This is a genomic window from Hyphomonas sp. CACIAM 19H1 (assembly GCF_003325995.1).
Lineage (GTDB): Bacteria > Pseudomonadota > Alphaproteobacteria > Caulobacterales > Hyphomonadaceae > Hyphomonas > Hyphomonas polymorpha.
This window is the reverse complement of sequence record NZ_CP016437.1, coordinates 3435114-3490687: the sequence shown is the minus strand read 5'-3', so window position 1 is coordinate 3490687 and position 55574 is coordinate 3435114. Positions and strand designations below refer to the sequence as shown.

At 62.9% G+C, this 55574-nt stretch carries 57 protein-coding genes and 1 tRNA gene (2 of these 58 cut by a window edge); 29 read left to right on the top strand and 29 right to left on the bottom strand.

Annotation, left to right across the window (positions count from 1 at the left end; genetic code table 11):
* Nucleotides 1-237, bottom strand: partial view of an NAD(P)/FAD-dependent oxidoreductase gene (locus BBF93_RS16245; RefSeq protein ID WP_114107127.1) — the 5' end (the start) only. 1263 nt of this gene lie to the left of the window's left edge; only the first 237 of its 1500 coding nucleotides appear in the window; it begins with the start codon at nt 235-237; the stop codon falls past the left edge of the window.
* 140 nt (nt 238-377) lie between these two features.
* Between BBF93_RS16245 and BBF93_RS16240 the strand changes: the two genes are divergently transcribed.
* Complete coding sequence (locus BBF93_RS16240; protein WP_114106604.1) at nt 378-659, top strand: hypothetical protein; 282 nt, start codon at nt 378-380, stop codon at nt 657-659.
* An 11-nt stretch (nt 660-670) separates the two neighbouring features.
* Here the strand turns inward: BBF93_RS16240 and BBF93_RS16235 are convergent, their stop codons facing one another.
* Entirely contained in the window at nt 671-1492 is an 822-nt protein-coding gene (locus BBF93_RS16235; protein WP_114106603.1) for an inositol monophosphatase family protein, read from the bottom strand.
* Between the two features lie 169 nt (nt 1493-1661).
* On the opposite strand from BBF93_RS16235, the gene BBF93_RS16230 reads away from it, so the two are divergent.
* The gene (locus BBF93_RS16230; RefSeq protein ID WP_035595282.1) at nt 1662-1973 is read left to right on the top strand and encodes a DUF4282 domain-containing protein; all 312 of its coding nucleotides are present in this window, start codon (nt 1662-1664) and stop codon (nt 1971-1973) included.
* Here the strand turns inward: BBF93_RS16230 and thiE are convergent, their stop codons facing one another.
* Nucleotides 1974-2642: a thiamine phosphate synthase gene (thiE, locus tag BBF93_RS16225; RefSeq protein ID WP_114106602.1), complete on the bottom strand. Its 669-nt coding sequence runs from the start codon at nt 2640-2642 to the stop codon at nt 1974-1976.
* A gap of 113 nt (nt 2643-2755) precedes the next feature.
* Between thiE and BBF93_RS16220 the strand changes: the two genes are divergently transcribed.
* Nucleotides 2756-3028: a DUF2798 domain-containing protein gene (locus BBF93_RS16220; protein WP_114106601.1), complete on the top strand. Its 273-nt coding sequence runs from the start codon at nt 2756-2758 to the stop codon at nt 3026-3028.
* 20 nt (nt 3029-3048) lie between these two features.
* On the opposite strand, the gene BBF93_RS16215 is transcribed toward BBF93_RS16220, so the two are convergent.
* From BBF93_RS16215 to gap, 6 genes are all read right to left on the bottom strand, one after another.
* Nucleotides 3049-3279, bottom strand: coding sequence for a DUF1272 domain-containing protein (locus tag BBF93_RS16215; RefSeq protein ID WP_035595279.1), 231 nt, complete (start codon nt 3277-3279; stop codon nt 3049-3051).
* A gap of 3 nt (nt 3280-3282) precedes the next feature.
* Nucleotides 3283-5379 carry a M3 family metallopeptidase gene (locus BBF93_RS16210; RefSeq protein ID WP_114106600.1) on the bottom strand — a complete coding sequence of 699 codons (2097 nt, stop codon included), beginning with the start codon at nt 5377-5379 and terminating at the stop codon, nt 3283-3285.
* 138 nt (nt 5380-5517) lie between these two features.
* Nucleotides 5518-5814 carry a zf-TFIIB domain-containing protein gene (locus tag BBF93_RS16205; RefSeq protein ID WP_114106599.1) on the bottom strand — a complete coding sequence of 99 codons (297 nt, stop codon included), beginning with the start codon at nt 5812-5814 and terminating at the stop codon, nt 5518-5520.
* A gap of 107 nt (nt 5815-5921) precedes the next feature.
* On the bottom strand, nt 5922-6815 hold the full coding sequence (locus BBF93_RS16200) for a fructose bisphosphate aldolase (RefSeq protein ID WP_035595275.1): 894 nt from the start codon (nt 6813-6815) through the stop codon (nt 5922-5924).
* 107 nt (nt 6816-6922) lie between these two features.
* On the bottom strand, nt 6923-8119 hold the full coding sequence (pgk, locus tag BBF93_RS16195) for a phosphoglycerate kinase (protein WP_114106598.1): 1197 nt from the start codon (nt 8117-8119) through the stop codon (nt 6923-6925).
* A 104-nt stretch (nt 8120-8223) separates the two neighbouring features.
* Complete coding sequence (gap, locus tag BBF93_RS16190; protein WP_114107126.1) at nt 8224-9234, bottom strand: type I glyceraldehyde-3-phosphate dehydrogenase; 1011 nt, start codon at nt 9232-9234, stop codon at nt 8224-8226.
* A gap of 195 nt (nt 9235-9429) precedes the next feature.
* Here gap and BBF93_RS19600 point away from each other — a divergent pair, with 195 nt between their 5' ends.
* On the top strand, nt 9430-10371 hold the full coding sequence (locus tag BBF93_RS19600; protein ID WP_162786606.1) for a DMT family transporter: 942 nt from the start codon (nt 9430-9432) through the stop codon (nt 10369-10371).
* 129 nt (nt 10372-10500) lie between these two features.
* On the opposite strand, the gene BBF93_RS16180 is transcribed toward BBF93_RS19600, so the two are convergent.
* A complete protein-coding gene (locus BBF93_RS16180) occupies nt 10501-10923 on the bottom strand; it encodes a hypothetical protein (RefSeq protein WP_114106596.1) in 423 nt (140 codons plus the stop codon).
* Between the two features lie 106 nt (nt 10924-11029).
* Nucleotides 11030-13783 (bottom strand): preprotein translocase subunit SecA, encoded by a 2754-nt coding sequence (gene secA, locus BBF93_RS16175; RefSeq protein WP_114106595.1) that lies wholly within the window; start codon nt 13781-13783, stop codon nt 11030-11032.
* 181 nt (nt 13784-13964) lie between these two features.
* On the opposite strand from secA, the gene BBF93_RS16170 reads away from it, so the two are divergent.
* From BBF93_RS16170 to BBF93_RS16155, 4 genes are read left to right on the top strand one after another with little or no spacing between them, the layout of a single operon-like run.
* Nucleotides 13965-14876 (top strand): peptidylprolyl isomerase, encoded by a 912-nt coding sequence (locus tag BBF93_RS16170; RefSeq protein ID WP_114106594.1) that lies wholly within the window; start codon nt 13965-13967, stop codon nt 14874-14876.
* The gene (gene argJ / locus BBF93_RS16165) at nt 14873-16123 is read left to right on the top strand and encodes a bifunctional glutamate N-acetyltransferase/amino-acid acetyltransferase ArgJ (RefSeq protein ID WP_114106593.1); all 1251 of its coding nucleotides are present in this window, start codon (nt 14873-14875) and stop codon (nt 16121-16123) included. Before BBF93_RS16170 ends, argJ begins: the two co-directional genes overlap by 4 nt.
* Nucleotides 16120-16536 (top strand): 8-oxo-dGTP diphosphatase MutT, encoded by a 417-nt coding sequence (mutT, locus tag BBF93_RS16160; protein ID WP_114106592.1) that lies wholly within the window; start codon nt 16120-16122, stop codon nt 16534-16536. Before argJ ends, mutT begins: the two co-directional genes overlap by 4 nt.
* Nucleotides 16536-16712: a Flp family type IVb pilin gene (locus BBF93_RS16155; protein WP_233349177.1), complete on the top strand. Its 177-nt coding sequence runs from the start codon at nt 16536-16538 to the stop codon at nt 16710-16712. Before mutT ends, BBF93_RS16155 begins: the two co-directional genes overlap by 1 nt.
* A 9-nt stretch (nt 16713-16721) precedes the next feature.
* Here the strand turns inward: BBF93_RS16155 and BBF93_RS16150 are convergent, their stop codons facing one another.
* Nucleotides 16722-17663, bottom strand: a complete 942-nt coding sequence (locus BBF93_RS16150; RefSeq protein WP_114106591.1) for a methyltransferase domain-containing protein — start codon at nt 17661-17663, stop codon at nt 16722-16724.
* Between BBF93_RS16150 and BBF93_RS16145 the strand changes: the two genes are divergently transcribed.
* The 6 genes from BBF93_RS16145 to BBF93_RS16120 all read left to right on the top strand — a co-directional run bounded on the left by BBF93_RS16145 (nt 17662) and on the right by BBF93_RS16120 (nt 22116).
* On the top strand, nt 17662-18432 hold the full coding sequence (locus tag BBF93_RS16145) for a ComF family protein (RefSeq protein ID WP_233349176.1): 771 nt from the start codon (nt 17662-17664) through the stop codon (nt 18430-18432). The genes BBF93_RS16150 and BBF93_RS16145 overlap by 2 nt on opposite strands.
* Before the next feature lie 68 nt (nt 18433-18500).
* Nucleotides 18501-18761, top strand: a complete 261-nt coding sequence (gene grxC / locus BBF93_RS16140) for a glutaredoxin 3 (protein WP_035595258.1) — start codon at nt 18501-18503, stop codon at nt 18759-18761.
* Between the two features lie 16 nt (nt 18762-18777).
* A complete protein-coding gene (locus BBF93_RS16135) occupies nt 18778-19230 on the top strand; it encodes a DUF1178 family protein (RefSeq protein ID WP_114106590.1) in 453 nt (150 codons plus the stop codon).
* 98 nt (nt 19231-19328) lie between these two features.
* Nucleotides 19329-19631 carry an aa3-type cytochrome c oxidase subunit IV gene (locus tag BBF93_RS16130; protein ID WP_035595253.1) on the top strand — a complete coding sequence of 101 codons (303 nt, stop codon included), beginning with the start codon at nt 19329-19331 and terminating at the stop codon, nt 19629-19631.
* Nucleotides 19632-19753: 122 nt separating this feature from the next.
* Nucleotides 19754-20725 carry an ABC transporter ATP-binding protein gene (locus BBF93_RS16125; RefSeq protein WP_114106589.1) on the top strand — a complete coding sequence of 324 codons (972 nt, stop codon included), beginning with the start codon at nt 19754-19756 and terminating at the stop codon, nt 20723-20725.
* Entirely contained in the window at nt 20725-22116 is a 1392-nt protein-coding gene (locus BBF93_RS16120) for an ABC transporter permease (RefSeq protein WP_114106588.1), read from the top strand. Before BBF93_RS16125 ends, BBF93_RS16120 begins: the two co-directional genes overlap by 1 nt.
* 19 nt (nt 22117-22135) lie before the next feature.
* Here the strand turns inward: BBF93_RS16120 and BBF93_RS16115 are convergent, their stop codons facing one another.
* Both BBF93_RS16115 and rpsU read right to left on the bottom strand, forming a co-directional pair.
* The gene (locus BBF93_RS16115; RefSeq protein WP_035595247.1) at nt 22136-22774 is read right to left on the bottom strand and encodes a hypothetical protein; all 639 of its coding nucleotides are present in this window, start codon (nt 22772-22774) and stop codon (nt 22136-22138) included.
* 218 nt (nt 22775-22992) lie between these two features.
* Entirely contained in the window at nt 22993-23247 is a 255-nt protein-coding gene (rpsU, locus tag BBF93_RS16110; protein WP_367179257.1) for a 30S ribosomal protein S21, read from the bottom strand.
* Nucleotides 23248-23337: 90 nt separating this feature from the next.
* On the opposite strand from rpsU, the gene BBF93_RS16105 reads away from it, so the two are divergent.
* The 3 genes from BBF93_RS16105 to BBF93_RS16095 all read left to right on the top strand — a co-directional run bounded on the left by BBF93_RS16105 (nt 23338) and on the right by BBF93_RS16095 (nt 25032).
* Nucleotides 23338-23955, top strand: a complete 618-nt coding sequence (locus tag BBF93_RS16105; RefSeq protein ID WP_114106587.1) for a COQ9 family protein — start codon at nt 23338-23340, stop codon at nt 23953-23955.
* Nucleotides 23956-24224: 269 nt separating this feature from the next.
* Nucleotides 24225-24560, top strand: coding sequence for a DUF2794 domain-containing protein (locus BBF93_RS16100; RefSeq protein WP_035595244.1), 336 nt, complete (start codon nt 24225-24227; stop codon nt 24558-24560).
* Between the two features lie 133 nt (nt 24561-24693).
* Nucleotides 24694-25032, top strand: coding sequence for a hypothetical protein (locus tag BBF93_RS16095; protein ID WP_035595242.1), 339 nt, complete (start codon nt 24694-24696; stop codon nt 25030-25032).
* 38 nt (nt 25033-25070) lie between these two features.
* Here the strand turns inward: BBF93_RS16095 and BBF93_RS16090 are convergent, their stop codons facing one another.
* On the bottom strand, nt 25071-26915 hold the full coding sequence (locus BBF93_RS16090) for a DUF885 family protein (RefSeq protein WP_162786605.1): 1845 nt from the start codon (nt 26913-26915) through the stop codon (nt 25071-25073).
* 142 nt (nt 26916-27057) lie between these two features.
* On the opposite strand from BBF93_RS16090, the gene BBF93_RS16085 reads away from it, so the two are divergent.
* From BBF93_RS16085 to BBF93_RS16065, 5 genes are all read left to right on the top strand, one after another.
* Entirely contained in the window at nt 27058-27855 is a 798-nt protein-coding gene (locus BBF93_RS16085) for a SapC family protein (protein ID WP_051612305.1), read from the top strand.
* 167 nt (nt 27856-28022) lie between these two features.
* Entirely contained in the window at nt 28023-30158 is a 2136-nt protein-coding gene (locus BBF93_RS16080; RefSeq protein ID WP_114106585.1) for a protein-disulfide reductase DsbD, read from the top strand.
* A 48-nt stretch (nt 30159-30206) separates the two neighbouring features.
* Nucleotides 30207-30854: a redoxin domain-containing protein gene (locus tag BBF93_RS16075; protein ID WP_114106584.1), complete on the top strand. Its 648-nt coding sequence runs from the start codon at nt 30207-30209 to the stop codon at nt 30852-30854.
* Between the two features lie 133 nt (nt 30855-30987).
* Nucleotides 30988-31989 carry an alpha/beta fold hydrolase gene (locus BBF93_RS16070; RefSeq protein WP_199285901.1) on the top strand — a complete coding sequence of 334 codons (1002 nt, stop codon included), beginning with the start codon at nt 30988-30990 and terminating at the stop codon, nt 31987-31989.
* Nucleotides 31990-32080: 91 nt separating this feature from the next.
* Nucleotides 32081-32944: an ion transporter gene (locus tag BBF93_RS16065; protein ID WP_051612304.1), complete on the top strand. Its 864-nt coding sequence runs from the start codon at nt 32081-32083 to the stop codon at nt 32942-32944.
* On the opposite strand, the gene BBF93_RS16060 is transcribed toward BBF93_RS16065, so the two are convergent.
* From BBF93_RS16060 to ggt, 5 genes are all read right to left on the bottom strand, one after another.
* Entirely contained in the window at nt 32945-35005 is a 2061-nt protein-coding gene (locus tag BBF93_RS16060) for a cation:proton antiporter (RefSeq protein ID WP_114106583.1), read from the bottom strand.
* Between the two features lie 76 nt (nt 35006-35081).
* Entirely contained in the window at nt 35082-35903 is an 822-nt protein-coding gene (locus BBF93_RS16055) for a ferredoxin--NADP reductase (RefSeq protein ID WP_114106582.1), read from the bottom strand.
* A gap of 90 nt (nt 35904-35993) precedes the next feature.
* Nucleotides 35994-36530, bottom strand: a complete 537-nt coding sequence (locus BBF93_RS16050; protein WP_114106581.1) for a rhodanese-like domain-containing protein — start codon at nt 36528-36530, stop codon at nt 35994-35996.
* 117 nt (nt 36531-36647) lie between these two features.
* On the bottom strand, nt 36648-37235 hold the full coding sequence (locus BBF93_RS16045) for a thymidine kinase (protein WP_035595230.1): 588 nt from the start codon (nt 37233-37235) through the stop codon (nt 36648-36650).
* Between the two features lie 21 nt (nt 37236-37256).
* Nucleotides 37257-39038 (bottom strand): gamma-glutamyltransferase, encoded by a 1782-nt coding sequence (gene ggt, locus BBF93_RS16040; RefSeq protein ID WP_035595228.1) that lies wholly within the window; start codon nt 39036-39038, stop codon nt 37257-37259.
* A gap of 79 nt (nt 39039-39117) precedes the next feature.
* On the opposite strand from ggt, the gene BBF93_RS16035 reads away from it, so the two are divergent.
* The 3 genes from BBF93_RS16035 to BBF93_RS16025 all read left to right on the top strand — a co-directional run bounded on the left by BBF93_RS16035 (nt 39118) and on the right by BBF93_RS16025 (nt 41347).
* On the top strand, nt 39118-40116 hold the full coding sequence (locus BBF93_RS16035; RefSeq protein ID WP_114106580.1) for a P1 family peptidase: 999 nt from the start codon (nt 39118-39120) through the stop codon (nt 40114-40116).
* Nucleotides 40113-41216 (top strand): trypsin-like serine protease, encoded by a 1104-nt coding sequence (locus BBF93_RS16030; RefSeq protein WP_114106579.1) that lies wholly within the window; start codon nt 40113-40115, stop codon nt 41214-41216. Before BBF93_RS16035 ends, BBF93_RS16030 begins: the two co-directional genes overlap by 4 nt.
* Nucleotides 41217-41270: 54 nt before the next feature.
* A tRNA-Arg gene (locus tag BBF93_RS16025) sits at nt 41271-41347 on the top strand.
* Nucleotides 41348-41398: 51 nt separating this feature from the next.
* Here BBF93_RS16025 and BBF93_RS16020 read toward each other — a convergent pair.
* From BBF93_RS16020 to BBF93_RS15995, 8 genes are all read right to left on the bottom strand, one after another.
* On the bottom strand, nt 41399-41779 hold the full coding sequence (locus tag BBF93_RS16020) for a hypothetical protein (protein WP_114106578.1): 381 nt from the start codon (nt 41777-41779) through the stop codon (nt 41399-41401).
* Between the two features lie 203 nt (nt 41780-41982).
* Nucleotides 41983-43149, bottom strand: a complete 1167-nt coding sequence (locus tag BBF93_RS16015) for a Fic family protein (RefSeq protein WP_114107123.1) — start codon at nt 43147-43149, stop codon at nt 41983-41985.
* Nucleotides 43150-43320: 171 nt separating this feature from the next.
* Entirely contained in the window at nt 43321-44559 is a 1239-nt protein-coding gene (locus tag BBF93_RS16010; RefSeq protein ID WP_114106577.1) for a type II toxin-antitoxin system HipA family toxin, read from the bottom strand.
* A complete protein-coding gene (locus tag BBF93_RS16005) occupies nt 44556-44852 on the bottom strand; it encodes a helix-turn-helix domain-containing protein (RefSeq protein ID WP_206742121.1) in 297 nt (98 codons plus the stop codon). The genes BBF93_RS16010 and BBF93_RS16005 overlap by 4 nt, the downstream gene beginning before the upstream one ends.
* Before the next feature lie 107 nt (nt 44853-44959).
* Nucleotides 44960-45328: a hypothetical protein gene (locus BBF93_RS16000; RefSeq protein WP_233349174.1), complete on the bottom strand. Its 369-nt coding sequence runs from the start codon at nt 45326-45328 to the stop codon at nt 44960-44962.
* Nucleotides 45328-45507 (bottom strand): hypothetical protein, encoded by a 180-nt coding sequence (locus BBF93_RS19870; RefSeq protein ID WP_233349173.1) that lies wholly within the window; start codon nt 45505-45507, stop codon nt 45328-45330. The genes BBF93_RS16000 and BBF93_RS19870 overlap by 1 nt, the downstream gene beginning before the upstream one ends.
* Nucleotides 45504-45680, bottom strand: a complete 177-nt coding sequence (locus tag BBF93_RS19595) for a hypothetical protein (protein ID WP_157532665.1) — start codon at nt 45678-45680, stop codon at nt 45504-45506. The genes BBF93_RS19870 and BBF93_RS19595 overlap by 4 nt, the downstream gene beginning before the upstream one ends.
* Nucleotides 45681-45864: 184 nt before the next feature.
* A complete protein-coding gene (locus BBF93_RS15995) occupies nt 45865-46806 on the bottom strand; it encodes a HEPN domain-containing protein (RefSeq protein ID WP_114106576.1) in 942 nt (313 codons plus the stop codon).
* 841 nt (nt 46807-47647) lie between these two features.
* On the opposite strand from BBF93_RS15995, the gene BBF93_RS15985 reads away from it, so the two are divergent.
* Nucleotides 47648-48292: an RNA polymerase sigma factor gene (locus BBF93_RS15985; protein ID WP_162786604.1), complete on the top strand. Its 645-nt coding sequence runs from the start codon at nt 47648-47650 to the stop codon at nt 48290-48292.
* Nucleotides 48293-49273: 981 nt separating this feature from the next.
* On the opposite strand, the gene zigA is transcribed toward BBF93_RS15985, so the two are convergent.
* Nucleotides 49274-50482, bottom strand: coding sequence for a zinc metallochaperone GTPase ZigA (gene zigA, locus BBF93_RS15980; protein WP_114106573.1), 1209 nt, complete (start codon nt 50480-50482; stop codon nt 49274-49276).
* Nucleotides 50483-50545: 63 nt separating this feature from the next.
* Here zigA and BBF93_RS15975 point away from each other — a divergent pair, with 63 nt between their 5' ends.
* The 3 genes from BBF93_RS15975 to BBF93_RS15965 all read left to right on the top strand — a co-directional run.
* Complete coding sequence (locus BBF93_RS15975) at nt 50546-51181, top strand: DUF1826 domain-containing protein (protein ID WP_162786603.1); 636 nt, start codon at nt 50546-50548, stop codon at nt 51179-51181.
* 234 nt (nt 51182-51415) lie between these two features.
* A complete protein-coding gene (bcsA, locus tag BBF93_RS15970) occupies nt 51416-53614 on the top strand; it encodes a UDP-forming cellulose synthase catalytic subunit (protein WP_114106571.1) in 2199 nt (732 codons plus the stop codon).
* Nucleotides 53611-55574 carry the 5' portion of a cellulose biosynthesis cyclic di-GMP-binding regulatory protein BcsB gene (locus BBF93_RS15965; RefSeq protein ID WP_114106570.1) on the top strand. The gene runs 211 nt beyond the window's last position, so only the first 1964 of its 2175 coding nucleotides appear in the window; it begins with the start codon at nt 53611-53613; its stop codon lies off the right edge, out of view. Before bcsA ends, BBF93_RS15965 begins: the two co-directional genes overlap by 4 nt.

The window sequence follows — 55574 nt, the reverse complement described above, 5'->3', positions numbered from 1 at the left end:
GCCATCGGCGATGGCCTTGGCATCTGTCCAGGGTTTGAAATTATAGCCCAGCGTGTGCATGTCCGAATCCGAGCGGATGCCGGGATAGCGGAAAAGATCCCAGGTGCCGCCGATGGCGTCGCGCGCCTCATAGATGCGGTAGCGCTTGCCGGGGCTGCGCTTGGTGAGATGTACGGCAGCGCCAATGCCTGAGAGGCCGGCGCCAATGATGAGAACGTCTGTGTCGAGCTGGGTCATGGCGCGCATGATTACGCGAATTCTCACGAAATGAAATACATGACGTTGGCGTCAGGTTTTTTCCGCGTTCATTTTGGATTCCCATGCCGGCTGCGCATGTTATGGTTGTGGAACTTCAATCAAGTGTAGGAAGATCAGCGATGAAACACAAATTGTTTACCGTCGTTCTTGGGGCTGCCCTGCTGATGGGGACGGCGCAGGCTCAGTCTGCTTTGGAAGCGACCAAGGAGACCAAGCCCTCGCCTGAAACGCCAGCCGCGCCGGACGATCAGGTCGTTGCTGACCAGTCTGCAGTGGAAGGCGAAGAGCATGCTGCCACTACTAGCTCTGCGGCAACCAAGAGCGAAACACCGGAAAAGCCGGAAAGACCTGCCAAGGAAGGCAAGGCGTCCGACAAGGGCAGCGGTTCCGCCCAATTCTGATTTAAGTCTGATCAGACCTTCGCAGCCTTGCCGAAGGAGCCGGCATGGCGCAGCTGTTCCATCACGCCGGGCACGATGTCTTCATTGCCGGCGAGGATGTTGCCGGTTTTCATGAGGTCGGCGCCTTCGATTTCCTCGATGATGCCACCTGCCTCGCGCACCAGGACGATGCCTGCGGCGATGTCCCAGGGCTTCAGGCCGCGTTCCCAGAAGGCGTCAAACCGGCCGGCGGCCACCCAGGCAAGGTCGAGCGCGGCCGAGCCATAGCGGCGGATGCCGGCGGTGGCAGGCGTCATCGCGGCCATCTCGCGGGCGAAGGTGATGTGGCTTTCCTCGCTCTTGCCCATCCAGGGCGTGCCGGTGGCGACGACCGCTTCGCCGAGCTTCTTGCGGGCAGCCACGCGCAGCTTGCGCTGTTCCAGCCAGCAGCCACGGCCCACTTCGGCCCAGAAGATCTCGTTCTTGGCGACATCGAACACGACGCCCGCAAACGGCCGCCCATCGCGCTCCAGGCCGATGGAGACGGCGTAATGGGGCTGGCCATGCATGAAGTTCAGCGTGCCATCCAGGGGATCGACAATGAAGCGGTTGGACTTGTCGGTGCCTTCGACAATGCCGCGCTCTTCCATCAGGAAGCCATAGCCGGGGCGGGCCTTGGTGAGGCTGTTATAGATGATCTCTTCGGCGCGCATGTCGGCGCTGGTAACGAAGTCTGCCGGGCCTTTGCGGGAGACCTGCAGGTTTTCCACCTCGCCGAAATCGCGGGCCAGGCTGCGGCCTGCGGCGAGGGCAGCGGCGATCATCACAGTGCCAACGGGGGAGGGTTTCGACATGGGATCGTCTCGTCTGGGCGCATTTCTGGCGGGAAGCGGGGGCGTAAGCCTTTGATCGCTCAGGGTCAAGGCGCCGGAGTGTTAATGGCTATACCGGCTTTTAAGGTGGTTGCCGTAAGCGTCAACTCCCGGCACTCTGGCCTTCCATGAGCAAAGGAGGGCTGAAGCCATGGTCAATCAATTCCTGTCATTCGACAAGCTGATCGGCACCAAGCTGATCACCATTCTCTACTATCTGGGGCTGATCGGTATCGCGCTCGGGCTGATCGCCGGAGTTCTCTCCGGGCTTGGCACCATGGTCAGCTTCAGCTTCTTTGGCGGGATCGGGATGGTTATCGGCTCGATCATCGGGGCGGCTCTCGGGCTGCTGTTCTGGCGGTTCATGTGCGAGCTTTACATGCTGCTGTTCCGCATGGCCGATGACCTGCGGGACATCAAGACCGCCAAGGGCGTCCCGCCGGTAGTGCCCCCGGCCGCCTGATCAGGGCGCCAGTTCGTCGAAGATCGCGTTGAAGGCCCTGACCGCTGCGGCAGGGCCTTCTTCATGGCTCCAGACGCCGCTGGAAACGGCCAGGAAGTCTGCCCCGGCGGTGACCAGCGGGGCGGCGTTGGCAACAGTAATGCCGCCGATGGCGACGCAGGGGACCAGCATGGCAGCCTGCCAGACTTCCAGAAGCTCCAGCTCGGCAGGCACTGTGCCTTCCTTGGTGGTGGTGGGGTAGAAAGCGCCGAAGGCGACATAATCGGCGCCGTCTTCCCCCGCCTGCATGGCGCGGTGATAGGAGTTCTTGGCGGTGGCGCCGATGATGGCATCGGGCCCCAGCAGCTTGCGGGCGGTTTTCACCGGCATGTCATCCCAGCCGACATGTACCCCGTCTGCGCCCAGTTCCTGGGCCAGCTCGGCATAATCGTTGATCAGCACGGCAACGCCCGCCTCTTGGGCCATGGCGATGACGGCGCGGCCAACGTTGCGCGTGGCCTGCATATCTATCATGCCATCCTGGCCCTTGAGGCGCAGCTGCAGAGAGGCCACATCCCCGGCGCGGAGGGCGTCCTCCAGTAATTTTCCGAAGGCCTGCACGTCGCCGATCTGCGGCGGCGTGATCAGATAGAGACGTGTGCGGGCGCGGGGTGGGGCTTTGTCAGACATGGCAGCAGCCTCTGGCGCCCCGGCCGGGGGAAGTCAACGGAAGGCGTAGACCTCCCGCAGCAATGTCTATAAGTTCCAAATTGGAACTGTTATTCTCGGGACAACGACGCGTCATGACCAAGAAACTGCCTGTTCGCCTTTTCCAGCCCCTCTTCGGCCTGTTCATGGCCTTCTTCATGAGCTTCCTGATGTCGGGCGCCATCACGGCGATCAATGTCGGCCTGCCGCCGGACTTCTTCAGCCGCTGGATGCATTCCTGGGGCCTCGCCTTCATGCTGGCCTATCCGGCGATCCTGCTCGTGGCGCCGCTGGCCCGCCGCCTGACGCTGAAGCTGGTTCAATCCCCCTTTGCGCCCGCCGCCCCGGTGGCCGGCACCAAGGGCTGACACTGCCCGGGAAGGGGGCTTTACCCCTTCTTCAGCACACGTTTCGTGCTGGCGGGATTTTTCGCCAGCGCCGCGCCCCGGCGCATGGGCCGGGGCTCCAGATCGCCCCGGCAATTGGGGCAGACCCCATCAAGCTCACCATCGGCGCACTCGTCGCAGAAGGTGCATTCAAACGAACAGATGAAGGCGCCGGGTTCATCCGGGGGCAGATCGCGGTCGCAGCACTCGCAGTTGGGGCGCATTTCCAGCATGGGTCAGTTGGCGCCTTCTTCTCTGGCGGCATTCAGCAGCAGCTGTTCATAGGCTTCCGGCGACCAGTCGCGGCCGAGGAAATCATGCACCAGCTGAGCGGCAGGTTTGGACGATCCTGGCGCGAGCACCAGATCCCGGTAACGCGCCGCAGTTGCCTCATCCCGCAGGCCGTTCTGCTCGAACACCGAGAAAAGGTCTGTCGAGATCGCAAGCGACCATTGATAAGTGTAGTAGATCGCCGAATAGCCATCGAAATGGCCAATGCTGGCATAGGGATGGATATCGGGAACCTGCTCGAACAGGCTCAGCCGGTCGGAATGGCCTTTCATCACACCAAGAAGATCAACCTCGCCGGGCGGCAGATTGTAATAATCCAGAGATGTATTGGCGATGATCAGCTGGCGGAGCGTATTGACGCCTTTGCCGAAATTGCGCGCCGCATTCATCTTGGCTACGAGCTCGGGCGGGATGGTGTTGCCGTCCGCATCGACGGCGAATTTCGCCAGCGTATCATAATCCCAGACCCAGTTTTCCAGCATCTGGGAGGGGGCTTCGATGAAGTCCCATTCCACCGTGCCCATGTTCAGGCTGGCATAATCGGGTTGGGCGGAGAACATCGAGTGGAGAAGGTGGCCGAATTCATGCAGGAAGGTTTCAACCTGGATATGCTCCATCAGCCCGGTTGAATGATCCCCGGCAGGAAAGTTGCAGACGAGGGCAGCCACGGGCACGCCTTCGCTTGTCGGGCCAAGACGGATGGGGAAGGCGGCGGCGTGTTTGAACTTGCCTTCGCGCGGATGCATGTCGAGGAAGAACCGGCCCATCAGCGCGCCGTCCTTGTACATCTCGTGCGCCGTGACGCTTTCATGCCAGACAGGGGCACCGTCCCAGTCGCGCACTTCGACGCCGAAAAGATCTTCCACCAGAGAGAAGATCCCTTTACGGACATTATTGTAGGCGAAATACTTGCGTACTTCCTGAGAGTTCAGATCATAGTCCGATTGGCGGATCTGTTCGGCCAGATAGGCGCGGCTCCAGTCTCCGATGGTGGTGGCTGCCGGCTCGCTTTCCCGCTTCTTGGCAAGAAGGCGGGCAAACTCGATCTGCGACGCATTGCGGGCGGCCGCTTCCACCTCGTTCAGGAAGGTGTGCACGGTTTCCGGCGAGCCGGACATCTTGTCTTCCGTGATATAGGCCGCATAGTTCGGATAGCCGAGCAGGTTGGCCAGCTCATAGCGCTTTTCCAGAAGACCGCGCAGCGGGGCGACATTTTCCGGATAGGCCCGCAGGCCACTTGCCCGGGCAAGATCCTTCTTCATCGCGTCATTCGGTGAATAGGTGAAGACCGGCTGGGTATCTGGATAGTCGGTCGTGATGGTGACCAGGCCGTCTTCGCCCGGCGCATGGGCCTCGATATAATCCTGAGGCATGCCGGCAAGCGCTTCAGGCGTCACCTTGACCGAGCCCTGGATTTCCCGAAGGTTGCGGTTGAACTCCGTACTGATGCCGGCAAGTTCGGCATTCAGGGCACGGATCTTGTCACGCGTTGCTTCGTCCCGGTCGACACCGGCGCGGCGATAGTCCCGCAGAGTGCGCTGAAGCAGCCAGGCGGAGCGCTCATCCAGCGCGGCGGCGTCAATCGCGGACAACCGGTCAAACACCGGGCGCGAAAGGGAAACCTGGGTGGTGATGTCCATCGCTTTCTGCTGGCAGTCTTCGCCGGCGGTGCGGATTTCCGGGTCCGGATTGGTTTCTGCCAGCAGGCCCGCCTCGCCATAGCCGACCGAATAGATGAGATTGGACAGCGTATCGAAATCCTGCAGGTCAGCGAGGCTGGGCGCTGCAGTGCGGGTTTCCAGATCGGCCAGGATACGCTCGCTGAGGCCGAGACCGCCTGTGCAACGGGCGGCAAATTCGGCCGCCGAGGCCGGATTGGTTTCAATATCCGCCATCATCGCCTGTGCCAGCTGGCGCAGGGCGGGTTCTTCGGCGGCAGATACCAGGCGGGTTTCCGGGGCGGCGGCCTGCGTTGTGCAGGCGCCCGCGAGCAGGATGGCCGTCATCGCGGCGGAGGCAAGCAGGGTGGATCTGGGTTTCATGGCGTTTCCCCTTGGCGCGGATTTGCGGGCGTCTTGCCCGCGCGCGGCATGGGAAAAGTATGGCCCGTCTTTGGGGGCGAAGTCCAGATTTGCGTTTATCAGCAGCTAGCGGGCGGTAAGATCCTGCCCCGGCACGGCTCAGAAATCGAACAGATCGCTCAGGAAGCTTTCGCGTCTGTTGCGTTTGCCTTTCCGGTATTTCCAGTCGTCATCATCATCGCGGTCGCGGAAGCGGTCCTCGTCGCGGTAATGTTCCGGCCGGTGGGCTTCGGGATGGGGCGCAGAAGGGGCGGGGATGACGGTGGCGGCCCGGTCAATGATCTTGTCGAGTTCGCCCCGGTCCAGCCAGACGCCCCGGCATTTGGGGCAATAGTCGATCTCGACGCCGGACCGCTCGGCGATCACCAGGGTTTCACCATCGACAGGGCATTTCATCGGGCCGGCTCCTTGAGGGTATGAAAAAGGCGCAGCGGCGGATGCGCTGCGCCTTCTGAAATGGGGTGACTTGCCCGGCCCTCAAGAGGGCAGGCCGGTCAATTCACTCAGCCGGCCTTGGAGGCTTCGCAGATGCAGTCGATCGTGTCGCCGAGCACGGCATCGAAATCGCTGTCTGCCTGCTGGGCGGAGAGGCCCTCGGTCAGCGCGCGCGAGAAGGAGGCGATGATGCCCGTGTTTGCGGCCAGCTTGTTGTTGGCTTCCTCACGGCTGTAGCCGCCCGACAGGGCAACGACGCGCATGACGCGCGGATGGTCGACCAGCGGCTTGTAGAGGTTTGCCTTCGTCGGCAGCGACAGTTTCAGCATCACCTGCTTGTCATGGCCCAGCGCGTCGAGCTGTTTCAGGATTTCGGCCAGCAGGATTTCCTCGGCTTCGGCTTTGTCGGCGATGGTGATGGTCACTTCCGGCTCGATGATCGGCATCAGGCCATGGCCGAGGATCTGGCGGCCAACATCGAACTGCTGGGCAACGACGGCGGCGATGCCTTCGGCATTGGCGGCGTTGATGACCGAGCGCATCTTGGTGCCGAAGATGCCCTTGGCGACGGCGCGCTCAAGCAGGGTGTCCAGCTCCGGCATCGGCTTCATCAGCTGCACGCCGTCTTTCTCGTCGGCCAGGCCCTTGTCCACCTTCAGGAAGGGAACAACCTGACGCTTCGTCCAGAGATATTCTGCGGTCGGAATGCCGTCGATCTCGCCGTCCATGGTGCGCTCGAACAGGATGGCGCCGACAACCTTCTCACCGGTGAAGGCAGGCGACTTGATGATCCGGGCACGCATCTGGTGGATGAGGGCGTACATTTCCTCATCATTGCTGTAAGCGCTTTCCTGAATGCCATAGAGGCGCAGGGCTTTCGGGGTCGAGCCGCCCGACTGATCGAGCGCTGCGATAAAGCCAGGCTTTTCGGCGACCTGTTTTGCCATTTGTGCGTTCATCATGATGTTCTGTCCCGGTAGGTTCGTTCGTTGGTGGCTAACTGACTTGGATTCTTGTCCGCTTTGTGGCGCCCCTTGCAAGAACGGCGCCGCGCAGCAGCAGAGCGGGGCTATTTGAGCAGGGCGGTGACGCCCGGCAGCTCCTTGCCTTCCATCCATTCCAGGAATGCTCCGCCTGCGGTGGAAACAAAGGTGAAATCGCCCGCGACCCCGGCATGGTTGAGCGCGGCGACCGTATCCCCACCACCGGCGACAGCGACGAGTTTGCCGGACTTGGCGAGGGTTGCAGCAGCCTCGGCGAGTTTCACGGTGGCGGTGTCAAACGGGGTCAGCTCGAAGGCGCCGAGCGGGCCGTTCCAGATCACGGTCTTGGCGCGGGAGAGGGCGTCGGTCAGGTAGCGGATGGTTTCGGCGCCTGCGTCCAGCACCATTTCGTCCGCAGCAATATCGTTCAGGCCGCAGGTGCGGTTTTCAGCATTCGCCTTGAATTCCTTTGCCACGACGACATCGCGCGGCAGCAGGATTTCGCAGCCTGAAGCCTTCGCGGCGGACTGGATCTCGCGGACGGTTCCGGCCAGGTCATGCTCGCAGAGCGACTTGCCGACATTCACGCCATCTGCGGCGAGGAAGGTATTGGCCATGCCCCCGCCAATGGCGAGCATGTCGACCTTGGAAACGAGGTTCTTCAGAAGGTCGATCTTGGAGGAGACCTTCGCCCCGCCGACAATCGCCATCACCGGGCGCACGGGCGCGCCAAGCGCCTTGTCGAGCGCGTCGAGTTCAGCCTCCATCGTCATGCCGGCATAGGCGGGCAGGAGGTCAGCCAGCACAGCGGTCGAGACATGGCGGCGGTGAGCGGCGGAGAAAGCGTCGTTGACGTAGATGTCGCCCAGGGCGGCGATTTCCTTCGCCAGTTCTGCGTCGCCCTTTTCCTCGCCTTTGTGGAAGCGGGTATTCTCCAGGAGGATCACGCCGGCAGGCGGAAGATCGGCAATTGCTTGCTTCACATGCTCGCCCTTGCAATCTGCAATGAAGCTGACATTGGCGCCGAGCACCTTGGCGAAGGCGCCGGCGATGGGCGCCAGGCTCATCTCGGCAACACGTTCGCCCTTCGGCCGGCCGAAATGGGCGAGCAGGGCAACCTTGGCGCCTGCCGTGCGCAGCGACTGAACGGTGTCAATGGCGGCCCGAAGGCGCGTATCGTCCGTGACCAGACCATTTTCCATCGGCACGTTGAAGTCCACGCGTACCAGCGCGACCTTGCCGGTGAGGTTTCCTGCATCGGGAATGCGTTTGAACGAGGGCATGGAGTGTCTCCGATCACCCCCGCCCGGGGGCGGGGGCTCGTGAAGGGTTACATGCCGCCGTTCGCCCCCGCCTTCGCAGGAGGGGCGAGCGGCGGGGAAGGCGTTCAGATAAGCTTCGCCATTGCGATGGCGGTGTCGGCCATGCGGGTCGAGAAGCCCCACTCATTGTCATACCAGGTCATGATGGAAACGAAGTTGCCGTCCATCACCTTGGTCTGATCAAGATGGAAGATCGAGGAGCGATCGTCATGGATGAAGTCCGACGACACGTTCGGAACGTCCGTATAGCCGAGGATACCCTTCAGCGGGCCGGCATCAGCGGCGGCCTTGATGGCAGCGTTGATCTCTTCCGGGGTGGTGGCTTTCTTGGCGACGAATTTCAGGTCAACCACCGAGACGTTCGGCGTGGGCACGCGCACCGAGATGCCGTCGAGCTTGCCTTTCAGTTCCGGCAGCACCAGGCCGACAGCCTTGGCGGCGCCGGTCGAGGTCGGGATCATCGACAGAGATGCTGCGCGGGCCCGGTAGAGGTCCTTGTGCATCTGGTCGAGCGAAGGCTGGTCGTTCGTGTACGAATGGATCGTCGTCATCATGCCCTTTTCGATGCCGACGGCCTTGTGCAGGACCTGGGCGACCGGCGCGAGGCAGTTGGTGGTGCACGATGCGTTGGAGACGACGGTGAAGTCCTTCTTCAGCTTGTCATGGTTGACGCCGTAGACAACCGTGAGGTCTGCGCCGTCAGCCGGGGCCGAAACCAGCACGCGCTTGGCGCCGGCGGCGAGGTGCGCGGAGGCCTTGTCCTTGGAGGTGAAGATGCCGGTGCATTCCATCGCGATATCGACGTCGAGTTCCCGGTGGGGCAGATCCTTCGGATCACGGATGGCCGTCACGAGGATCGGCTTGCCGTTGATGACAATCTTGTCACCATCGACCTTCACATCGGCCGGGAAACGGCCATGGACCGAATCGAAGCGGAGCAGGTGGGCATTGGTTTCGACAGGTCCGAGATCGTTGATGGCCACCACTTCGATATCGGTGCGTCCATGCTCGATGATCGACCGAAGAACCAGTCGGCCGATGCGGCCGAATCCGTTGATGGCTACACGAACGGTCATCTTTATTTCTCCTCTTGGGCGAGCAAATTCACAGGCTTGCGCCCCTTTAAATGGGTGTGTCGGCCCCGTCCACCCCACACGATGCGGCACCGCGACGCGAAACGGGACAAACGGGAATTCATCCTTGCTGCTTGCAAGCTGCGTGCTAGTCCGGAGGGGAGACAGGCGGCGCAGAGACGCTGCGGGGAGACAACGATGACAATGCCTGAAACGGCGCAGTCTGGCGCCCAGCGCCGCTCCTTGGCCGTCTGGATCATCTTCACCGTGCTGACAATTCTGTGGGCAGGCGCCTATGGTTTGACCCGTATTGCCGTCGGCACAGGCACTGCAGAAGGCCTCCCCCCCGAATGGGTACTCCCTGGGCGGCTGACCGGCGGGGCGATCTTTCTGCTCACCCTGATGTTCGTACTCGGAAAGCGTCTGCCGCCGCTGAGCGATCGGCGCCGCTGGGCTGTCATCGTTGCCATGGGGTTCATCGGCTCGCTGATCCCCTTCTTTCTGATCACCGTGGCGCAGGAGACGGTGGATTCCAGCCTGGCGGCGCTCTACACGGCGGCCGCGCCGGTCTTCGTGACGCTGGGCGCCAGCCTCCTGTTTTCCGAAGAACGCATGACCCGGAATACCGGCATCGGCATCCTGCTCGGCTTTGCCGGAGTGGTGGCGCTGTTCGGCCCGGAGGCGATCCGGCATTTCGGCTCGGCCAGCATGACCGCGCAGCTTCTGCTGCTGCTGGCAACCCTCGCCTTCTCGGCCAGCACGCTGATCGCCCGCGCGTCCCCGCCGATGGAGGTGATCCCGATGGCGGCAGGGTTCATCACGGTCTCGGCGGTGCTGTCCTGGCCGATGGTGTTTACCGTGGACCCTGCTGCGGTTTCAGCAGACTGGCATCACTGGCTGGCGGTGGCCGCGCTGGGCATCGGGCCATCGGGCGTGGCGCAGGTGCTGTATATGGCGCTGGTGGCGCGGGCCGGGGCGACGTTCCAGTCGCTGACGGGCTATTCCGTGCCGGTGGCAGGGGCGGCGTTCGGCTGGCTGTTCTTCCGCGAGACACAAAGCTGGAATGCGGCCCTGGCTTTGGCGCTGATCCTGGGCGGGGTGTGGCTCGCCCGGCAGGGCGGGCGCGGCCGGATCGTCTGACTTTCCCTGCCGGATAAGCGCTCGCCTCTCAGGGGAATTCCGGCGCGCGCCTTTGAGGGATAAGGGCGCAAAAAAACTCCAGGGAAAACTCCAACGGCTGGCCCGAAACCTCCAACCGCACGCCAACCGCTACTCGGATGCGTCCGGGGCTTTGACCGGGCAGCGGGTCCACTGTTTTGCGTTCTCCCAGTCGCTCTGAATGCCGGAGGCGTCCTTGCCCGCGAGCAGGAAAGCGTCTTCCGACACCCAGTCGGCCACCAGCGAGGCGCCGTCCGCGCGCCACCAGGGGAAACGCCCGCCAAAGGCTTTCACCTCCCAGATGCCCATATCGCCGCCGGGCGTGCGGGCGTGAATCGCATGCGCGCCGGCCGCCTCGATCACCGCCGGATCATCGCAGGAGACCTGGGGCACATTGACGATAACATCCGGCCCGCCGCGGAAGCCGATCTGCCAGCTGCCCACAAAGGGCGCGGCCTCTGCCGGTGCAGGCTGGGCAAGGGCGGGCAGGGCGGCGAGAGCGGCCAGCGCCGCGAGCAGGGAGACGTGTTTCATGGCCGCCAGCTTAGGCAGCGGCGCGCGCGGGTCTTCCCCCTGAAACGGGGTACGCCCCACCTTGAGGGGCGGGGCGTATCAGATCGGGACTGCCAAAGGGTGCCTATCAGGCTTTCTGCGGGACGATGGCGCCGTGGCAGTATTTGTATTTCTTGCCCGAGCCGCAGGGGCAGGGGGAGTTGCGCGGCGTGTTGGACCAGTCGTCCTCGGCCTGGAACAGCGGCGGGCCGGGCGGGGTGGCTTTATCGTCGGGGTCCATCTCGTTGATGCCGGTATCGGGATCAAGCTTGGTCTCGCGGATCTGTTGCGGTTCTTGGGCCGGCTGGGGACGCGGCGGCGGGGCCACCGGCTGGGGCTGCTGGGCCGGGGCCTGCTGCACGCGGATATGCATCAGCGAGCGGGTAACCGTGGCGCGCAGTTCGCTCAGCAGGCTGTCGAACAGGTTGAAGGCTTCGCGCTTGAACTCGTTGAGCGGATCGCGCTGGCCATAGGAGCGCAGGTGGATGACCGAGCGCAGCTGGTCGATCTGCTGGAGGTGTTCGCGCCAGCGCAGGTCGAGCACCTGAAGCAGGAATTGCTTCTCGATGCGGCGCATCTGCGGCGCGCCGATCTGCGCAATCAGATCAGCATACTGAGCCCCGACGGCCTCGCGAATGCGGCCGGCGATCTCTTCATTGGCCACGCCTTCTTCGGCGGCCCATTCGCGCACGGGAAGTTCCAGGGCGAGGTCTGACCGCAGGCTTTCTTCCAGGCCGGCGATATCCCACTGCTCCGCATACGCCTTTTCCGGCATCGTGCGGGCCACGAGGGCCTCGATCACGCTTTCGCGCATGTCCTCGATCACGTCAGAGACATCGTCAGAGCGCAGGAATTCCATGCGCTGCTCGAAGATGGCCTTACGCTGATCGTTGATCACGTCGTCATATTTGAGGACGTTCTTGCGGATCTCGAAGTTGCGTTCCTCGATTTTCTTCTGCGAGGTTTCCATCGCCTTGTTCATCCAGGGATGGGTGATGCCCTCGTCTTCCTTGATGCCGAGGCGGCGCATCACGGCGTCCATCCGGTCGGCCGCGAAGATGCGCATCAAATCGTCTTCGATGGAGATATAGAATTTCGATTTGCCGGGGTCGCCCTGACGGCCCGTCCGGCCGCGCAGCTGGTTGTCGATCCGGCGGCTTTCGTGACGCTCCGTACCCAGAACATAGAGGCCGCCCGCATCCAGCGCCTGCTTTTTCTTGACTTCGATATCGGCCTTGATCTGCGCGCCGAGCAGCGAGATTTCGCCTTCCGACAGGTCGCGGCCGAGGGCCTTTTCCTTCGCGGTACGCTCCTGCTCCAGGCGCATTTCATAATTGCCGCCGAGCTGAATGTCGGTGCCGCGGCCTGCCATGTTGGTGGCAACCGTCACAGCGCCGGGCACGCCGGCTTCGGCCACGATGAAGGCTTCCTGCTCGTGATGGCGCGCGTTCAGAACCTTGTGGGGAATGCGCTGCGCGGTGAGGAGGTGGGAGAGGAGTTCGGATTTCTCGATCGAGGCGGTGCCCAGGAGGATCGGCTGGCCCTTGGCATTGGCCGCGCGCACTTCCTTGATGATCTCGGCATATTTTGCCTTGGCGGTGCGGTAGACGACATCATCCTCATCGATCCGGCGAACAGGTCTGTTCGTAGGCAGATCAACCACTTCCAGCTTGTAGATGTCGGCAAATTCCGAAGCCTCGGTCAGCGCCGTACCGGTCATGCCGGCGAGCTTCTTGTAGAGGCGGAAATAGTTCTGGAAGGTGATCGAAGCCAGCGTCTGGTTTTCCGGCTTGATCTCGACGCGCTCTTTCGCCTCGATGGCCTGGTGCAGGCCTTCGGAGAGGCGGCGGCCTTCCATCATCCGTCCACTGAACTCGTCGATCAGCATTACCTGATCGTCCTTGACGATGTAGTCCTTGTCGCGGGAATAAAGCTTGTGGGCGCGCAGGGCCTGGTTGGAATGGTGAACGAGGGAGATGTTGCTTGGCTCCCAGAGCGAGCCTTCCAGCACGCCCATCTCGGTGAGCCATTCTTCCATCTTCTCGGTGCCGGTTTCGGTGAAGACGACCGAGCGCTGTTTCTCGTCCAGCTCGAAGTCAGAATCTTCCAAGCGCGGGATCAGGCTGTCGACGGCGATGTAAAGTTCGGAGCGGTCGTCGGTCGGGCCGGAGATGATCAGCGGCGTGCGCGCCTCATCGATCAGGATGGAGTCCACCTCGTCGACGATGGCATAATGGTGGCCGCGCTGCGCCATCTGGTCCAGCGAGTATTTCATGTTGTCGCGCAGATAGTCGAAGCCGAACTCGTTGTTCGTGCCGTAGGTGATGTCGGCGGCGTAGCCGGCCTTGCGCTCTTCCTCGGAGATGCCGTGGACGATCACGCCGGTCGTCATGCCGAGGGCGGCATAGATGCGGCCCATCCAGTCAGCGTCGCGGCGGGCGAGATAGTCGTTGACGGTGATGACGTGGACGCCCTTGCCCTCAAGCGCGTTGAGATAGGCCGCGAGTGTGGCGACGAGGGTCTTGCCCTCACCGGTGCGCATCTCGGCGATGGCGCCGGAATGCAGGATCATGCCGCCCATCAGCTGCACATCGAAATGGCGCATGTTGTTGACGCGCTTGGCCGCTTCACGGACGACGGCGAAGGCTTCTTCCAGCAGGCTGTCGAGGGTGGCGCCATCGGCGAGGCGCTTGCGGAACTCTGCCGTCTTGCCCTTGAGGGACTGGTCCGACAGCGCCTCCATGATCGGCTCAAGTGCGTTGATCCGGTTTACCCGCGCCTGAAGCGGCTTGAGTTTACGGTCATTGACCGTACCGAAAATCTTGCGAGCTATGGAAAGCATATAAGCAGCACCAACCAGTTCGGGTGAAAATTTCTAATCCTGCCAGACATCTTACAGGACTTTTCCGGGTTCTCCCACCGCGCTTTCACCGGATGAAACCACTCGACCAGCGCGCGGGGCAGACTTAAGAACGCCGCCAAAGGGTGTCAATGCGGCGCCTTCAGCCAGAGAGGTGTGGCCCATGACCCGGCGGCGCGCTGATTTTACTGTCCTTTGTACGGCCCTGGCGGCCTTTGTGCTGGCCGGTTGCTCGCAGGATGGCTTCCAGCTGGACGAGAAGCAGCGGGAGGTCAGCCGGGAGGTGGCCGCGCGGGTGAATGGCGAGGCGATCTATACCGCAGATGTCGAACTGGAGGCCGTGGCGCGGGGGCTGGTGGTGTCCGGCGCCGCGCTGCGCAGCGGGGACGAGGCCTACAAACAGGTGCTCGACCAGCTGATCGATCAGAAGCTGATGGCGCAGGAAGCCGAGCGCCTGGGGCTGGAGAAAGACCCCGCCGCCCAGCGCCGCCTGGAGATGGCGCAGGAGCGGATCATGGGGAACCTTCTTGTGGAAAGCGTGGTGGCCCAGCAGGTCACCGACGAGATGATCGACCGGATGTATGCCGAGCAGGTGCGCCTGCAGCAGGTGAACGACCAGGTGTCGGTGGCGCATATCGTGACGGAGTCCGAGGAGGAGGCCGAGGCCGTCTGGCTGCGCGTGCAGGCGGGCGAGCCGTTCGAGGGGCTTGTCTTCAACCATTCCAAGGACAGCGCCACCCGGATGGAAAATGGCGACCTTGGCTATGTGGCGCCCAATGATCTGCCCGATCCCTATCCGGTGGTGATTGCCAACACGCCGGTCGGCGAGGTGTCGGCGCCCTTCCAGGTGGAGGACAGCTGGCGCCTCTTGAAGGTCAAGGACCGGCGCACCGAACCGCCCAAGACGCGTGAGGAAATGCGGCCCGAGATCGCCACCTTCCTGACGCTCAGCGAAGTCAGCCGCATTCTCCGCCGCCTGCGTACCGAGGCGAGCATCGAGAAAGTGGACGGCCAGACCTATACGCCGGAAAACGCGCCCGCGCCGGCCAAAGCCCTTACCGGAGATGAACTGTGAACCTGACCCCTTCGCCCTTTGCCCCTGCCTCCTTTCCGGCGCTGCCGGCTGTACGCGGCCTCAAGGCGGCCGCCGGCAGCCGCGGCTTCTATGCGCGCCGGGGCATCACGCGCGACGATGTGTTTCTGGTGGTGTTCGACCCCGGCACGGCCTGCGGCGGGGTGTATACCCGCTCGCTGACGGCGTCGGCCGATGTGCGCTGGTGCCGGCAGGCGCTGGAGCAGGGCGGGGGGCAGGCGGCCGCTTTGGTGGCCAATTCCGGAAACTCCAACGCCTTCACCGGCCCCAAGGGCGTGCTCAAGAACGAGGCGACCCTGGCGGCGCTGACGCAGACCCTCGGCGTGAAGAAGGAGCATTGCTTCCTGGCCGCTACCGGTGTCATCGGCGAGCCGCTGTCTGACCCCAACTATGTGGGCGCCTTTGTGCCGGACCTGGCCGCAAAGCTCGGCGCGCCGGACTGGGAAAGGCTCGCCCGCGCCTTCATGACGACGGACACCTATCCCAAGGGCGCGGGCACCGTGGCCAGCATTGACGGCGCCGAAGTGCGCTTTGCCGGCATCGCCAAGGGATCGGGCATGATCGCGCCGAACATGGCGACGATGCTGTCCTATGTGTTCACCGATGCGGCCATCGCGCCCGAGCTGCTGCAGACGGCGCTGCGCCAGGTGGCGGATGAGACGTTCAACGCGATCACGGTGGACGGCGACACGTCCACCTCCGACACGCTGATGGTGTTTGCCACCGGGGCGAGCGGCATGGCGCCGGTCACTTCGGAAGAAGACCTGCGCTTCCGCGCCTTCACGGCCGCGCTGAAAGAGGTTTGCCTCGACCTTGCCATGCAGGTGGTGAAGGATGGGGAGGGGGCGAGCAAGGTGGCCAAGATCACCGTGGAAGACGCGGCCTCACCTGCCTCTGCCAAGAAGATTGCCTGCGAGATTGCCAACTCTCCGCTGATCAAGACCGCGATGGCGGCGGGCGACGCAAACTGGGGCCGGATCGTCATGGCCGTGGGCAAGGCATATGAACCGATCGAGCTGGAAAGCCTCGCCATCTGGTTTGACGATGTGCAGGTGGCCAAGGGCGGGGCGCGCGCGCCCGATTATGATGAGGCCGCCGCTAGCGCTGTGTTTGCCAGAAGCGAGTTTGCCATCCGCGTTTCGGTGGGCGTGGGGACGGGCCGGGCAACGGTTTGGACCTGCGACCTCACCCATGGCTATGTCGATATCAACGGCGCCTACCGGACATGAGCCGGCGCCTCTTGCTGGTGGTTGCGGCCGCGCTGATCGACGAGGCGGGACGGATCCTCCTGGCACAGCGCCCGGAGGGCAAGCAGCTCGCCGGGCTCTGGGAGTTTCCGGGCGGCAAGATCGACCCCGGCGAGACGCCCGAAGCGGCGCTGGTAAGGGAGCTGGCCGAGGAATTGTCGATCACGGTTAAGGAAGAGGAACTGAAGCCGCTGACATTTGCGAGCTTCACTTACCCTGACTTTCACCTGTTGATGCCATTGTACGCGTGTGAAAGCTGGACCGGGACGATCCATCCGCGCGAGGGGCAAGCCATCGCCTGGGTAGAGCCTGCAAGGCTGCGAGAGTATCCTGCGCCACCGGCAGATTTGCCCCTGTTCGACTGGCTGATGGAGCAAGCATTTGCGGAGCGGTGATGCCCCTGTTGAAGACCCTGTTCCGGAAGCTTGCGGCCGATGAGGCTGGCGGCACCGCGATTGAATATGGTCTGATTGCCGCGCTGATCGTGGTTGCGCTGCTGGGCGGGCTGACGGCGGTGACCGATGCCAACAACGCCAATTATGATCTGATCGAGGAAAAGCTCGTCGTCTGACGCGCCCGCTCAGCTCTCTTCCTGTTCTGTCCCTTCACTGTCCGGCCTTCCGGCGCGCCGCACTGCGTCTGCCATGCTGGCCCTGGCGCTGCCCGGTTTCAGGGGCTGGGGCTGGCCCGGCGCCGGCGCCCAGCCTGACAGGTGGACAATCTCGAATGTGGCACGCACGCGGCCATCGGGATCGGAGAATCGCTCCTTGTAAAGATCCATCGCCCGCGCCAGCACCCGCCGGGGCAGCGGACGGCTGACGCCGCGCACAAAAGCGGCGCGTTCCCCCATCCCTTTGAGATCGCGCAGCAACGCTTCCGGCGTCTTGTAGCGCACGGTTACCGTATCGCGGTCGACCACCGGCAGGGCAAAGCCCGCGCGTTGCAGCAGGCCCGCCATGTCCCGCAGGCCGGGCAGGGGGGAGAGGCGGGGGCTGAGGCCGCCGGTCAGCTCTGTCTCCGCCTCGCTCATCACCTCCCGCAGCTCGGCCAGCGTGCCGGCGCCAAACAGCGCGCCGAGGAAAAGACCATCGGGTTTCAGGATGCGGCGGATCTGGACCAGGGCGCCGGGCAGGTCGTTCACCCAGTGAAGGGTGAGGGGCGAGACAACCAGATCGAACCGTTCCGGTTCAAACTGCAGGGCTTCCTCATCGGCAAAGACGGCTTCCAGGCCGCCCGCGGCGGCGGCGTTCAGAAAGAGGTCTGCCGTGTCGCTGACGATGGCCGATTTTGTCCGGTTTTGTCCAAGAAGTGTCCGGGAAAGTCCGCCATCGGCCCCGCCCAGTTCCAGCATTGTCTCGAAAATACGCGGCGTGTCGGCCACCCGCGTTTCAAGATCGCTCGACACGCGGGCGCGCAGGAAGTCATAGTCTTGATAGTGGCGCGCAAAGGCCTGACGCCGCCGGCGCAGCTTGTCGCGGTCAAAGATCTGCGGCGGAGACGGGGATTGAGGGGAGGGGGGCATGAGCGGGGATATGAAGGCTGGCACGCTCGCGGCCAAGAGCCTATTCCGCCAGACGCGGGATTTCCTCTGGCCGCCCCGGTCTCTGATCAGCGGCGACCGGGGCGAAGGCGCCGGACCGCTGAAGCCCGACGAGTTCACGAAAATCCGTTTCATTACAGAGCCGGTCTGCCATCGCTGCGGCGTGCCGCAAGACTATGATGCCGGCCCGGAAGCCGAATGCGCCGCCTGTATCGCCCGCCCGCCCAGATGGGGCCGGGCCCGCGCGGCCTTCGTCTATGACGACATCTCCCGCCGCCCGGTGCTGGACCTGAAGCGCGCCGGCCGCCGGGACGGGCTGGAAATTCTGGCGGGATGGATGCTGCAGGCGGGCGCCCCGCTGGTGGAAGAGGCCGAGGTGATCGTGCCCGTGCCGCTGCATTATACGCGCCTCGTGATGCGCGGCTTCAACCAGTCGGCCTGGCTGGCGCAGGCTATCGGTCAGGTTTCCGGCCGGCGTGTCTGCGTGGACGGTTTGAGGCGTACGCGGCGTACACCCAGCCAGGCAGGCCTTTCGACCCGCGCGCGGCGCCGCAATGTGACGGGCGCGTTTGATGTGCGCCCGTCCCGCCGGAAGCTTGTTGAAGGAAAGCGCGTGCTGCTGGTGGACGACGTGCTGACGACCGGGGCGACGCTGAACGCCTGCGTGCGGGCCCTGAAACGGGCAGGCGCGCGGCAGATCGACGTTCTGGTGCTGGCACGCGTTGTCCGCGCTACGGATGTCACCATATAACGGCTTGATGACATTTCGGCCTGAGAATGACCGGAAATGTCTAGGTTTTGACGAAAGGATTTCGCGTCATGGCGAAGGTTACGATCTACACCCGTCAGTTCTGCCCTTACTGCACCCGCGCTGTTGCGCTGCTCAAGGAAAAGGGCGCCGACTTCAAGGAAATCGACGCCGGCATGGACCCCAAACTGCGCGAGGAAATGATCCAGCGCTCGAATGGCGGGCGCACCTTCCCGCAGATCTTTGTGGGCGAGGCCCATATCGGCGGCTGTGACGACATGATGGCGCTGGACCGGGCAGGCAAGCTCGACCCGATGCTGGCGCAAGCCTAAAGGCGGAGCGTTCGCGGTGATTCTCTACGCGCTGATCTGTGGTGATTGCGATCACGAGTTCGAGGGCTGGTTTGCCAGCTCCGAAGCGTTTGACCGCCTGTCAAAGCGCAAGCAGATCGATTGCCCGGAATGCGGCGGCCACAAGGTGGGCAAGCAGATCATGGCGCCGGCCGTGCGCCCGTCCGACAAGGCCCTGCCGGGCAAGATCGACGAGGAGGCGCTGATGAAGGAATTCGTCCGCCGCGCCCGCGAACATGTCTCGCAGAACTTTGATTATGTGGGCGATGATTTCGCCGAAGAGGCCCGCGCCATCTATTATGGCGAGCAGGACCACCGCCCGATCTGGGGCGAGACGACGCCCGAAGAGCGCGAGGCGCTGGCCGATGAAGGCATTCCGGCGATGCCGCTGCCCGCGCCCTTTGCGCCCAAACCGCCCAAATCCGCAAAACGTAAACAGCCGCTCAATTGACGGCGCGCGCTTTGCCGCGCTTGAACGTGGCAAAGGGCTTGGGTAGAAGGCGGCCTGTCAGTTATCTGAAGTCATAGTTTGAAGTCGGGGAGGCCCTCATGGCGAGCCAGGAATATCATCGCGGTGAAATGGACATCCACGGCCAGAAAGCCACTTGGGATGGCTTCATCACCGGCTCCACCTGGGGCTCGCTGATCACCATCATGGTGGTGGGCTATGCGACTTTGGCCATCGCCATCGGCCTCAACTGGATGGTTGCCCTTGGCCTGATGGCCATCCTCGGCTTCGGTGCCGGCCTCTTCCTCAACCTCGGCGGCCGCTGGATGGCGACGGTTGTGGTGATGATCGGCCTTGCGCTGGTTGTGCAGGCTTTCATCTGGCTGTTTGGCGTTCTTCTCTAGAAAACGCCTGAGGAATTTGAGGGCGCGGTTAACGCCGCCGCAAAGCCTTCTGCCGCATACCCTCTTGAACTTTATCGAAACTCGCTAAAGTTGAGAGTCTGTCCGGTTCTGGGAGGCCGCCTTTGAGCGACGCGCCACTTATCCTGTCACACGCAACCAAGCGATTCGGCGCGTTTACCGCCGTGAGCGACCTGTCATTCGAGGTGCCTGCCGGTCAGATCATCGGCTTTCTTGGCCCCAATGGGGCGGGCAAGTCGACCAGCCTGCGCATGTCGCTGGGCGTGATGGCGCCGGATGAGGGCGAGGTGCGCCTGTTTGGTGCCCGGCCGGAGCTGAAGAGCCTGAAGCGCGTGGGCTTCCTTCCCGAAGAGCGCGGCCTCTACAAGAAGATGACCGCCCGCGACACGATCATCTATTTCGGGCGCCTGAAGGGCCTCAGCGCCAGTGACGCGCGGGCCCGCGCGGATGAGCTGCTGGAGGCCACAGGCCTTGGCAAGTTCCGCACGACGCGCATCTCCAAACTCTCCAAGGGCATGGCGCAGAAGGTGCAGATCCTCTCCACGCTGGCCCACCGGCCGGATTTTCTCATTCTCGATGAGCCCTTCTCCGGCCTTGACCCTGTGAACCAGCAGACGCTGGAAGACCTGATCAAGGCAGAGCATGCGCGCGGGGCCACGATCCTCTTCTCCACCCATGTGATGGAACATGCCGAGCGGCTGTGCGACCGAATCGTGATGCTGGCGCGGGGCCGCAAGGTGCTCGATGGCACGCTGGAAGAGGCCTATGCGACGCTGGGCAGCGGCGCGCGGATCACGCTGGAGCCGGGCTTTGATCTTGCCGCCGCGCTGACGCCGAAGGGCTTTGGTGTGCACCGGGCTGCTGACAAGGGGCCGGGCGAAGCCTGGCGGGTGGATCTGGCGCCGGGGCAGGGGCCGCAGGATGCGCTGCGCGCCGTGCTGGAGGCGGGCGCGCCGATCATCGGCTTCCAGCCGGAAGAGGCGCGGCTGCGCGATGTGTTTGTCTCGCTGGTAGGCGAAGCGGAAGCCGCAGCGCTGGATACCCTTGCGGTGCCGGCGGAAGGGGAGGTTGTCTGATGCGCAACATCTATCTGGTCTTCCGGCGGGATTATCTTGGCTATGTCAAAGCCTGGGGCTTCTGGCTGAGCCTGGCGGCGGTGCCCCTTTTCCTCATCGTGGGCGCGAGCTTCGGGTATTTCGCCGCGACGGCCTCACCGGTGCGCTATTTCGCGGTGGTGGAGCCAACCCGCATCTATGCCGATGCCATCGAGGGCGAGTTCCAGCGCCGCAGCAGCGAAGCCGCCGCCGAGGCAAGAGCGCTGGCCGAGCAGATGAACATTCCGCTCGCCGAAGCGCAGGATCAGGTGGCCGACGCGGCCGGGGGGCGGAAGTTCATCGAAGTGCCCGCGCCCGCGCGCACGCTGGAGGAATTGCGCCCCTGGCTGACGGGGGAGCGCATGATCGCCGGCCCGGCGGGCGAGCGCCCGCTATTTGCCGTGTTCATACTTTCCGAGGACGGATCACAGCTGGAATACTGGAGCGGGGACGTGAATGTCGACACGCTGCAGCGGACGGCGGAGATCGCCATGCGCGATCTCAGCCGGCGGGACGCGCTGGCCGCCTCCGGCCTCAATCCGGATTTCCTGAAGCAGGCAGATGCCGCGGCCATCAAGGTGCCGGCCTTCCGTCTCAACGCCACGCAGGCGGGGGAAAGCGGCGCGGAAGTGACGATGGCAGACCGGGCGCCGGCAATCGTATCTGCCGCGCTGGCCTATTTCCTGTGGCTGATGATCTTCTCGATCATCCAGTACCTGTTGATGGGCACGATCGAAGAGCGCTCCAATAAGATCTTTGATACGCTGCTCACCTCGGTGCAGCTGCCCCAGCTTCTGGCGGGGAAGATGCTGGCGGTGTTTGCGGTGACCTCGACGATGATGCTGTCCTGGTCGCTGTTCGGGATTGTGGGGTCTGCCGTTTCGGCCAGCCAGGTGCCCGGCATGGCGGACATGATCCAGCCCTTCATTGCGGCGGTCACCGATCCCAAGCTGATCCTTCCCGCGCTGGTCAGCTTCGTGCTCGGCTACATTCTCTATGGCACGCTGTTCATGGCGCTCGGCTCGCTCTGTGACACGATCCAGGAGGCGCAGACGCTGCTCAGCCCGATGATGATCCTGCTGATGTTGCCGATGTTTGCGATCTTCGTGGCGTTTCAGGATCCCGGCTCGCCCATCGTGGATGTGGCCTCCTGGATCCCACTGTTCACGCCCTTCCTGCTGATCCTGCGGATGCCGCATGACCCGCCGATGTGGGAAGTGCTGGCGCAGATGGGGATGATGGTGGTGATCACCGCGCTGGTCGTCTGGGGCGCCACCAAGGTCTACCGCGCCGGCGCCGTACACGGCGCAGGCATTGGAGAACTGGGCGGCATGATCAAGCGCGCGCTGGGGATGAAACCGAAGGCGGGGTGATCCCCGCTAACGCCGCGCTTTAGGCTACTCTGGCCGCGCCGAGGACCGGCATCGGGCGGTAGGATTTGGCGACAGGCTCGAGGATCTGCGCGCTCCACGGGCGGTCTTGCAGCCAGGAGCCGTAATCGGTGTTCTCCAGCCGCGGGGCGGGCAGGAAATCGAGCGCTTCGGTCACCGTGTCTGCCCGCTTGGAGATCAGCGAGAAGGTTTCGGCGCGGCGGCCACCGACTTCCACCTGCGAGAATTCTGCCACGCAGCCTTCGCGCTGGAACTGCACGGTGCGCTTGTTGACGGTGAACATCTCCGTATCGCCGTCCAGCCAGGAGATGAGGTCGCCGGGCACCAGGATGCGGTGGGAGAGGTCCGCCTCCGGAAACGCTTCCTGCAGATGGCGCACAAGGCTGCGCCGCAGCGGGAATTCGGACCGGCCAATCACCTTCCAGACCGTGAGCAGGCCGTCCTCACCGGTTTTTTCGAGGATCTCCACTGCTGCCACGCCGTGCAGCACGATCAGCCAGTTCGGGCGGGCAGCGGAAAAGAGATAAGTGTCCGTCCGGATCTCGGCGACGCCAAGGCCAAACAGATGGTGAAGCGCCTCGATGTGCGGCATCTCTTCAGAGGGCCAGGCGCGATATTCATACAAGGTGGTGCGCGGCATGGGAGGAACCTGACTTTTTTGTAAGCTCTGCCGGTTTCAACGAGCAAGGCGGCGATGGGTTCCATCGCCTGCAAAAATCAGAGTCAAATCAGGCCTCAACAGCCCTTTTGCCGCTGGGAATGCCCGGAAAAGAGGCAGTTGCGGACAAACAAAAACCCCGCCAGAGGCTCTGGCGGGGTTTTTCGTGTGGTTCAGCGATATGCCGAGAGGCGATCAGCCTACACGATGCCTTCGCGCTGGGCGCGCTTGCGAGCGAGCTTGCGGGCACGGCGCACGGCTTCGGCGCGCTGGCGGGCTTTCTTCTCGGAAGGCTTCTCGAAATGCTGACGGGCCTTCATTTCCCGGAACAGGCCTTCGCGCTGCATCTTTTTCTTCAGCGCGCGCAGGGCTTGCTCAACGTTGTTATCGCGGACGACGATCTGTACTATGGGACTTCTCCATCGGGTTCTTTCGGGCGCCAGGCACCCTGGAATTCGTTAATTACGGGCCTGACAGCCTAAGAAGCGCGGCCTATATCACGGTGAAACAGCTTTCGCCAAGCCCCTTGCGCCGGGAATCGACACATGACAACGCCGCCTTCTGCACTGCTTCGCCGCCGCTGGCTGGACGCCCTGCTTCCAGAGGTCGTTTTTGAGGGCTGGAGCGAGACCGCCGCCGCGGCCGCCGCCGTAAAGGCGGGGCTGACACCGGGCGAGCAGGCGCTGGCCGCCCCGCGCGGCGTGATTGACCTGATCGAGGGCTTTTTCGACGATGCCGAAGCCCGCGCGCGGGACGCGCTGGCGGGGGAAGACATGTCCGGCCTGCGGGTGCCTGACAAGGTGAAGCGCGGGGTGCTCGTCTGGCTGGCCGGGCTTGAGCCTCACCGGGAAGCGGTGCGCCGAGCGGCGGCCCGCGGCTTCCTGCCCTGGGGCGCCGGGCCGGCGCTGCAGCGCAGTTGGAAAGTGGCCGACATGGTGTGGACCGCAGCGGGTGACACTTCTGAAGATTATAACCGCTATTCCAAGCGCGGCCTGCTGGCGGGCGTGATCCCGGCAATCGTGCTGCACTGGGCCGATAATCCGTCCCCGGAAGACCTTGAGTCCTTCATTGAGCGGCGTCTGGCGCATGCGTCCGGGGTCGGACGAACGGCCGCGCGATTCGTGAAACCGATTCTTGATCGGATGCCGCAGAAACAGCATTGATCGCAGCGCGTGCGGCGCAGCTTAATTCTTCTGAATTTTCAGGGGGTTAGGTTGTCGGACGGGGGCGCAACAAACACCCCAGGGGGCTGGGGGGGCTGATGGGTCCGGGGCGCTTGCGAAAGTCCTCCGTCCGACACCCATAAGATGGCCGCGCGATGCGGCGGGGGCAAGGCCGAATTGCGGTGAAACAGAGTCTGCGGGATTAATTATGCGTTAGCTCTACAAGGGGCTGGACGCGAACGAAAACCTGTGACGAAACTGTAACCGAGATGACGGATTCTTTCCACAGGAAACCTGCACCGGAACCGGTCGTTGCCTTTCAGAAGGCAGAGATGCAGCCCATTCTTGATGTCTATGGCCGGTTGGTGATTGCAGGCGAGGCGCGCGACTATGCCATCGGCATGGAAGAGGATGTGGCGACCTTCGCGATCTTCCGCCGCCATGCCGAAAGCCCCACCTGGCGAATCGAGAAAGAGCCCGCGCTGGCCAATCGTCAGGGCCAGTATGCGGTGTATGGATCTGCCGGCCAGGTGCTGCGCCGGGGGCGGGATCTGCGGCAGGTGCTGAAGGTGTTTGAATCACGCCGTTTCACCATCGTGCGCTGACGGCTTTTCCACAAACTCATCCACAGCGGAACGTTAACGGCGCGTTTGCCGTTTAACCCTTTGTTTACCAAAAACTTCTTGCGAACCAAACTAGAACATCATAAGAACATGTCACAAGGAACGGAGCAAGAACATGTTTGGTCAAGTCAGCTTTCGCGGCAAGTCAGGCAAGGCGTGGAAATTCCAGCGGACGGCGGCAGATGCGCCGTGGGCACGCAGTGCCGGTGTGGTGATCTTTGCAGCCCAGGATGCCTGCGGCTGGCGCGTCTACCGGGTGATGGAACTCTCCGGACGCCCGCATGACATCCAGCCGATCTGGGCGCTGGCCGAGGCGGAGCGCTATGGCGCCAATGCCGTGTTCCTGGCGCTGGAATTTGATGGCCACCAGCGCAAGGCGATGGTGGCTGATCTTGAGGCCGGGTTCATGCCGGTCTGCCGGTCGGACCAGGCGCCGGTGCGGCTTGCAGCCTGACTGGGTTTCGATGGTGGTGGCGCCGCGCGGGGCAGGGCTCAGTTCTGAACCTGCGCGGTATACCAGCGGGTGACATCCTCTTCGACCATGCCGAGCGGGCGCGGCCCGCCCATCAGGATCACCCGGTGAAATTCCTTCGGGTCGAATTTCGGCCCCAGCACACGGATGGCGCGTTCCCGCAGGTCGAGGATCCGTTCGCGGCCGATCCAGTAGGCGGCCGCATAGCCCGGCCGCACGGTGTAGCGGTCCACCTCATCAGCGCTCCGCTCCAGGCTGAGGCCGGTGGTCTCTGCCAGATAGGCAATCGCCTGATCGCGGCTCCAGCGCTCATTGTGGATGCCGGTATCGGCGACCAGCGCCGCCGCGCGCAGCAGCAGGGATTGCAGATAGCCGATGCGGCTCACCGGATCTTCCGAGTAAAGACCCAGCTCGTCGGCCAGGGTTTCGGCATAGGAGGCCCAGCCTTCGCCATAGGCCACGTTCCACACCATCTGGCGCGCCAGGGGCAGGCCGGCTTCGCGCGCCGCGCTGCTTTCCAGATGATGGCCGGGCACAAGCTCATGGAAGGCCAGCACGGCCAGCGAGAAATCCGGCCAGTCTGCCAGCCGCTGGGCATTGATCTCCACACGCGCCGGGCGGTTATTGCCAAGCGCGCGGGGAATGTAGGCTGCCGGGGGCAGGAAGCTGGCAAATTCGGGCGGCACGGCACGCAGGCCTGCCTTTTCGGTCAGGGGAATGTCGAACTGGCCTGACAGGGCGGCTTCGGCGCGGTCTGCATGGGCCAGGATGCGGCCGATCAGGGCGGCATGGCCTTCTTCCGTATCAGGATAAATCTGTTCGGGCTGGGCGGCGAGGAAAGCCAGGCGCTCGCCCACGCTGCCGTCTTCAAGGCCAAGGGTAACCAGCGCGCGATGGGTCTCTGCCAGCAGCGCGTCGACTTCCAGCTTGCCGCGCTCGTGCAGGCCGGCGGCGGAGGCGTCGTCGCCGGTATAGGCCTTGAGTGCGGCCGCGTAATAGGCAGGGCCATCGGGAAGCTGCCAGACGCCTGGCAATTCCGGCGCCGTGTTGGCCAGCGCGCTCAGGCTCGCAGCAAAGGCGGCATAGGCAGGGCGCACATTCTCGGCGGCAATCCGGCGCACATCTGTCAGCAGCTGCTGGCGCTCCGCCGGGGTCAGATCGGCGATGCCGGGCAGCAAGTTTTCAAAGCTCACCACGGCCGGGCTTGTCTCCGGCGGCGCGACGGCTCCGGCGGCCGCAAGCGCGTACATCCGGCGCAGGATGGGGGCGGGGGGCACTGTTCCGGCGCGGGCATCGGATTCCAGGCGCCGCCGGTCGTCCTCGATGGCATCGGCAAACTGCGCCATCCGGTCGGCATAGGCGCGCGCGTCTGCCGGTGTGCGCAGCGGATGAAAACGCGCCAGAAGGTCGGGCACATCCAGATAGGCGCCGCGCGTATGGTCGGTCACATAGGGGTAGGACGCGCCCAGTGCCGAGGCGCCATGGCCGGCCATGAACAGGGTTTCAGCGGTTTCATGGGCGGCAATCAGCGTGTCGAGATGGCGGGCCAGGGCGCTGCCGCGCGCCGGGCGCGTGATGCGCACCAGAAGGTCGCGGGTTTCCAGGCGCGAGAGACGCGCGCGCTCATAGGCGGCCTGCGACCGGTCGGTCAGGAAGCGGTTATAGGCATAGCCGGCATCCGGTTCCGGCAGGCCCAGCCGCGTGGCCAGTTCCGGGTCGCGGGTGACTTCGTTCTGGGCCACCGTGGTGAGGGTCCGCTCAATCTCCCGGGCGACGCGCCGGGGGGTGCCTTCGGGGTCTGCGCGGGGGGTGCAGGCAGCCGGCACCACGGCAAGGAGAAGGGCTGTGCAAAGCCCGGCCGGCAAAAGGCGCGCTGTTCTGCGTCCGCTTAAGGCTTGCATGACACTTATATTACTCGGTTTTCACTGTAATTGAGCTTGTTTCGGGTGTTGTGGCCATAGTTTATTTCCGTTACTTCTCCGGCAAAGTTCCGAGGAGCCACGCAACGTGACAACGCCCATTCCGACTGGCGGTTCATCCGCACTTTCCGGTCAAGTTCTGTTCTACAAGAATCCGCAGCCGCTTTCTGCTGAAGATCATGGCGGTCTTGGCGTTAAGCAGATCCCCCAGCCTTTCGGGTTCCTCCGCGAAGCCCATGCCGTTCCGGTCACCGTGACCGAGTTTGGCGTTTCGGCGGCTTCCTACCCGATCATCTTCGTGGGGGAAGAGCGCACTCCGGTCGCCGTGATGGGTGTTCGCCAGGGCGAGAACCTGTATGTCGACAGCAACGGCCTGGTGCTGGAAGACCATTACATTCCCGCCTTCGTGCGCCGCTATCCGTTCGTCTTCGCCACCGATGAAGGCTCTGACCGTCTTCTCCTCTGCGTCGACCGGTCTGCGCCGATGGTGTCCAACCAGCCTGAAGTGCCCTTCTTCCAGAACGGCCAGCCGACCCAGTTCACCAGTGATGCCATCGAGTTCTGCAAGGAATTCGAGCGTCAGCGCCGCGCCACGGTCGATTTCGTGAAAATCCTCCGCGACATGGACCTCTTCGAGCAGAAGACGGTGACCTTCCAGCCGCGCGACCCGCAGGGCAACAATACCGGCCCGGCCCAGAAGGTTGCCGACTATTGGGCCATCTCCGAGGAGCGCCTCAATGCGCTTGCGCCGGAGAAATTCCTGGAGCTGCGCAACAATGGCGCGCTTGGCGCCTGCTATGCGCACCTCGTGTCGCTGCTGAACTGGTCGAAAGTGGTCAACCGCGCGGTCCGCGCGGCGCCCCAGCAGGCCGAAGCGGTCTCCTGAGGCCCTTTTTCTTCGTGATTTTCCGGAAACGGCCTTCCATCTCGGTGGAGGGCCGTTTCTTTTTTGACGCAGGCTGCCGGCATCACGAACCGGCGAGCAGGGCTTTCCCCGGCCAGACGCCCGGCGCATATGTCATGCAATCGTAATTGTGGACGGAGCTGCTGTAGATGACAGGGTTTATCCGGCGTTTTGCCTTTGCCGCGCTTGGCCTTTCGCTCATGGCCGGGCTGGCCCATGCGCAGATGGACGAGCGCCGGGCCGAGGCAGAGCTGATTGCAGACCGGGTCAGCGTCGCGCCGGGCGAGACCTTCTATGCCGCGCTGCGGATGCAGATGGATGATGGCTGGCACATCTATTGGCGCAATGCCGGGGATGCCGGCCTGCCGCCGCAGTTGATCCTGAAAGAGGGCACCAGCCTGCCCGAAGACGCCGTGGGCGGTTTCCTCTGGCCGTTGCCACATCTGATCCCCGTCGTTGAAGGCGAGATCATGGATTATGGCTATGATGACGAGGTCATCTTTGCCTTTCCCGTGACGGTGCCGCAGGATGCGAGCGGGGAGATGAAGATCGTTGCCGAGGCCGATTACCTCATCTGCGAATCGATCTGCATTCCGGAGACGGCCGATGTGTCCCTGACCCTGCCGGTAGGCGCGCCCCAGGAGAATGCCGAGGCAGGCGCGAAGATCGGCGAATGGATCGCCCGCGTGCCGACCGCCTTTCCCGGCGAGGCGCGGATTGATGACGCGGCCGAGCCCTGGACGCTGTCGCTGCGCCAGGAAGGCGGCTTTCCGGAAGACGCGCATATCCGTTTCTTCCCGTTCAATCACGAGATCAGCCACCCGGCGGCTCAGCCCCAGCGTGCGGGCCCCGAAGGCGCCAGCCTGTCGCTGACGCCTGATCGCGCAGGCAGCATTTCAGACACGCTCGACGGCGTGATCCGGATAGATGCGCCCGGCGCTGAACCTTTCGGCTATGAGATCTCTGCTGCGCGCGGGGAGGTATTTGCGGGCACCGCTGACCGGGAAGTGCAGGCTGTGATGCCGGGCAAGGGGCTGGGCGCTGCCGCCGGCGGGGCTGCGCCGCTTGGCCTTGAGCGGATCGTGACGCTCGCTTTCTTCGCCCTCATCGGCGGTATCATTCTCAATCTCATGCCCTGCGTGCTGCCGGTCCTCTCCATGAAGGCGCTCGGCATGGTGCAGGCGGCGGCTTCGGGCCATGCCGGGGAGCTTAAATCCCATGGCCTCTGGTATACCGGCGGCGTGCTGATCTCCTTTCTGGCGCTGGCGGGCGCGCTGCTGCTGGTGCGGCAGGCGACCGGCTCGGCGACGCTCGGGTTCCAGCTGCAACACGCGCCCACTGTGGCCATCCTTGCCCTGGTGATGTTTGGCGTCGGCCTCTGGCTGATGGGCTTTTTTGAACTCGGCAGCTCTGTTCAGAACCTCGGCGGCAGCCTTGCCAATCGCGGCGGCGCGGCGGGGGCCTTCTTTACTGGGGTCCTGGCCGCCATGGTCGGCGCGCCCTGTGTCGGCCCGTTCCTGGGCGCCGCGCTCGGCGCCGTGATCGGCCAGCCTGCCCCGGCAGTGATCGCTGTTTTCCTGGCCATGGGTTTTGGCATGGCGCTGCCCTTCCTGATCCTTAGCTTTGTGCCGGGGCTGCACCGTCTGTTGCCCAAGCCCGGCAAGTGGATGGACACGCTGAAACAGGCCTTTGCCTTTCCGATGTTCCTCACTGCCGCCTGGTTGCTCTCGGTGGTCGCCGGGCTTGCCGGGGCAGGGGCCGCGGGCTGGACCCTCGCCGGGGCAACGGCGCTGGTCTTTGCCATCTGGCTGGGGCGTCAGGGCGGGGGCCTGCGCAAGGGCGTTGCCGCGCTCGCGCTGGCCGGGGCGTTTGTCTATCCCGCCATGCAGGCCAATGTGCCCGCCGCTTCGGTAACCGGCAGCAGCCAGACCGCCTTCAGCGGCAGCTATGGCGAAGCGGCCTGGAGCCCGGAAACCGTCGAGGCGATGCTGGCGGAAGGCCGTCCCGTCTTCGTGGATTTCACCGCCAGCTGGTGCGCCAGCTGTCAGGTCAACAAGCTCACCACGCTGAAAACGCGCAAGGTGCAGGATGCGTTCAAGGCCGCGAATGTGGCGTTCCTTGTGGGCGATTTCACCCAGAAAGACCCGATGATTGCCGAGGAATTGAGGTTGCGGGAGCGCGCCGGGGTGCCGATGTATCTCTGGTATCCCGCGGGCGCGAGCGAGCCGCAGATCCTGCCCGAGATTCTCAATCAAGAACTTGTCATTGGACTTGTCGAAGGCTGACAGGGCTATAATTCGGCCACATGTGATTATTCGAGACAGGAGACGACGATGATACTTTCCCGCCGCCACTTGAGCCTCGCCGCCGGCATGGCCGCTGCGGTGGCCCTCACCGCCGGAGCGCTGATCGCCTCGACCGCGGAAGCTGCCCCCAGCGCGGATGTAGGCAGCTCCGCCCCGGCCTTTACCGGCACCACCTCCAATGGCGAAACTGTCTCTCTGGCAGACTTTGCCGGCAAGACCGTCGTGCTCGAATGGACCAATGATGGCTGCCCCTTCGTGAAGAAGCATTACGCCACCCCGCCGGCCAACATGCAGTCGCTGCAGGCTTCGGCCGCCGCCGATGATATTGTCTGGCTGACGGTGATTTCTTCCCGGCCGGGCTCGCAGGGCCATGTCTCGCCGGAGCAGGCGAATGAGCTGTCCACGTCGCGCGGGGCTGCCCCGGCGCATGTGATCCTGGACGAGAGCGGCGACATCGGCCGCCTCTATGGCGCCAAGACGACGCCGCACATGTATATCGTCACGCCTGAGGGCAAGCTCGTCTATGACGGGGCGATCGACTCGATCCCCTCAGCCAGGGTCGACGACATTGCCAAGGCTGACAATTACGTCACCGCGGCGCTGGCCGATCTTGGCGCGGGCAAGCCGGTCGCCACCCCCACCACCAAGCCCTATGGCTGCGCCGTCAAATACTGACGGGCAGCGCCATCTGGGCTGACAAGGGCCGGCGGGGAAACCTGCCGGCCTTTTCCGTTTGGCCTCTGACGTGGCGAAAGGGTTGCCGCCTGCCGGATATGGCTCCAAAACCTGACGGCTGGAGGAGGCGCCGATGACCAGAGACAAGAACCCCATCGTCAGGGACCAGCCTGCGGAGATGCCGTCGGAAGGCGGGCCCCTCGCCGAATATGGCGGCGCGCTGCCACCGGCCCCGGCCTGGTTCCGCGAAGCCGTAGCGGCGCCCTACGAGATGGGCAAGGTCACCGTGAAGGGCGCCGAAGTCACCTTCCAGCGCTGGGGCAAGCGCGGGGCGCCGGGCCTGTTGTTCGTGCACGGAAATGGCGCCCATGCCCATTGGTGGGATTTCGTCGCGCCGTATTTCGCCGGGCATTACAATGTTGCTGCACTGACATTCTCCGGCATGGGCGACAGCGCGTGGCGGGATGCCTATGACATGGACACTTTCTCCGATGAGCAAGTGGCCGTGGCCGAGGCGGCCGGCCTGTTCGATGCGCCCAGGAAGCCGGTCATCATCGCCCATTCCTTCGGCGGCTTTGTCACCCTGGTAACCGGCGCCCGGCATGGCAGCCGGTTTGAGGGCATGGTGATCGTCGACAGCCCGGTCAATCCGCCCGAACGCCCGCGGGACGGGCCCTCCCGCGCCAGCCGTCCGCATAAGGTCTATCCCGATCTTGCCGCCGCGCTCGCCCGGTTCCGCCTGGCGCCGCCTCAGCTCTGCGAGAACCATTATGCGATGGACTATATCGCCCGCTGGAGCCTGAAGCGCGCCGAGGGCGGCTGGACCTGGAAATTCGATCCGATGATCTGGACCCGGTTTGAACCGGGGCTGGATCCGGCCGAGATGCTGAAGGCCGCCCAGTGCCGCATCGCCATCATCCGGGGCGAGGAAAGCGCGCTGATGCCGGATGATGTGGGCGACTATATGCGCGGACTTCTGGGCCATCAGGTGCCGTTCGTGTCGGTGCCCCATGCCCGCCACCATGTGATGCTGGACCAGCCGGTCGCGTTCATCTCTACCCTGCGCATGCTGCTGGCCGAATGGGACCATTCCGATCCGCACCGCAGCGTGGACGGGCAGGGCGCGGGCGTCTGAGGCCTCCGGCCTGCCTGTCTTGATCCTTTAACTTGATCGCCCGGCGTCAGAGGCTAAGGCTTGCCGCCGCAAAGCTTGGGAGACGGGGACAATGCCAAAAGCGACACTGGACGAGACAACGCACTATTCGGGCGCAGAGGCCTTCATCGAGCGGTCTGCCGTGCGCAGCACGATCATGACGCTGATCGTCCTCAACGCGATCGTGCTGGGTGTGCTCACCTATTCAGAGGCCTTGCCGGGCTGGCTCGTCGCGGGGCTGAATTTCTTCGATACAGTGGTGACGCTGATCTTCGTGGCGGAGATCCTGTTCAAGCTGTTCGTCTACCGGCTGCAATTCTTCAAGCTCGGCTGGAACTGGTTTGACTTCATCGTGGTGGGCGTATCGCTGATCCCTGGCGGATCGGCCTTCACGGTGCTGCGCGCCTTGCGGGTGCTGCGCCTGTTGCGGCTTCTGCACTTCATCCCGACCATGAAGCGCATCACCGAGGCGCTGCTGACGGCGCTTCCCGGCATGGGCGCCATCCTCGCGATCCTGGGCCTTGTGTTTTACGTCAGCGTGGTGATGGCGACCTATCTGTTCAGCGGATCGCAGAACACGGAGAATTTCAGCACATTGACGGCCTCGTCGCTGACCATGTTCGAAGTGCTTACCATGGAAGGCTGGAACGGCCATATGCGCGATCTGCTGGATGAATATCCCTGGGCCTGGGCGTTCTTCATCCCGTTCATCCTGTTCACCGTCTGGGCGATCCTCAACCTTTTCACGGCGGTGATCGTCGATTCGCTGCAGGAAGGCGCCATCGAGAAAGTTCTCGATGCGGAGGGGAAGATCAGCGACGAGCTTGAAGCGCAGGAAACCCTGGAGGCCAAGCGTCACCGGGAACTGTTGCGGCTGATAGCCGACCTGCGCGCCGAGGTTCAGGAGCTGAAAGCGGGCAGGGGCGGGACAGGCTGATCAACGGTCGGGGATTGCAGGAATATACCCGCCCGGCAGGCTGGCGGGACGGGTTTCATCCACCCTTTCGGGTTCGGCCGGATAGTAGAGGACAACGCTTACCCTGGGCAGCGCCTGAACGATCCGGGCATGCAGCGCAATGTCGCCGGGTGACCAGGCAAGGCCGCCCCGGCGAACGCCATACACCATGACGAGGTCTTCCATGTTGGCGAGTTTGGAAAGCGTGGGGATAAGCTTGCCCCATTTTTTCACCGGATGGAATTTCACGTCCTCGAAGATCGCGCCGTCCTCGAAATAGGTGGCGAAGGTAACCGCCGCGCCCCGCTCAGTAACGATGCTCACCTGCGCCCCGATCTGCGAGGCCAGGCGCTTGATGGTGTGCATGGCCTCATAGAAGCTCTCTTCATGCTCGGCATGGGGCGGTAGCACCAGAAGGATGCGCCCGAGCGTCTTCAGCGGCGTTTGTATGCGGGAGACGAAGAGGTTGAATGTCACCTTCCCAAGCAGCTGGTTTATCAGTGAGCCGCGCAGGAGCTCGTGGGTCGATCCCGTTTCGGGCCAGCCGACGATGAGATCGGTCGCCTGGGTCCGCTGCATTACAGAAATGAGGCCGGAGCCAACATTCACGGCATGGGTCAAATGCGGCTCGGTGGGTACTTCGGCAGCCGAAAACTGGGAGCTAATGGCCTGCAGTTCCAGCCGTGCCGATTGATCCGCAGCGGGATTACGGGAGAGGTTTGACAGAACGCGCACGGGGCTGACTGGATCTGAATGGCCATTGTCGCGCAGCAGGATGGCAAGGTCGATCACGCGGTGGCCGGGCTGGCTGTTGGCGCAGGCGACAACAATATGCTGGCGGGCGTTCACATCGACCTTTTCCACCACCACCGCTTCGGCCAGCGCCAGAGCGCGGCCATACCGCTGCACCACGATGGGCGCAAGGATGCAGGTAACGAAGATCATCATGATCGCGCCATTGACGACCTTCTCGTCAAACAGGCCCAGGTCGAATCCCACCATGGTCGCCGCCAGCGTCGCAGCAGCCTGCGGAACCGACAGAGCGAAGATGACATGTGCTTGGTCGTTGTTGTAGCCAAGCAGGCGGCCGGAGGCGTGGGCCGCGATCCATTTGGAGACGATGACCACACCCACCATCGTCAGCGCTACCAGCCAGGCATCAAACCCGCCCAGGAAGATGCGCGTGTCGAGCAGCATGCCCACCGACAGGAGGAAGAAGGGAACGAAGATTGCCTCGCCGGTAAAGTTGATCCGGTTCATCAGTGTGCCGTGATGCGGGATCAACCGGTTGAGGGCAAGGCCGGCCAGGAAGGCGCCCACTATCGGTTCAGATCCGGCCCAATGCGCTGTCGCCGAAATCGCAAACACGACGGCCAGGACGAAAGCAAACTCTGATACACCGTCTCGGGCAATGTTACGGAAGAACCAGCGCGCAATGATCGGCAGTAGGAAAAGAATGCCGGCAACATAGAAGGCAAGGCCCAGCGCCATCTGCGTCCAGAAACCTTCGCTGGCTTCACCGCGCGTCATAGCGGCAATGACAGCCAAGACCAGTAGCGCGAGGGAATCGGTGATGATCGTTCCGCCTACGGCTGTTGTCACCGCCGGATTCCGCGCGATGCCGAGGCGGCTGGCAATGGGATAGGTCAGCAATGTGTGGGAGGCAAAGGTGCTGGCCAGCAAAATCGCCGCCATCCAGTTGAAACCGAGCAGATAGCGTGCCGCGAGCAGGCCGATTGTCATCGGTACAGAAAATGTCAGCAGGCCGAAAACGAGTGTATGCGCCTTCGACTTGTTGAGAACGGCAAGGTCCACCTCAAGCGCGGCGGTGAACATGATGTAGAGCAGTCCGACCGTGCCGAAGAGAATAAAGGACGTATCCCGCTCCAATAATCCGATGCCATTGGGGCCAAGCAACGCGCCGGCGATCAGCAGGCCGATCATGCCAGGAAGCCGCCAGCGGCCAAGCACGATGGGCGCCAGCAGGATCAAAGCGGCAACGATCGCAAAGATCATCACCGGATCTTTGACCGTCAGGTCCATTGCGCTCTCCAGCCGTTCACCTAAGAAGCCCGCTTATGCGGCACTGCAGCATAATCGGCTACGCTGGACAACAGTTTCAGCCCGCGAAGGCCTTCTCGATGACGAATTCGGCCGGGGCGGCGTTGGAGCCCTCGGTGAGGCCGGCTTTCAGCATCAGGGCCTTCACATCCTGGATCATCTCCATCGAGCCGCAGATCATGGCCCGGTCAGTCGCCGGGTCCAGCGGCGGCCCGCCGAGATCGGCAAACAGCTTGCCATTCTCGATCAGCGTGGTGATCCGGCCCATATGCTCATGATGCTGGCGCGTGGTGGAGGTGTAGAGCTTCAGCTTGTCGCCCACCATCTCGCCGACCAGAGGATCGGCGGCGAGGCTGTCGATCAGCGTGCGGGAATATATCAGCTCATTCACATCCCGGCAGGTATGGGTGACGATCACTTCCTCATACCGCTCATAGGTGTCGGGATCCCGCACCAGGCTGGCGAAGGGGGCAAAGCCCGTGCCGGTCGAGAACATATAGAGCCGCTTGCCGCGCGTGAGGGCATCGAGCACCAGCGTGCCGGTCGGCTTGCGGCCGAGCAGAACCTTGTCGCCCGGCTGGATTTTCTGCAGGCGCGAGGTCAGCGGGCCATCGGGCACCTTGATGGAGTAGAATTCCAATTCCTCATCCCAGGCAGGGGAGGCGATGGAATAGGCGCGCAGCAGCGGTTTGCCGTCTTCCTTGGGCAGGCCGATCATTACGAATTCGCCCGAGCGGAAGCGGAAGCTCTGCGGGCGCGTCAGCCGGAACCGGAACAGCCGGTCGGTGTAATGCTCCACCGAGAGAACCGTTTCTTCGGTCGGGCCGTTCGGATTGACTTTGACAGGCGCTGCCTGGCCTGCGGATGCATCGGCGCTCATGCCCCAGGATCTCCATTGTCTCTTGTTCGGGCGTCAGTTGACGCGGGCGCGGGGCAAATGCAATGCGTCAGATGAACGGTTTAGTTTTGCTCAACCTTCGGCGCCGGCCCAATTCATGCGCGGATCGCTGAAACTGTAGGCCCCGTCGAGTTCATAGACGTTCTGATAGCCATAGCCGTAAAGGTTCACATAGGTCGCAATATTGAGCGCCAAGGGCGCCCGTTTGAGCATCACGGGGGCCACATTGTCGGTGAAATTGTTGTTGCAGTAGATCAGGATGCGGCGGTCCTTGCTGCCGATGACTTTGGCCAGCTTCTCCTCGGTGAAGTCGGCAAAGTTGAGGTTTACGGCCCCTTCGATATGGCCGAGGGCGAAGGCTTCTGCGCTGCGAGCATCGATCACCAGCGTGCCGGGTTCAGCGCGCATGTCGTTGAACGTCTCAATCTGAACCAGCCGGGCCTGGCGGTGAGGCGCCGCTTCGGCGGTCAGCGCCTGAAACCCGGCATAGTCGATCTGGCCGGGGGCTTCCTGCGCGTCTGCCATCATGCCGAGTAAGATGAAGCCGCCGCTCAGCAGCAGCGCCGCCGCCAGCGTGGGCAGGTGAATGCGGGCAGGTTGTGTCGGCATGGCGACCCCTCCTCTTCTTCAGGCGCGGTCGTCAGCGTGGGTGCTGCTTGCGGCTGAAATATGTGTGGGCCGGGGCAATCATGCGAATTCTGTGCCGGTTTTCGGGCCGGCTGCGGCTCAGCTTTCGGGCGTGCGGCCCATCCGTTCTTCCCAATGGCGGCGGCAGACGGAGAGATAGGTCGCCTTACCGATGGAAATCTGTTCGCCTTCGGTCAGGGCCTTGCCGTCCGGGCCGAGGCGCACCACCATCGTGGCCTTGCGGCCGCATTCACAGATCGTGCGCACTTCGCGCAGCTCGTCGGCAATCGCCAGCAGGGCGGAGGAGCCCTCGAACAGCTCGCCCCGGAAGTCGGTGCGCAGGCCATAGGTCAGCACCGGCACACCGAAATGATCGGCCACCCGCGCCAGCTGCCACACCTGGTCCCGCGTCAGGAACTGCGCCTCGTCCACGAAGATTGCGTCGATCGGGTGAACGTCCCTCTGTGTCCGCACGAGGCCGAACAGATCTGTTTCCGCCGTATACAGAACGGCTTCGGCAGAGATGCCGATCCGTGAACTGATATGGCCGTCATCGGCGTCGCGGTAGAGCGCCGATGTCATCAGCAGAACCTCCATCCCCCGCTCGCGGTAGTTATACGCCGCTTGCAGGAGGATGGTGGATTTGCCGGCATTCATGGCGGCGTAGGAAAAGTAGAGTTTCGCCATGGCAGGTCTGCAGATGTTGGATCAGCGCAGCGACAGGGCGACGCCTTCGCGGCGGGGGTCTGCCCCGCCCTCAAGGCCCTTGTCGCGCACGACGATCAGGTGAAGGCCGGAGTTTTCGCCGGTGCGTTCTTCCACCGTGTACCCCATGGTGCGCAGGGCTTCAGCCGCTTCCAGGCCGCCTTCAATGTCCACCTCGACGGCCACCGTATCCCCGCGCGCGATGATGTTGGGCAGGGCGGCGGCTTCCTGGGCGGTCTTGCCCCACTCCAGCACGCCCACCAGGGTCTTGGACACATAGGCGATGATCGAATTGCCGCCCGGCGAACCGGTCACCATGAAGAGATCGCCGCCCTCATCGAAAACGAGGGTAGGGGACATGGACGAACGCGGACGTTTTCCGGCGGCAACGGCATTGGCAACCGGCTTGCCCCCTTTTTCCGGGATCAGCGAGAAATCGGTCAGCTCATTGTTCAGCAGGAAACCGCCCGCCATGCGGGAGGAGCCGAAAGCGGCTTCGACCGTGGCGGTCATCGAGACAGCATTGCCCTCAAGGTCGATGATCGAGATATGCGTCGTGCCGGCGCCGGGGGTGGTGGGGTCTTCCCCCCACATCGGGCGCAGCGGATCCCCGCCCAGCACGACACCCGGATCGCCGGGGAAGGATTTGGCGTCGGGCGCAAAGGCTTCCTTGGCGCGCGCCTTGATATAGTCCGGGTTGATCAGGTCTTCGGTGGGCACGGGCACATGGTCGGCATCGGCCACATAATGGTCGCGGTCAGCATAGCCCAGGCGCTGGGCATCCACGAAGGCCTTGAGGAACAGGCTCTCATCGGCGTTCACCGTCGCGGCGGGCTTGAGGTATTCGTAGAGGCCCAGGATCAGGTTCTGGGCAACACCGCCCGAACTCGGCGGGGGCGCCGAGCAGATCTTGTAGCCCGACTGTAACGTTCCGCACACGGCCGAGCGAACCTTAACTTCGTAATTGGCAAGGTCATCCAGCGTCATGTCGCCGCCATCGGGGCCTTCATTGACGGCGGTGACGATCTCGGAGGCAAGCGCTCCGCGATAGAAGGCGTCCGGGCCTTCATTGGCCACGGCGGCGAGGGTTGCCGCATAGGCCGCGTTGGTGCGGCGGAAGCCGGCGGGCAGCGGCTGGCCATCGGGATAGAAATAGGCCGCCGTAACCGGATTGTCGTCCAGCCGGATCACTGCGCGCAGGCGCTCGGATGCGATCACTTCGGCCAGGCGCGGTGACACCTCGAAGCCTTCCTCGGCAAGCTCAATGGCGGGCTGGAACACGCTCGCCCAGTTCGCGCGCCCGGCCGCGTCATGCGCCGTCTTGTAGAGCGCGATCTGGCCAGGTACGCCCACTGAGCGGCCAGACTGCCAGGCGGTGAGGAAGTCCATCGGCTTGCCATCCTTGACGAACCAGTCCGGGCCGGCGGCGGCAGGCGCTGTCTCGCGGCCATCAAACACGGTGATCTCGTCGCGGGCGCGGTCATAATAGACCATGAAGGCGCCTCCGCCGATGCCGGAGCTTTGCGGCTCCACCAGGCCCAGAACAGCGTGGACAGCAATCGCTGCGTCTATCGCATTGCCGCCCTCGCTCAGCACCCGGATGCCGGCTTCAACCGCCCGCGGATCAGCCGCCGCCACCATCGCGCCCTTGGTCCAGGACATATCGCCCAGCGCCTCGGCATCGCTGCCGGAAACAGGAGCGATGCTCGCTGCGGGCGGGGCCTTCGCCGCCGGGGCGCAGGCGGCCAGCAGCAGGACAGCGGTGAGGGCGGTGAGATGGCGCATAGATCGTCCCTTTCTTGGCGCGGGGCTCCACTCCCTCTAAGGACTGAGGGCGAAGCAGAAACGTAGCAGGGCACATAGCATGGCAAGACCGGGTTTGCGCAACCTCATTACCGATGTTGAAGGCATATCTGTCGGCCAGGCCGAAGATGCCGGGAGCGTCACCGGCGTGTCCGTAATTGTCCCGGATTGTCCGGCTCTTGGCGCCGTCTGTGTCGCGGGGGGCGGGCCGGGGACACGTGAAAGTGACGTATTGGCCGCAGGCCGTCTCGTTTTTGACAGTGTCGACGCGATCTGCCTTTCGGGCGGCTCCGCCTTCGGGCTGGCGGCGGCGGATGGCGTGATGGCGGGCCTGAAGGCGCAGGGCAGGGGCTTTGCGCTGGTGCCAAGGCCCGGCGTGCCCGCCACGCCCATCGTGCCCGCCGCCATCCTCTATGACCTCGCCAATGGCGGCAACAAGGACTGGGGCGACACAGCCCCCTATGCGCGCCTCGGCCGGCAAGCCTTTGACGCGGCAGGGGAAAGCTTTGTTCTCGGCCGGGCGGGCGCCGGCTATGGCGCCGCCGCAGGGTTGGCGCCGGGCGGCACCGGGTCGGCCAGCATCGTCACGCATGACGGCCTGACGGTGGGCGCGCTGGCTGCGGTCAACAGTTTCGGGTCGGTCCGGATGCCCGGCTCCGCCGCCTTCTGGGCCTGGCCCTTTGAAATCTCTGGAGAGTTCGGCGGCGCCCGCCCCGAACCCGGCTTCGCCTTCGACCCGGAAGACTGGGGCGCCGCCAAGGCCGATCCCAGCCCCCGCGAGAATACCACCCTGGCCTGCATCGCAATCGACGCGGCCGTCACCCATGACGAACTCCAGCGCATCGCCCAGATGGCCCTTGCCGGCATGGCCCGTGCCATCCGCCCCGTCTTTGCCCCCACAGATGGCGACGTCATCTTCGTGATCTCCACCCGGAAGCGGGAAGCCGGAGGCAGCCGGCCGCTGGCGATTGCCCGTCTCGGCGAACTCGCCGCCAGCACGCTCGCCCGCGCCATCGCTCGTGGTGTATATGAGTCTGAACGGCAGGAGGGACGGCCATGAACAGATATCTCAAACTGGCGGTGGGGACCGCCTTATTCACCACGCTCGCAGGCTGTATGGTGGCCGGGCGCGACGCGGACATCGCTGACTGGCCGGGGATGGCCTCGGTGCAGACCGTGTCGGGCGCCACGATCTATCATGAATGCGGCGCCACCCTGATCTCGCCGGAATGGGCGCTGACGGCGGCCCACTGCGTCGAGAATGTCCGCATCGAAACCAATGGCCGCGCCGCACAGTATCTGGAGGGAGACAATGGCCAGTTGAGCCGCTTCGGCACGCTGGCCGTGGCCGCAGGGCTGGGTGATCTGACGGTCGTGCCGAAGGACACCGTTTTTGCCGTTCGCGAAGTGGTCATTCACCCGGAATACCAGCCCTCAGCGCCAGAGAAGGGCGACGACCTTGCGCTGCTTCGCCTTGCAGGCCGCTGGACGGGGCCAACGATGGCACTCGACGGGCTGACGGGGGCAGCCGGCGACCTGATGCAGCCCTATGCCGACATTGTCGCTGCAGGCTATGGCAAGGTGGGCGAAACGGCGCAGGGGCAGGAGGGCGTCGCCCGTGGCGGCCGGCATGTGCGCGCGCCGTCGCTGATCCTGCAGGAAGGATATGTACCTGTGGTCGACACAGGTGTCTGCAACAGCCAGATCCGGGACCGTATCAATGAGGCAGGACTTGCGGCGGTTTACCCGGATGTCTCGATAGACCCGGTCACCCAGCTCTGCGCCGGCATTGGCGGCTCCGACGCCTGCCAGGGCGATAGCGGCGGGCCGCTGGTGCTGCGCGTCGCGTCGGGCGCGCCGGTTCAGGCCGGGATTGTCAGCTGGGGCATGGGCTGCGCGCGCCCCGAAAGCCCGGGGGTCTATATGCGGGTTGCTGCCTTCGCGCCCTGGGTCAGCGCGGTGACCGGGCTGCCTTTGCCGGCAGAATCATCTGTTTCGCAAGAAGTTTCCGAAGAGGCCGCCCCGGTTCGGGAGGAGGCTGCAGCAGAGGAAACGCCGCCGACGCCTGCAGAGACGGCGGCAGAAGGCGGCGAAGAAGCCCCGGCCGGACCGGCCGAAGAAATACCCCCTGAAGAGACTGCACAAGATACCGGCAATTGAGGCTTGCAAGGTCGCAAACCCGCCTGTATGTGTCCCGCTTCTTCAAGTGGCCAAGCACCCGTAGCTCAGCTGGATAGAGCACCAGACTACGAATCTGGGGGTCAGGAGTTCGAATCTCTTCGGGTGCGCCATACTTTCAAGGACTGGGAGCCTTGGGTGTCAGCAAAAGAACTCAAAATTTGCTACGGGTCCCACTGGGGTCCCAACTGACAGGATGTTTCGCGGCGTTTCCCCGCGTAGCGTTGTGAGAAGAAGATAATGCTACCCTGGCGCACCCACTCGGCCCGAAGAAAATCCTTCGCAGCGTGCGGGCGCGCCGGTATCGCGGCTATCTGTAAGAAGAGATCGCTCTGTCTGCCGCCCGCTGCGAGCCGCGCCGGTCCGAAGAGCTTCGCAAGATTCGGATGAGCGTTCTTTCCAGCCTGCGGACCGATCTTGCGCGCTATGTTGAACTTGTCCGCGCATTGCGCCTTAGCAGGCGCTCGGGTGAGGCTCTCGCGTGTTCCGATCTCCACACCGCAGTCAGCCTGAAGCACAATCATCTGTTCAATGATCTCGCTCACCTCGACTGGCTCGATGAGCTTCTCTCTATGCAGCTTGATTTGTTCGACTGCTGATCTTCATGGGGCAGGGGCGCGCAAGCTTTCTTGCAACCCTGCCTGAACGGCGAGTGTGCGGGGTGAATGGTCAAGACCGTGTCAGCGCCGTCAGGGCAGCCTTGACCAGAGGGGCCGCTAAAGGCCCCTGATCTTTTGTAGTGCTTTTTCTACTGGCTTGGCTTGTCCGGAAACAGGCCTGGCATCCAGCGTGCGGCGAGGGATGCTGGAAAGGCGAGGCGCAACGGCCCCTGCTTGCTTGCTGTCGAGAGTACTTCGCGCTCCAGCAGGGCTGTGTAGATGCGGCGCGCTGTACGCTCGCTCACGCCCAGCAATTTTTCGACATCGCCCTTGGGCAGTTCGCCGCGATACAGGATCGCCTCAAGAACGAGACCCGATTGCGCGGGAAGGCGGCTCGCCTTGATCTCTTCTTCTGCCCAGAGAAGGATGCGGTTCCTGAGCTCTTCGGGCTGCATAAGCGAGGCCATGAAGGCAATCTGATCCAGGCAGACGCCAAGGAAGTATCTCGCAAATCCGGCGAGGGCTTCTTCACTGAGATGCCCTCGACCATCCAGATCATTGCGGCGCGTCTGATCGCAGCTCGCCAGATGTTTTTTGTAGTCATCGACACTGCGGGCAAGCCCGCGTGCGACAGACCAGATGCCGCCTGTGTCGAGCGCATCGCGCAGCATGGCGTAGGACATTAGCCGCACTACCCGTCCATTGCCGTCGATGAAGGGGTGAATCCATAAGAGGCGATGATGCGCTGTGGCCGCCGCGAGGATTGCGTCGATCTTGCCGGGCTTTCTATAAGCGGCCTCGAAGCGCTCCATGAAGCGTGGCACCGCGCCAGGGCTGATGGGAATATGCGCGCCCACTTGGACATAGCGGTTGCGATAGACGCCAGGTTCAATCCGGATACGTTCCTTTGTCTCCGGGTTTTCGACCCAGAGCAAATCCTCAGGCAACATGGCGCAGAACCGGTGATGCGTTTCCAGGATGCCCGTTTGCGTCGCGGCGCGACCTTCAAGGCCGCCTTCGTCGATCCATTTCTGGACGCCGATATGGGCGAGCGCCTCCAGCTGCAGGTCGCGCTTTTTGGGATCGCTGCTATAGTCCGCTTTCAGGGCGCGCTCGATGTCGATCGGATGGGTATCGTGGCCTTCAATCAGATTGCTGTAGTAGCAGTTCATGGATCGCACGAGATCGGCCAGCGCGTCCGCCACACCGGCGGGCAGGCTGGCGCGCAGCCGCGCTGATTGCTGAGCAACCTCAAGTGCCAGATCGGCAAGAGGGCCTCTGCGTCCGCCGCTTTCTGACACCAGCAGGGGTTCCATCAAGCCGATGGATTCCCCGTCATCTGTGGCCTCTATTTTGGCCGGTTCTTTGTCCGATTTATTTCCGCTCATAATTTCAAATATAACAGGATATTATGGGATATGCGAGCAAAATCTTGTCCGGCCATATGGCCGGTCATGTGGCCGGTTTAGGCGGGCTCTCCGCGCGCTCTATCGGCCCGCGCGCTCGATCCGGCCTGCGATCAGTCTGACAGTGGAGGCTGCAACGTCATGCTCTTTGGCGAGTGTTGCCCACTGGCCGAGCGCCTCGCGTGTCTGGTCGATGATTGCTTTGGCATCCTTTGGGGCGAGGCTGGCCTCTTTCGCGAGAGCGAGCAGATGCGCCTCGCCTGGCGCTTTGCCTTCACCCTTGACCATCGTGGTCTGCTCGCCGCCAGGGCCGGAGGAGAAGGTGAGATCATAGGCAGGGGAGAGGGACCAGTTGCCTGCCGCGTCCATCAGGAAGGTGAAGTTCTTTGCGTGATCATCGCGGTTATGGCCGAGCACGTTGAAGACGGCGAGGCGGAACATCTTCTCCGCTTCGCGCACATCGCGGGTGAGCCGAAGCGTCAGCGCAATCAAATCCTCATAGTCGAGGCTTGGAGTTCGATGATCGGCATGGAGGAGGCCCGACGCTGTATGCGCGTGCAGTCTGTTTTTTCCGATGCGATCGAAGCGGCGCGTCGCAAAGAAGCCTGCGCCTCGTTTTGCGGGGAACAGATGGGTATGCGTCATCTCGATACCTGCCGTGCGCGCCATCAGCGCGTAGACATATTCGATAGCGCCTGCATCCTTGCCGTCTTGTGTGTTCGGGAATTTGACGAGCCAGGGCTCAAAGCCTTTTGGCAGATCGCTTTGCCCATGCGTCATCGCGCCAGTTTTCGGATTGTAGCCGATCATCGCTTTTGGGCGCGCGCCTGTCGAAGAGCCGTTGAGGGCGAGCAATTCTCCGATCACCTCATCGGCGTGACCTTCCAGCACCTCAAGCGCCTGACCGGCCAGCCAGTCGAGATCAATGTCGTCGCTGCCTGCATTGGTTTCCATCGCGGGCTCATAGGTGAGCGCGCCCATGCCGCCAGCACCGACATGGGCGAGGCGGTCGAGAGGGCTTGCCTGCGCAGGCGTCAATCCTTGCGCACGTAGGGCGCGGTCAAACAAAAGACGGCCCCAGCCATCGGGCAGGCTGTCATTGAAGACGCCTGGGAGCCCATCGAAGAGCGCGGCATCGAAACTCTTGAGGCCAGGCTGCAAAGGCAGGCGCAGCGGGGATATCTCAAGCCCGCGTTCGATGAAGCTGCGCTCGTATTCGAGATAGATTATCCGGTCACGGATTGCGAGGCGTCCCACATCGAGCGGTCCACTTCCAAAGTCCATTCCAACCCTGATCGTGCTGACGGGCTTGAAGATCATGAGCGCCAACCGATCTTGCGCTTGGGTTTAGTGTCCGCCTTGATCACCTCATCGATCGAGGAAAATTCGCTCTCGATCGGCGTCGTCGCCTTGATCACCTCCTCAAGACCGCCGACAACGGTGAGGAGTTTGAGCAGGGTTTCGATCGAAGCCGCGCCGGTACGCTCGAATTTGCGCAGTGTCGCAAGCGCCACGCCGGAGCGGGCGGCAAGGCCCGCCTGCGTGAGGCCCATGGCAAGGCGGCGTTCCCGCAGGTTCTCTGCGAGCTGGAGTTGGGCTTTGGCAGGGGTCAAGAGTGATATCATGATAGCTTCAGTATAGCAGATTTCCGTATAAATTGCTATCATTATATCATTCTTGTGAGCGGCTGATTTCTGCGGGTTTTGGGCCGCGCAGTGGTTTATTGTGACTTACCCGTTTCAAGGCTTGCCAGGATTTGCAGGATGGCGGCGTCGGGATCGTTCATCGCTGCTGGTGGTGGTGATGATGATGGTGTTGGTGCGGGCAGGGCGAGGGGCTCGCTCTTGAGCCAGTCATACTTGTCCGGCTTCAGGCGCACATCGCGCAGCATCCCGCTCATCTCGGGCCGCTCCCAGAAGTTCGGCATCGCGACCGTGAAGAAGCCCCAGTCGCGGGATTCAGGAAGCCCATAGTCGCCGCCGGTCGCGGCGCGGATATCTTCGACCTGCAGGAGCGGTCTTGATTGCTCCGACCACGTATCGTCCGATCCATTGACTTGCGCGCTCGACACATTGAACCCGCGCACCATCACTGAGGTTTTCCCTGAGTGATGCTTGATGTCTTTGAGCGTCTCTGTATGCCGCTTCCGCCCGCTGGCGTGTAATTCGCATCTGCGCGGCATCCTTCCAGGCAAAAAAGCCGCTGATGGTGATGGCTTTCGAACATCCGGAAGAACTGGATGACATCGTTAATGGTGCGCAGGCTCATCGCAGGTCCTCATCCTCCCGGCTTGCGAACTTGAAGGGCGGGGGCTCTATCGTTTTGATCGGCTCAACCGGCGGCAGATATTCAACGGTCGGCGGCGGCGCTTGCTTGGCCTTTTCTTGCCGGTCTAACTCGATGAGAAGGCCGATGCCGAGAGAGGCTGCGGTGTAGCCCATCCAAGAAGACTTCGTCTTAGATATCTTTCCATCATCATGATTGCCCAGGAGGGGGTAAGTTTTGAGCCGCGCCCGTCGCAGTCCTCATTAATGCTGTGCTCTCTATGTTCCGGACTTACGGTCCCTAGTGACATGCCCTCTGAATTCCGGACATGCCTTTGCAGGCTGTCGATGGCTTGAAAATTCATACGCCACTTTCAGCCTCTGCCCCCAGCCGCTCCAGGCGCTCTCTACAAAGTTCGTTGGCAATGGCAATCAACTGCCCGATCCGGTCAGCCTGCCAGGTAAGAATTTCCTGCGTAGTCTCATAAGAAGGCGAGTAGCGCGCCTCGACATAGGCGCGGCGCAGGAGTTCGAAATAGCGTTTGTAGGGCTTCTGCGGCGGGCCCCATGCGTCTTCAATGCGGCCATCAATGGTGCGAGCGATGTTCCGCAACTTTCCGAGATGGTGCGTGCCCGGTGCGTAGAGGGTCGTGGTCAGCAGGAACATCCGGTAGGCACTCTCGGCGGCCTGGTGGAGCTGAAAAGCTGTATTCCTTTCCCATTCTGGACCGGCGTCAATTCCTTGGCGGCCAATTGTCAGAAATTGCTCTGCTGCTCGCTTCCAATAACTCGCATACTCCGCCGCCTGATAATATGCCTTTTTAGGATCAGGAGCAGCCGGTTTTGCGAGGATGTTCTTCGCATTCCCGTTCCTGTCAGGTTCCCCGTCCTCATAGAGCAGGATACCCTGCTGGATAATCTCCGAGAAGAAGTACTGACCATCCTTGAGCTGACGGTTCACGTCCTGCAACGTGTGGACAATGATGGACACGTCGCGTTTGACGAGCGGGTCGGTGTAAAGGCGGTCTTCAACCTCGCCCCAGAAGGCGCTCATCTCGGTGAGGGCTTCATGGCTGACGATGGCAAGAAGGTCGATGTCTGAGGCGCGGCCCGACCGGCTGTCCTCGAACCAGGTGCCCTTGGCGAAACTCCCGAACAGGACGAGCTTCAGGAGGCGGTAGTGCTTTGCCCGGGCCTTGCCGTCCGCCTTGATGCGGGTTTCCAGCTCATCGAGGATGACCTCCTGTATGCGGGCAAATTCTGCCTGCCGGGCAGGGGGGAGATGATCGAGGGAAGTCTGCAACGGTTCGGGCCTTCAGGTATCTGGCAACGGTGGACATTCTCCGAAATCGAGGCGGCCCTGTCTATTGCAGATTGAGGCATTCGAGGAGGTTAATCGGGGCCGTCCGGGGACCAAAGCGCTGAAGCGTGTCTGGAGGAGCTTGCCGGAACCCCGGAAGTTCATCTTTCAGCGGGGCTGACCGGCTCAGCTGCGCCCCTCGGCGCGAATCACGCGCCCCGCCGCAGGACTTTCAGAGGTCCCCTCTCTCTAATTTGGCTCACGCAGGCCGAGCCGGACCGGCGCCATACTTGTTTCAGGACATGGGCGCGGTTTTATGCGGGGGGCAACCGAGCGATCCTCGCCTCGGGGAGGTACAAGCCGGCCTCGCACAAGGATCTGACTTTCCGGAGAGACGCCCTTGCGGCGCCTGAACAAGCGACGTGCCCGTCTATTGCCTGCCGCGCCTTTGCCGGTATTCAGGGAAGGTGGGCCGGCGCAGCGATAAGACCTGGTTCAAAACCTGCGCCCCGTTGCTCATGCTTCGCGGTTTTCCGACGGCCCACATTTTTCCTTTCAGGGTTGTTTTTACGCTCAACTTTTGTCAGATTCCCTTCAGCATCTCTTCGGAGGGGCTCGGGGCGTCGGAAACCCCGTCAGTGCATGAGTCTGCCCACCCGCGCCTGGTATTCGCGAATGGCTTGCCTGTGCCTGATGCCTGACGCTGCTTGCCCGGTATTCCGGAAGAGGATGCGCAGGGCGTCGGAAACCCTGGAGAAGCATCAGACCTGTTTGCGAGCGCCTTGCCGCAAATCCCTCGTGCTTGTCTGACGGTCCGGCGATGAACGGGCAGGGAGGACGCGCCATGGCGCCGGCAGATCATCGCAGACCAGCAGCGGAAGCGGCCGCAAAGGCTGTCAGCTCGGGCGCACTGAAGACATCAGTATACAGATATAATAGCGCTCGGTCTGATTTTTTGGGGCTGCCCCTCACGCAGCTCTTCCGCAGCCAGTACCGCCAGCTTGTGAGGTTCTGCCGGATCCGGGTACCGGACCAGGCGGATGCCGAGGACATCGTGCAGGCGGCGTTCCTGAATGCGCGGCGGGTCTATCCGGACAAGGGGATAGACGAGCTCCGGCCGCTGCTGTTCACGCTGGTGCGGAACGGGGCGCTGGATTTCCTGCGGTCGGGAGAACATCGCCGGCGGCAGGCCTCGATCGAGATCGGGGAGGCGGCCAGCCACATTGCCTGCGACCGGTCTCCTACACCGGAGCAACAGCTCATGGATGCTGACAGGCTGAAAACTGCACAGAAGATCATTGATGGCATGGCCCCGCACCGGCGCGACGCCCTGCTGCTTCACCGGATCGAGGGGCTGACTTACGCCGAAATCGAAAAGCGCCTGTCCATGTCACGCACCGGCGTCATTGTCGCGATTGCCGAGGCCGTGGCTGAACTGGCCGAGGGGCTCGCCCGCGCGGAAGGGCGGGGCATCCCGCCTGGCCGGTGACAGCCGGGACGCTAGGAACGGTTACTGGTCCGTGCGCTTGGATGTGTAATTATTGTGCATCTCACATGCGAGATAATTGCATGCTCTAAGTTGTTGGCGAGAAGATTGACCGGATAACGGCTCATCGCAAGGCTGATGCAGGTGAGCTCCCTCAGGTCGTCTGAGGGTAAACCTTGACCCTGCTTCAGATGTTGACCAGGCCCTGCGGGCGTTTGCTGCCTCCATCGCCGGCTTCTGCCGTGATCAGCTTTCCCGGCATGCGGGCTCAGATAGAGTGCGCGTACACGGTCAAAGAACGCTTCAAATTCCGGCAGGTCGCCGACTTCCAGAGCCGGGCTGTTCCAGTCGGCGTAGGACCGGCGTCTGCCTTCCGGATCATTAAGGGTTTCCCGCGTCGGCGAAATATGCCGGGCCTCACATTTTCGATCAAAGCGGAGAGGACCGAGGCTCGTCCTTCGACATCAAACACGTGGCCACGGAAAAGCCGGTCGAGGTCATAGACGTCCTGACGTCTGCTCCGGTTGCGGATTACCAGTTGAAGCATCGCGCGGTATTTCTCGCCATGAGATCAGTCATGCTGTATGCAGGGCGTCGTCTCCGCCTGCGCGTCCGGCCATGATCTGGCTAAGCAGCCGGGTAGGGCCCGCGCGATTGAGCCGGGTCATCATCAGCGCGGCAGGGACGCGGTTCGTCAGGCCCCAGCGCTGCATCGCCGAAAGGTGTGAGCCGGACCGTCAAAGCAGGTGAGTCCGTTGGCAGGCAGGTCCGGCCAGGCAATCACCCTTGGAGGCGGCTGCCATAGCCCGGGTCCGGCTTCAGTATACCTGCTTTTCCTGAGGTTATTACGCAAACGGACATAAACCTCAGTATTCGGGGCCGGGTTGCGCAGGTAAAGCGCCTTGCGGTCTTGATCCTTATACATGCGCCAGATGAGCTCGTAGAGTTCGAATGGCGAGATCACAGGCGCGCCGGCGGTCGCGTTCAGCTCCAGGGCGGAAAGGGGTCTTCCAGGCCGGTCCGGGGCTGCAGGCTGCCGGCCTTTGAGGTTGCGCCCGGATCTGTGAGACAGGCGTCGAGCCTGGCGGTGAGGACGGCCTGGTCCATTCCGATGCCGATCAGCACGATTTCCTGGCGGCGGTCGCCGAAGCGGGCGTCCCAGACGCGTTCAAGATAGCGCAGCACTTCGGGACTGTCCGGGCGTTGATCTTCGGGCACGGCCGCCCACCACCGGCCCATCCGCTCATGCCGCACCAGCGCGCCCGCCTGGCTTATTTCTGCCATCCAGTCAGGCCGTGTCGCAAGCCAGAAGAAGCCTTTTGCCCGGACCACGTTTGGCCAGGGAGAATTCACGAAAGCATGAAATTTTGCCGGGTCGAACGGGCGGCGCGCGCGATAGACGAAGCTTTCAATGCCGTATTCCTCGCTTTCGGGCACATGGTCTGCAAAGCCGTAGAGTTCCTTGGCCCAATGCGGATGCTGGTGTGCCTTTTCAAAGTCAAAGCGGCCCGTGCCGAGCACCTCGCCAAGCTCCACTTCGGAGAAATCCGTTTCGATGATCCTGGCATCCGTATTCAGGGAACGGATCAACTGATGGATGATTTCGCGGTCACCGGGTGAAACCAGGCTGACCTTGTTCATGATGATGACATCGGCAAACTCGATCTGGTCCACCAGAAGCTGGACCAGGGGGCGCTCATCGTCTTCTCCGAGGCTTTCGCCGCGATCTGCCAGAAAATCCGTACTTGAATAATCACTGAGAATATTGACCGCATCGACGACCGTAACCATCGTGTCGATCTGGGCGATATCTCCGAGCGAATAGCCCGCCTCATCCCGGAAATCGAAGGTGGCTGCCACAGGCAAGGGTTCTGAAATACCGGTGGATTCGATCAGCAGGTAGTCAAAGCGCCCTTCCTCCGCGAGACGCGCGACCTCCTTCAGAAGGTCTTCGCGCAGCGTGCAGCAGATGCATCCATTGGACATTTCCACCAGCGCTTCTTCCGTGCGGGAGAGGCCCGCGCCGCTCTGCCGGACGAGCTCAGCGTCAATGTTCACCTCGCTCATGTCGTTGACGATGACCGCCACGCGGCGGCCTTCCCGGTTGTTGAGGATGTGATTGAGCAGCGTGGTCTTCCCGGCGCCCAGAAAGCCGGAAAGTACGGTGACGGGGAGTTTTGAGGTCTGTGTCATGGCGGCCTCGACAGGGTGTGAAATGTAATGTTATTACATAATTATAACTCGAGAGGACGCAAGATGAGTTTGCTGCAGGATCTGGCGGAAAAAGAGGGGAAGCAGGAGCGCGCCGCAGAGCCCGTCATCTTCTGCCACAGCCTTGAAGCGCTGATAGAGGCTGGATTAGGAGATGTGGCCGAGCTCGCCCTCTGGCCGCGTCAGCCTTCGCCTGGTCTTGCGGCAGCATTTGAGGCGCTGGACTGTTCCAGCTTCGAAGACCTTCGCGTCACAGGACGGCCAGAAGACGTGCGGCAGCGCGCCGTGACCTGGCTCACGCAATCCAGCTGGCCGGCACTGGTGCGGCAAACGCTTCTCGGGGATGTTCAGGCGGCATTTGCCTGCATCGGTGATATCGAGGCCGATTGCACCTTCAGGCTTGAATATGTGACCGATGATGCCTGCCGGAAGTTTCATAAGGACGATACTGATTTTCGTCTGATCACGACCTATTTGGGGCGCGGCACGCAATGGCGGGTGGAGAGGGCGGGGGAGGAGCCTGGCCCCCTCCATGAAATGAAGCCGCATGAAACGGCCATGCTCCTCGGCCAGCGCTGCAGCCTTGAAAATTGCGTGCTCCACAGGTCCCCGCCGATTGAAGGCAGCGGGCAGGCACGACTGGTACTGGTGCTGGATTTCGAGCGGCCAGATTATTGCTGATCGAGCCGCAAGCGGGCGCTCCGTCCTGTTCAAGATCAGTATAGGGATTAGGCATCGTGGCTTGTCCGCGAAGGCGCAAGGGGCATTGAGGGCGCGGGTTGAGCATCACCCGCGTATACAAAATACCCTTCGAAATTAACCTACTAGTGCATTAAGAAGTCGCCAGTTTATCTGAAACTTCACGCTTGAAATGTACCGCCTGATAACTGGTTTGAATATCAGACGGACCCAGCGATGGCGTATGGCGATACATCCCGGCCATCAGGCCTGCCGGCTTCCCGGTTCGCGCCCCTGCGCACCGTAAGCGGCCTGATCGCGCTTGGCCTGATCGCAGTTATCGCTGCGGCGCCTGTACCCGATGCGGTTCAGGTCCAGCTGTGCGTGGCGACGATTGCCACCTATTTCCTGATGGGGTGGCTGCGCCCGACGGGCGGCCCTTTCCGCGTGTTCGTCGCGCTGCTCATTATCTTCACCAGCACACGCTACATGATCTGGCGTGTCACCGAGACGATGCCCACCGACTCGGCGCTGTCGATCGCCGGCGGAATATTCCTGCTGGGGGCAGAGAGCTATGGCTATGTGCTGCTTCTGCTCTCCACCTTCCTGTCCGTCGATGTTTACAAGCGCGCGCCCCGGCCTGCGCCGGTGTCGGCAAGGCGCTCGCCCACCGTCGATATTCTGGTTCCAAGCTATAATGAGCCCGATGAGCTGCTCGAGGTCACGCTGACCGCGGCGCTCAATGTGAGCTATCCAGTAGGCCGGATGAAGGTTTACCTTCTGGATGATGGCGGCACGCTCGCCAAGCGGACACAGGCCGATCCGGTGAAGGCGGCAGAGGCGGAGGCGCGGCATGAGCGGCTGAAGGCCATGTGCGACCGTCTCGGGGCGAACTATCTGACCCGCGAGAAGAACGAACACGCCAAGGCCGGAAACATCAACGCAGCCCTTAAGGAGACCAGCGGCGATCTCGTTCTGATCCTCGACGCCGACCATGTGCCGGCCGCCGACATCCTTGTGCGGACGGTGGGGTATTTTGTGGATGATCCCAAAGTCTTCCTCGTCCAGACCCCGCACTTCTTTCTCAATCCCGATCCGCTGGAGAGAAATCTCGGCACATTCCGCGAGATGCCGAGCGAGAACGAGATGTTCTACTCGGTCATCCAGAGAGGCCTGGACGGGCTGAACGCTTCCTTCTTCTGTGGGTCGGCCGCCGTGCTGCGGCGCGAGCATATCATGGAGATCGGCGGGATTCAGGGGGATACGATCACGGAAGATGCCGAAACGGCGCTTGAGCTTCACGCGCGGGGATATCGCAGCGTGTATGTTGACCGGCCGATGGTTGCGGGCCTTTCGCCGGAAACCTTCTCCGGCTTCATAACCCAGCGGATGCGCTGGACCCAGGGGATGATCCAGATCTTCCTCCTGAAAAACCCGCTGCTGAAGCGCGGGCTCTCTCTGTCTCAGCGTATCGGCTATCTCAATTCCTGCTTTTACTGGTTCTTTCCGCTCGCCCGCCTGACATTCATCCTCGCCCCGCTGCTGTATCTTCTGCTCGGCATACAGGTCTATGTCGGGGATTTCAGCGACTTCCTGATGTACGGCCTTCCGCACATTGTCGGCGCGCTGATGCTCTCCTCTATCCTCTATGGCCATACGCGGTGGGCATTTGCGTCTGAACTCTATGAAGTGGTTCAGTCCATCCATTGCAGTGGCGCGATCCTCCAGGTTCTGCGCAATCCCCGCGCGCCCAGCTTTGCGGTGACGCCAAAGGGGGAGAATCTCAGCGAGAATTTCGTCTCGCCTCTGGCGCGCCCGTTCTATGTGCTGATTGCGCTGGTCGGGCTGGGGCAGGTGGTCGGCCTGGTGCGCCTCTTCCACGATCCGGTCGGCGCCGGCGTCATCACTGTGCTGCTGCTCTGGAACACATTCCATCTGCTCCTGCTCATCTCTGCGCTGGGCGTTCTTTATGAACGGTCACAGCAGCGCGCCTTTCCGCGTTTTGAAGTCAGCCGGTCTGTTCTCCTGGGACATGGAGACACAGACATTCAGGCACAGATGTCGGATGTCTCGATCACGGGCATGGGCTGCCTTGTTCCGCCCGGTGCAGCGCATCAGTTTGCAGAGGGCGAAACCCTGACCATCGATGCCCGCGAGCTGGGAGCCAGCAACGCGTCCCTTTTGTCCCTCAAGGTGCTCTCTGTATTCGACACGCCGGAAGGCCAGAAGCTCGGCCTCAGCTTCATCATCGAAACCCGGGAGCAATGGGCCGCTATCGTGACCCTGATGTATGCGCGCAGCGAAAACTGGAAACAGTTCCGCGATGCCCGCGCCAATGCCGAACATATGGGCGCCAAGATAGCCCGCCTCATCCGCTCCAGCCTGTCGCAAGCGCTGGGCCACATTCGCGCCGTTACTCGGGAAGTACGTTCATGAAATCCCTGCTCCGCCCTGCGGTCCTCGCGGCCGCCCTGTCTGTCTGCCTCATGCCTGCCCCTGCCATTGCGCAGGAGACGGCGACCCGTGAGGCAACGCTCGATATCTACGCCCGCTACCGGGACAATCCCCAGATAACCACCGAGCGCCTAGAAAATGGCCTCTGGCGCACGCGCATTCCGCTGGCTTCCCTGCGCAGCGCGCAAGGCGCGATCCATCTTGACGGGGCCAGCGCGCGCGAATTGATCTCCTTCGCAATCGCTCCGCAGGCAGACGTAAAGGATGCGCGTGTGCTGCTGCGTCATGTCAGCGGACGCGCGCAGGAGGGGCTCAAGCCGCAATTGCGTCTCGGCATGAATGGCCAGTTCATTGGTCAGCTGGACGGGGTCACCGAAAGAGCCGCAGCGATCAACGAGATCGTACTGGATCCGGCAATGGTCCAGCATGGATACAATACGCTGAGCATCGATGCGGTCCAGCGATATACGCTTGATTGTCAGGATGCGGACGCTGCAGAGCTGTGGACCGAAGTGGACACGTCCCGCTCCTATATCGAGATCACCTACGCACGCCGCGAGCTCAACGCAACGCTAGCCGATCTCGGCGCGCTTCTCTCCGCGGGGATTGGCGGTGTGGAGGAACTCGGCATCCTGGCCGGCGCGCCGGACGCCCAGACCCTGCGTTGGGGCGCCCTTGCCTCTCAGGCGGTCGGCAACCGGCTCGGCTACCGGCTGCCGGAGATAACGATGCTCTCTGCCCTGGATGCGGGGTCGGACGGGGAAGGGCGCGATATCATTGCGATCGGCACCCCCACGCAGCTTGCCGGCCTTGCGCCTGCGGGCCTCGCAAACCTCAAGGAAAACGACTCCTGGCTTTCCATCGGCCCGTCCCCGAACGACCCGTCGCACTTCCTGATCATCGCGGCAGGGCATACGCCCGAAGCCATTGAAGGCGCGCTACGGACGCTGGCATCTGAAGGCTTCCCGCTTTCGGCGTCGCCCTCGGCCGTCATCGGCGCTTCCGAAGTTCCGGCTGCCATTATCGGCAGCAAACGCCAGCCGCTCCGGGCCGATGCAAAATATGTGTTCCGGGATCTTGGCCTGGAGGGCGCTTCGGTGCTCGGGCAGGAACGGGGCCGCGCCCAGCTCTCCTTCGCCCTGCCGGCAGATATCCGTTTCCGCGACGAGGATGAGGCGGTCCTGGCGCTGGATTTTGCCTATGGCGCGGGTCTCGATGGCCGGTCGGTTGTCAATATTCTCGTCAATGGTGCCTTTGAGCGGGCGGTGCGGCTGACAAATCCCGCCGGTGAAGTCGTGCCCGCCTATGAGGTTGCCGTTCCGGCCCGCTCCCTGCGGCCGGGCTGGAACACCATTGACTTCCAGATTGAACTCTCTTCGCCAACCGAAGGGGCCTGCGTCGCCCGCAATGCACGCAATCTCGCCTTCACCCTGAAAGGCACATCGACCGTTACTCTTCCGCCGGCGGGATATTTCGCGGAGCTGCCCAATCTCGCGCTGCTTCAGGAGACCGGCTATCCGTTTACGGGGCTGGAAGCCGCGCCGATGGAAATCCGCGCCGCCGATGCGTCTGCGGAAACCGTTGCGAGCGTTTGGACGCTGGCCGCCCGGCTTGGCCAGATAAACGGCACCGTCTTTACAGACACAAATTTCGGAATTGGTCTCGATCTTCCCGACGCCAACACGCTCCTCGTCGGCGCGCGCCCGGCGCTCGGGGGTTTCCTGCCCTTGCAGAAGCTGATGCTGCCGCAGGCGAGCGGGTTCAGCCGGGAACTCAGCCTCGTTGATCTTGGTGATAACGGCCTGCTGGTCGAGGGCGAATCGCCCAGCCACAAGGGACGTCTCGTCATGCTGGTGACAGCCGAGACAGATGCTCAGCTGCTGTCTTCTGTTCGCGCGCTGGTGCAGCCAAGCCATTGGAGCCAGATCCAGGGCGGCGCCGC

Bases quoted from the DNA above. Each gene is read 5' to 3' on its own strand.
- BBF93_RS16240 (WP_114106604.1), top strand. From the start codon at position 378: ATGAAACACAAATTGTTTACCGTCGTTCTTGGGGCTGCCCTGCTGATG.
- BBF93_RS16235 (WP_114106603.1), bottom strand. From the start codon at position 1,492: ATGTCGAAACCCTCCCCCGTTGGCACTGTGATGATCGCCGCTGCCCTC.
- BBF93_RS16230 (WP_035595282.1), top strand. From the start codon at position 1,662: ATGGTCAATCAATTCCTGTCATTCGACAAGCTGATCGGCACCAAGCTG.
- thiE (WP_114106602.1), bottom strand. From the start codon at position 2,642: ATGTCTGACAAAGCCCCACCCCGCGCCCGCACACGTCTCTATCTGATC.
- BBF93_RS16220 (WP_114106601.1), top strand. From the start codon at position 2,756: ATGACCAAGAAACTGCCTGTTCGCCTTTTCCAGCCCCTCTTCGGCCTG.
- BBF93_RS16215 (WP_035595279.1), bottom strand. From the start codon at position 3,279: ATGCTGGAAATGCGCCCCAACTGCGAGTGCTGCGACCGCGATCTGCCC.
- BBF93_RS16210 (WP_114106600.1), bottom strand. From the start codon at position 5,379: ATGAAACCCAGATCCACCCTGCTTGCCTCCGCCGCGATGACGGCCATC.
- BBF93_RS16205 (WP_114106599.1), bottom strand. From the start codon at position 5,814: ATGAAATGCCCTGTCGATGGTGAAACCCTGGTGATCGCCGAGCGGTCC.
- BBF93_RS16200 (WP_035595275.1), bottom strand. From the start codon at position 6,815: ATGATGAACGCACAAATGGCAAAACAGGTCGCCGAAAAGCCTGGCTTT.
- pgk (WP_114106598.1), bottom strand. From the start codon at position 8,119: ATGCCCTCGTTCAAACGCATTCCCGATGCAGGAAACCTCACCGGCAAG.
- gap (WP_114107126.1), bottom strand. From the start codon at position 9,234: ATGACCGTTCGTGTAGCCATCAACGGATTCGGCCGCATCGGCCGACTG.
- BBF93_RS19600 (WP_162786606.1), top strand. From the start codon at position 9,430: ATGACAATGCCTGAAACGGCGCAGTCTGGCGCCCAGCGCCGCTCCTTG.
- BBF93_RS16180 (WP_114106596.1), bottom strand. From the start codon at position 10,923: ATGAAACACGTCTCCCTGCTCGCGGCGCTGGCCGCTCTCGCCGCCCTG.
- secA (WP_114106595.1), bottom strand. From the start codon at position 13,783: ATGCTTTCCATAGCTCGCAAGATTTTCGGTACGGTCAATGACCGTAAA.
- BBF93_RS16170 (WP_114106594.1), top strand. From the start codon at position 13,965: ATGACCCGGCGGCGCGCTGATTTTACTGTCCTTTGTACGGCCCTGGCG.
- mutT (WP_114106592.1), top strand. From the start codon at position 16,120: ATGAGCCGGCGCCTCTTGCTGGTGGTTGCGGCCGCGCTGATCGACGAG.
- BBF93_RS16155 (WP_233349177.1), top strand. From the start codon at position 16,536: ATGCCCCTGTTGAAGACCCTGTTCCGGAAGCTTGCGGCCGATGAGGCT.
- BBF93_RS16145 (WP_233349176.1), top strand. From the start codon at position 17,662: ATGAGCGGGGATATGAAGGCTGGCACGCTCGCGGCCAAGAGCCTATTC.
- BBF93_RS16150 (WP_114106591.1), bottom strand. From the start codon at position 17,663: ATGCCCCCCTCCCCTCAATCCCCGTCTCCGCCGCAGATCTTTGACCGC.
- grxC (WP_035595258.1), top strand. From the start codon at position 18,501: ATGGCGAAGGTTACGATCTACACCCGTCAGTTCTGCCCTTACTGCACC.
- BBF93_RS16130 (WP_035595253.1), top strand. From the start codon at position 19,329: ATGGCGAGCCAGGAATATCATCGCGGTGAAATGGACATCCACGGCCAG.
- BBF93_RS16120 (WP_114106588.1), top strand. From the start codon at position 20,725: ATGCGCAACATCTATCTGGTCTTCCGGCGGGATTATCTTGGCTATGTC.
- BBF93_RS16115 (WP_035595247.1), bottom strand. From the start codon at position 22,774: ATGCCGCGCACCACCTTGTATGAATATCGCGCCTGGCCCTCTGAAGAG.
- BBF93_RS16105 (WP_114106587.1), top strand. From the start codon at position 23,338: ATGACAACGCCGCCTTCTGCACTGCTTCGCCGCCGCTGGCTGGACGCC.
- BBF93_RS16100 (WP_035595244.1), top strand. From the start codon at position 24,225: ATGACGGATTCTTTCCACAGGAAACCTGCACCGGAACCGGTCGTTGCC.
- BBF93_RS16095 (WP_035595242.1), top strand. From the start codon at position 24,694: ATGTTTGGTCAAGTCAGCTTTCGCGGCAAGTCAGGCAAGGCGTGGAAA.
- BBF93_RS16080 (WP_114106585.1), top strand. From the start codon at position 28,023: ATGACAGGGTTTATCCGGCGTTTTGCCTTTGCCGCGCTTGGCCTTTCG.
- BBF93_RS16075 (WP_114106584.1), top strand. From the start codon at position 30,207: ATGATACTTTCCCGCCGCCACTTGAGCCTCGCCGCCGGCATGGCCGCT.
- BBF93_RS16070 (WP_199285901.1), top strand. From the start codon at position 30,988: ATGACCAGAGACAAGAACCCCATCGTCAGGGACCAGCCTGCGGAGATG.
- BBF93_RS16065 (WP_051612304.1), top strand. From the start codon at position 32,081: ATGCCAAAAGCGACACTGGACGAGACAACGCACTATTCGGGCGCAGAG.
- BBF93_RS16060 (WP_114106583.1), bottom strand. From the start codon at position 35,005: ATGGACCTGACGGTCAAAGATCCGGTGATGATCTTTGCGATCGTTGCC.
- BBF93_RS16055 (WP_114106582.1), bottom strand. From the start codon at position 35,903: ATGAGCGCCGATGCATCCGCAGGCCAGGCAGCGCCTGTCAAAGTCAAT.
- BBF93_RS16050 (WP_114106581.1), bottom strand. From the start codon at position 36,530: ATGCCGACACAACCTGCCCGCATTCACCTGCCCACGCTGGCGGCGGCG.
- BBF93_RS16045 (WP_035595230.1), bottom strand. From the start codon at position 37,235: ATGGCGAAACTCTACTTTTCCTACGCCGCCATGAATGCCGGCAAATCC.
- ggt (WP_035595228.1), bottom strand. From the start codon at position 39,038: ATGCGCCATCTCACCGCCCTCACCGCTGTCCTGCTGCTGGCCGCCTGC.
- BBF93_RS16035 (WP_114106580.1), top strand. From the start codon at position 39,118: ATGGCAAGACCGGGTTTGCGCAACCTCATTACCGATGTTGAAGGCATA.
- BBF93_RS16030 (WP_114106579.1), top strand. From the start codon at position 40,113: ATGAACAGATATCTCAAACTGGCGGTGGGGACCGCCTTATTCACCACG.
- BBF93_RS16015 (WP_114107123.1), bottom strand. From the start codon at position 43,149: ATGGAACCCCTGCTGGTGTCAGAAAGCGGCGGACGCAGAGGCCCTCTT.
- BBF93_RS16010 (WP_114106577.1), bottom strand. From the start codon at position 44,559: ATGATCTTCAAGCCCGTCAGCACGATCAGGGTTGGAATGGACTTTGGA.
- BBF93_RS16000 (WP_233349174.1), bottom strand. From the start codon at position 45,328: ATGGTGCGCGGGTTCAATGTGTCGAGCGCGCAAGTCAATGGATCGGAC.
- BBF93_RS19870 (WP_233349173.1), bottom strand. From the start codon at position 45,507: ATGAGCCTGCGCACCATTAACGATGTCATCCAGTTCTTCCGGATGTTC.
- BBF93_RS19595 (WP_157532665.1), bottom strand. From the start codon at position 45,680: ATGGGCTACACCGCAGCCTCTCTCGGCATCGGCCTTCTCATCGAGTTA.
- BBF93_RS15985 (WP_162786604.1), top strand. From the start codon at position 47,648: ATGGCGCCGGCAGATCATCGCAGACCAGCAGCGGAAGCGGCCGCAAAG.
- zigA (WP_114106573.1), bottom strand. From the start codon at position 50,482: ATGACACAGACCTCAAAACTCCCCGTCACCGTACTTTCCGGCTTTCTG.
- BBF93_RS15975 (WP_162786603.1), top strand. From the start codon at position 50,546: ATGAGTTTGCTGCAGGATCTGGCGGAAAAAGAGGGGAAGCAGGAGCGC.
- bcsA (WP_114106571.1), top strand. From the start codon at position 51,416: ATGGCGTATGGCGATACATCCCGGCCATCAGGCCTGCCGGCTTCCCGG.